At 72.8% G+C, this 57,310-nt stretch carries 49 protein-coding genes, 1 tRNA gene and 1 riboswitch (2 of these 51 cut by a window edge); of the genes, 34 read left to right on the plus strand and 16 right to left on the minus strand.

Features of this window, described 5'->3' with window-relative positions:
* On the minus strand, positions 1-1,536 hold the 5' portion of the coding sequence (locus ACLJTM_RS29900; protein WP_411106879.1) for a YfhO family protein. It extends 849 nt beyond the left edge of the window; 1,536 of the gene's 2,385 nt are visible here — the first part of the coding sequence; it begins with the start codon at positions 1,534-1,536; its stop codon lies beyond the left edge, outside the window.
* Between the two features lie 177 nt (positions 1,537-1,713).
* On the opposite strand from ACLJTM_RS29900, the gene ACLJTM_RS29905 reads away from it, so the two are divergent.
* Both ACLJTM_RS29905 and ACLJTM_RS29910 read left to right on the plus strand, forming a co-directional pair.
* Positions 1,714-2,340: a SurA N-terminal domain-containing protein gene (locus ACLJTM_RS29905; protein ID WP_411106880.1), complete on the plus strand. Its 627-nt coding sequence runs from the start codon at positions 1,714-1,716 to the stop codon at positions 2,338-2,340.
* A gap of 28 nt (positions 2,341-2,368) precedes the next feature.
* On the plus strand, positions 2,369-3,415 hold the full coding sequence (locus ACLJTM_RS29910) for a MazG family protein (protein WP_411106881.1): 1,047 nt from the start codon (positions 2,369-2,371) through the stop codon (positions 3,413-3,415).
* Between the two features lie 39 nt (positions 3,416-3,454).
* Here the strand turns inward: ACLJTM_RS29910 and ACLJTM_RS29915 are convergent, their stop codons facing one another.
* The gene (locus ACLJTM_RS29915; protein ID WP_411106882.1) at positions 3,455-4,672 is read right to left on the minus strand and encodes a globin domain-containing protein; all 1,218 of its coding nucleotides are present in this window, start codon (positions 4,670-4,672) and stop codon (positions 3,455-3,457) included.
* A gap of 83 nt (positions 4,673-4,755) precedes the next feature.
* On the opposite strand from ACLJTM_RS29915, the gene ACLJTM_RS29920 reads away from it, so the two are divergent.
* From ACLJTM_RS29920 to ACLJTM_RS29960, 9 genes are all read left to right on the plus strand, one after another.
* On the plus strand, positions 4,756-6,063 hold the full coding sequence (locus ACLJTM_RS29920; protein ID WP_411106883.1) for a cytochrome P450 family protein: 1,308 nt from the start codon (positions 4,756-4,758) through the stop codon (positions 6,061-6,063).
* A 103-nt stretch (positions 6,064-6,166) separates the two neighbouring features.
* Positions 6,167-7,234 (plus strand): transglycosylase family protein, encoded by a 1,068-nt coding sequence (locus tag ACLJTM_RS29925; RefSeq protein WP_411106884.1) that lies wholly within the window; start codon positions 6,167-6,169, stop codon positions 7,232-7,234.
* A 279-nt stretch (positions 7,235-7,513) separates the two neighbouring features.
* Positions 7,514-7,686: riboswitch (cyclic di-AMP (ydaO/yuaA leader) on the plus strand.
* Between the two features lie 3 nt (positions 7,687-7,689).
* Positions 7,690-8,427 carry a transglycosylase family protein gene (locus ACLJTM_RS29930; RefSeq protein ID WP_411106885.1) on the plus strand — a complete coding sequence of 246 codons (738 nt, stop codon included), beginning with the start codon at positions 7,690-7,692 and terminating at the stop codon, positions 8,425-8,427.
* A gap of 285 nt (positions 8,428-8,712) precedes the next feature.
* Positions 8,713-9,999 (plus strand): phosphopyruvate hydratase, encoded by a 1,287-nt coding sequence (eno, locus tag ACLJTM_RS29935; protein ID WP_037793436.1) that lies wholly within the window; start codon positions 8,713-8,715, stop codon positions 9,997-9,999.
* A 107-nt stretch (positions 10,000-10,106) separates the two neighbouring features.
* A complete protein-coding gene (locus ACLJTM_RS29940) occupies positions 10,107-10,595 on the plus strand; it encodes an FtsB family cell division protein (RefSeq protein ID WP_411106886.1) in 489 nt (162 codons plus the stop codon).
* 45 nt (positions 10,596-10,640) lie between these two features.
* Positions 10,641-11,174: a DUF501 domain-containing protein gene (locus tag ACLJTM_RS29945; protein ID WP_411106887.1), complete on the plus strand. Its 534-nt coding sequence runs from the start codon at positions 10,641-10,643 to the stop codon at positions 11,172-11,174.
* Positions 11,175-11,176: 2 nt separating this feature from the next.
* On the plus strand, positions 11,177-12,148 hold the full coding sequence (locus tag ACLJTM_RS29950; protein WP_411106888.1) for an exopolyphosphatase: 972 nt from the start codon (positions 11,177-11,179) through the stop codon (positions 12,146-12,148).
* A gap of 465 nt (positions 12,149-12,613) precedes the next feature.
* Positions 12,614-13,999 (plus strand): NAD(P)/FAD-dependent oxidoreductase, encoded by a 1,386-nt coding sequence (locus ACLJTM_RS29955; protein ID WP_411106889.1) that lies wholly within the window; start codon positions 12,614-12,616, stop codon positions 13,997-13,999.
* Between the two features lie 267 nt (positions 14,000-14,266).
* On the plus strand, positions 14,267-15,616 hold the full coding sequence (locus ACLJTM_RS29960; RefSeq protein ID WP_411106890.1) for a class I SAM-dependent methyltransferase: 1,350 nt from the start codon (positions 14,267-14,269) through the stop codon (positions 15,614-15,616).
* 69 nt (positions 15,617-15,685) lie between these two features.
* Here ACLJTM_RS29960 and ACLJTM_RS29965 read toward each other — a convergent pair whose 3' ends face one another.
* A complete protein-coding gene (locus ACLJTM_RS29965; RefSeq protein ID WP_411106891.1) occupies positions 15,686-18,235 on the minus strand; it encodes an ABC transporter permease in 2,550 nt (849 codons plus the stop codon).
* A 96-nt stretch (positions 18,236-18,331) separates the two neighbouring features.
* Positions 18,332-19,096, minus strand: a complete 765-nt coding sequence (locus tag ACLJTM_RS29970) for an ABC transporter ATP-binding protein (RefSeq protein ID WP_411106958.1) — start codon at positions 19,094-19,096, stop codon at positions 18,332-18,334.
* Positions 19,097-19,513: 417 nt separating this feature from the next.
* Here ACLJTM_RS29970 and ACLJTM_RS29975 point away from each other — a divergent pair.
* Both ACLJTM_RS29975 and ACLJTM_RS29980 read left to right on the plus strand, forming a co-directional pair.
* Positions 19,514-19,595: transfer RNA gene (locus tag ACLJTM_RS29975), tRNA-Leu, on the plus strand.
* A gap of 147 nt (positions 19,596-19,742) precedes the next feature.
* Entirely contained in the window at positions 19,743-20,597 is an 855-nt protein-coding gene (locus tag ACLJTM_RS29980) for a Bax inhibitor-1/YccA family protein (protein ID WP_411106892.1), read from the plus strand.
* 83 nt (positions 20,598-20,680) lie between these two features.
* Here ACLJTM_RS29980 and ACLJTM_RS29985 read toward each other — a convergent pair whose 3' ends face one another.
* Positions 20,681-20,911: a DUF4287 domain-containing protein gene (locus tag ACLJTM_RS29985; protein WP_411106893.1), complete on the minus strand. Its 231-nt coding sequence runs from the start codon at positions 20,909-20,911 to the stop codon at positions 20,681-20,683.
* Between the two features lie 101 nt (positions 20,912-21,012).
* Here ACLJTM_RS29985 and ACLJTM_RS29990 point away from each other — a divergent pair, with 101 nt between their 5' ends.
* A complete protein-coding gene (locus tag ACLJTM_RS29990; RefSeq protein ID WP_411106894.1) occupies positions 21,013-21,354 on the plus strand; it encodes a hypothetical protein in 342 nt (113 codons plus the stop codon).
* Here the strand turns inward: ACLJTM_RS29990 and ACLJTM_RS29995 are convergent.
* From ACLJTM_RS29995 to ACLJTM_RS30005, 3 genes are all read right to left on the minus strand, one after another.
* The gene (locus ACLJTM_RS29995; protein WP_411106960.1) at positions 21,338-22,153 is read right to left on the minus strand and encodes a hypothetical protein; all 816 of its coding nucleotides are present in this window, start codon (positions 22,151-22,153) and stop codon (positions 21,338-21,340) included. The genes ACLJTM_RS29990 and ACLJTM_RS29995 overlap by 17 nt on opposite strands.
* Positions 22,154-22,773: 620 nt before the next feature.
* On the minus strand, positions 22,774-23,994 hold the full coding sequence (locus ACLJTM_RS30000) for an acetyl-CoA C-acetyltransferase (RefSeq protein WP_411106895.1): 1,221 nt from the start codon (positions 23,992-23,994) through the stop codon (positions 22,774-22,776).
* 172 nt (positions 23,995-24,166) lie between these two features.
* Positions 24,167-25,207 (minus strand): SGNH/GDSL hydrolase family protein, encoded by a 1,041-nt coding sequence (locus ACLJTM_RS30005; protein WP_411106896.1) that lies wholly within the window; start codon positions 25,205-25,207, stop codon positions 24,167-24,169.
* Positions 25,208-25,338: 131 nt separating this feature from the next.
* Between ACLJTM_RS30005 and ACLJTM_RS30010 the strand changes: the two genes are divergently transcribed.
* Positions 25,339-26,721, plus strand: coding sequence for a cystathionine beta-synthase (locus tag ACLJTM_RS30010; protein ID WP_411106961.1), 1,383 nt, complete (start codon positions 25,339-25,341; stop codon positions 26,719-26,721).
* Between the two features lie 306 nt (positions 26,722-27,027).
* Here the strand turns inward: ACLJTM_RS30010 and ACLJTM_RS30015 are convergent, their stop codons facing one another.
* Positions 27,028-27,408: a hypothetical protein gene (locus ACLJTM_RS30015; protein WP_411106897.1), complete on the minus strand. Its 381-nt coding sequence runs from the start codon at positions 27,406-27,408 to the stop codon at positions 27,028-27,030.
* A gap of 181 nt (positions 27,409-27,589) precedes the next feature.
* Between ACLJTM_RS30015 and ACLJTM_RS30020 the strand changes: the two genes are divergently transcribed.
* The gene (locus ACLJTM_RS30020; protein WP_411106898.1) at positions 27,590-28,432 is read left to right on the plus strand and encodes a MurR/RpiR family transcriptional regulator; all 843 of its coding nucleotides are present in this window, start codon (positions 27,590-27,592) and stop codon (positions 28,430-28,432) included.
* A gap of 26 nt (positions 28,433-28,458) precedes the next feature.
* On the opposite strand, the gene ACLJTM_RS30025 is transcribed toward ACLJTM_RS30020, so the two are convergent.
* Complete coding sequence (locus tag ACLJTM_RS30025) at positions 28,459-29,823, minus strand: diaminopimelate decarboxylase (protein ID WP_411106899.1); 1,365 nt, start codon at positions 29,821-29,823, stop codon at positions 28,459-28,461.
* 104 nt (positions 29,824-29,927) lie between these two features.
* Here ACLJTM_RS30025 and hutU point away from each other — a divergent pair, with 104 nt between their 5' ends.
* From hutU to ACLJTM_RS30065, 8 genes are all read left to right on the plus strand, one after another.
* On the plus strand, positions 29,928-31,592 hold the full coding sequence (hutU, locus tag ACLJTM_RS30030; protein WP_411106900.1) for a urocanate hydratase: 1,665 nt from the start codon (positions 29,928-29,930) through the stop codon (positions 31,590-31,592).
* 11 nt (positions 31,593-31,603) lie between these two features.
* A complete protein-coding gene (locus ACLJTM_RS30035) occupies positions 31,604-32,794 on the plus strand; it encodes an allantoate amidohydrolase (RefSeq protein WP_411106962.1) in 1,191 nt (396 codons plus the stop codon).
* A complete protein-coding gene (locus ACLJTM_RS30040; RefSeq protein ID WP_411106901.1) occupies positions 32,791-34,134 on the plus strand; it encodes a formimidoylglutamate deiminase in 1,344 nt (447 codons plus the stop codon). The genes ACLJTM_RS30035 and ACLJTM_RS30040 overlap by 4 nt, the downstream gene beginning before the upstream one ends.
* A gap of 84 nt (positions 34,135-34,218) precedes the next feature.
* Positions 34,219-35,406 (plus strand): imidazolonepropionase, encoded by a 1,188-nt coding sequence (gene hutI / locus ACLJTM_RS30045; RefSeq protein WP_411106902.1) that lies wholly within the window; start codon positions 34,219-34,221, stop codon positions 35,404-35,406.
* Between the two features lie 134 nt (positions 35,407-35,540).
* On the plus strand, positions 35,541-36,215 hold the full coding sequence (locus ACLJTM_RS30050) for an LPXTG cell wall anchor domain-containing protein (protein WP_411106903.1): 675 nt from the start codon (positions 35,541-35,543) through the stop codon (positions 36,213-36,215).
* 17 nt (positions 36,216-36,232) lie between these two features.
* On the plus strand, positions 36,233-37,270 hold the full coding sequence (locus ACLJTM_RS30055) for a hypothetical protein (protein ID WP_411106904.1): 1,038 nt from the start codon (positions 36,233-36,235) through the stop codon (positions 37,268-37,270).
* Positions 37,267-38,406, plus strand: coding sequence for a hypothetical protein (locus tag ACLJTM_RS30060; protein ID WP_411106905.1), 1,140 nt, complete (start codon positions 37,267-37,269; stop codon positions 38,404-38,406). Before ACLJTM_RS30055 ends, ACLJTM_RS30060 begins: the two co-directional genes overlap by 4 nt.
* On the plus strand, positions 38,403-39,746 hold the full coding sequence (locus tag ACLJTM_RS30065; RefSeq protein WP_411106906.1) for a hypothetical protein: 1,344 nt from the start codon (positions 38,403-38,405) through the stop codon (positions 39,744-39,746). Before ACLJTM_RS30060 ends, ACLJTM_RS30065 begins: the two co-directional genes overlap by 4 nt.
* Before the next feature lie 62 nt (positions 39,747-39,808).
* Here the strand turns inward: ACLJTM_RS30065 and ACLJTM_RS30070 are convergent, their stop codons facing one another.
* Entirely contained in the window at positions 39,809-41,329 is a 1,521-nt protein-coding gene (locus tag ACLJTM_RS30070; RefSeq protein ID WP_411106907.1) for a peptide MFS transporter, read from the minus strand.
* A 470-nt stretch (positions 41,330-41,799) separates the two neighbouring features.
* Here ACLJTM_RS30070 and ACLJTM_RS30075 point away from each other — a divergent pair, with 470 nt between their 5' ends.
* Complete coding sequence (locus ACLJTM_RS30075; RefSeq protein WP_053681251.1) at positions 41,800-42,477, plus strand: response regulator transcription factor; 678 nt, start codon at positions 41,800-41,802, stop codon at positions 42,475-42,477.
* 28 nt (positions 42,478-42,505) lie between these two features.
* Positions 42,506-43,771: an ATP-binding protein gene (locus tag ACLJTM_RS30080; protein WP_411106908.1), complete on the plus strand. Its 1,266-nt coding sequence runs from the start codon at positions 42,506-42,508 to the stop codon at positions 43,769-43,771.
* 42 nt (positions 43,772-43,813) lie between these two features.
* Here the strand turns inward: ACLJTM_RS30080 and ACLJTM_RS30085 are convergent, their stop codons facing one another.
* The gene (locus ACLJTM_RS30085; RefSeq protein ID WP_411106909.1) at positions 43,814-44,332 is read right to left on the minus strand and encodes a GtrA family protein; all 519 of its coding nucleotides are present in this window, start codon (positions 44,330-44,332) and stop codon (positions 43,814-43,816) included.
* A gap of 187 nt (positions 44,333-44,519) precedes the next feature.
* Between ACLJTM_RS30085 and ACLJTM_RS30090 the strand changes: the two genes are divergently transcribed.
* From ACLJTM_RS30090 to ACLJTM_RS30105, 4 genes are all read left to right on the plus strand, one after another.
* Complete coding sequence (locus tag ACLJTM_RS30090; RefSeq protein ID WP_411106910.1) at positions 44,520-45,659, plus strand: 5-(carboxyamino)imidazole ribonucleotide synthase; 1,140 nt, start codon at positions 44,520-44,522, stop codon at positions 45,657-45,659.
* Positions 45,656-46,213 carry a 5-(carboxyamino)imidazole ribonucleotide mutase gene (gene purE, locus ACLJTM_RS30095; protein ID WP_411106911.1) on the plus strand — a complete coding sequence of 186 codons (558 nt, stop codon included), beginning with the start codon at positions 45,656-45,658 and terminating at the stop codon, positions 46,211-46,213. The genes ACLJTM_RS30090 and purE overlap by 4 nt, the downstream gene beginning before the upstream one ends.
* Positions 46,210-47,400, plus strand: a complete 1,191-nt coding sequence (locus tag ACLJTM_RS30100; protein ID WP_411106912.1) for a dipeptidase — start codon at positions 46,210-46,212, stop codon at positions 47,398-47,400. Before purE ends, ACLJTM_RS30100 begins: the two co-directional genes overlap by 4 nt.
* A gap of 136 nt (positions 47,401-47,536) precedes the next feature.
* Complete coding sequence (locus ACLJTM_RS30105) at positions 47,537-48,673, plus strand: membrane dipeptidase (RefSeq protein ID WP_411106913.1); 1,137 nt, start codon at positions 47,537-47,539, stop codon at positions 48,671-48,673.
* Between the two features lie 293 nt (positions 48,674-48,966).
* Here the strand turns inward: ACLJTM_RS30105 and ACLJTM_RS30110 are convergent, their stop codons facing one another.
* Both ACLJTM_RS30110 and ACLJTM_RS30115 read right to left on the minus strand, forming a co-directional pair.
* Entirely contained in the window at positions 48,967-49,437 is a 471-nt protein-coding gene (locus ACLJTM_RS30110) for a DIP1984 family protein (RefSeq protein ID WP_411106914.1), read from the minus strand.
* 56 nt (positions 49,438-49,493) lie between these two features.
* The gene (locus ACLJTM_RS30115) at positions 49,494-50,837 is read right to left on the minus strand and encodes a UDP-glucose dehydrogenase family protein (protein WP_411106915.1); all 1,344 of its coding nucleotides are present in this window, start codon (positions 50,835-50,837) and stop codon (positions 49,494-49,496) included.
* A 225-nt stretch (positions 50,838-51,062) separates the two neighbouring features.
* On the opposite strand from ACLJTM_RS30115, the gene ACLJTM_RS30120 reads away from it, so the two are divergent.
* Entirely contained in the window at positions 51,063-52,235 is a 1,173-nt protein-coding gene (locus tag ACLJTM_RS30120; RefSeq protein ID WP_411106916.1) for an acyl-CoA dehydrogenase family protein, read from the plus strand.
* A gap of 110 nt (positions 52,236-52,345) precedes the next feature.
* Positions 52,346-53,428 (plus strand): sugar phosphate nucleotidyltransferase, encoded by a 1,083-nt coding sequence (locus tag ACLJTM_RS30125; protein ID WP_411106917.1) that lies wholly within the window; start codon positions 52,346-52,348, stop codon positions 53,426-53,428.
* A gap of 96 nt (positions 53,429-53,524) precedes the next feature.
* Here the strand turns inward: ACLJTM_RS30125 and ACLJTM_RS30130 are convergent, their stop codons facing one another.
* Complete coding sequence (locus ACLJTM_RS30130) at positions 53,525-54,880, minus strand: LCP family protein (protein ID WP_411106918.1); 1,356 nt, start codon at positions 54,878-54,880, stop codon at positions 53,525-53,527.
* 106 nt (positions 54,881-54,986) lie between these two features.
* Between ACLJTM_RS30130 and ACLJTM_RS30135 the strand changes: the two genes are divergently transcribed.
* Positions 54,987-55,523 (plus strand): acyl-CoA thioesterase, encoded by a 537-nt coding sequence (locus tag ACLJTM_RS30135; RefSeq protein WP_411106919.1) that lies wholly within the window; start codon positions 54,987-54,989, stop codon positions 55,521-55,523.
* Positions 55,524-55,550: 27 nt separating this feature from the next.
* Here ACLJTM_RS30135 and ACLJTM_RS30140 read toward each other — a convergent pair whose 3' ends face one another.
* Positions 55,551-56,930, minus strand: coding sequence for an LCP family protein (locus tag ACLJTM_RS30140; protein WP_411106920.1), 1,380 nt, complete (start codon positions 56,928-56,930; stop codon positions 55,551-55,553).
* A gap of 300 nt (positions 56,931-57,230) precedes the next feature.
* On the opposite strand from ACLJTM_RS30140, the gene ACLJTM_RS30145 reads away from it, so the two are divergent.
* Positions 57,231-57,310, plus strand: the 5' portion of a protein-coding gene (locus tag ACLJTM_RS30145; RefSeq protein WP_411106921.1) for a glycosyltransferase family 2 protein. 949 nt of this gene lie beyond the right edge of the window; the window shows 80 of its 1,029 coding nt (coding positions 1-80); its start codon is at positions 57,231-57,233; its stop codon lies beyond the right edge, outside the window.

Below are 57,310 nucleotides of genomic sequence, written 5' to 3' on the forward strand. Positions count from 1 at the left end.
GCTGCTGTAGTACGCCCCGCCCTCCCCGCCCAGCAGCATCGGGTCGTTGCCCGACAGCGCGGGCCGACCCGCGTCGGTGCGGTACGCGGGCCAGCCCTGCGCCCCGGCCAGGGCCCCGGCGCGCGCCGTGTGGGCCGCGCCCCAGGACGGATAGTCATCGAGACCGCCGAGCTTGCCGCGGTGCCCGTACGCCCCGGTCGCGGCGGCCTGGACCAGCACCACCAGCGCCAGCAGGGCGGCCGCGGGCACCACCCGTGCCCGTCGGCGCAGCGCCCACCAGGCCGCCCCGGCCGCCGCGAGCCCGCCGCAGAACAGCAGGAGACCGGGGGACGTGGCGAGCGCACTGCGGTGCGCCCACCAGGCGGCCGCCGTCAGCAGCCCGGCCCCCGCGGCCAGGGCCCGCACCCCGGGCAGCCCCGCGGCCAGAGCGGTCCAGGCGGCGATCACGGCGATCCCGGCCAGCACGAAGGTCTGCCGGTACGGGCTGCCGTTGGGCGTGGCGAACAGGTGCCAGGCCAGATGGGTGGGCGCCCACTGGAGGGAGAGCGCGACCACCGCCGTCAGCCCCGCCCACCCCAGCCGGGTGCGCACCGGCACGGCCCGGTGGAAGGGCAGGGCGGCCAGCGGGAGCAGGGCGGCGGCGGAGAGGAACACGGCCGGGGAGGAGAAGGAGTACGTGCCCGGCAGGAGCCGGGCGAACAGGTCGGCCCAGGGCGCCGGTCGGAACTCCCCGGCCCACCCCGGGTAGGCCCGCCCCGAGCTGAGGAAGAGGGGGAGCAGCACGGGCGCCGCCAGGGCGACGCCGAGGACCGTGGCCCCGGCGGCCCGGCCGACGGCCCGCAGCCGGGCCGGCGCACCCGGGTGGGCCGCCGCCACCCGCAGCAGCAGGACCAGCGCGGCCCCCAGGGTCGCCATGTAGGCGGTGTAGAAGTTCGCCGTCCAGCACGCCGCGACCACCAGCGCGGCCGCCGCCGGCCGCCGCCCGCGCAGGGCCCATTCGCCGGTCAGGCACAGCAGCGGGAAGGCGATCAGCCCGTCCAGCCACATCGGGTTGTAGGACGCCTCGACCACCGACCAGCCGCACAGCGCGTACGAGGCGCCGAGCAGCCCGGCGGCCCACCACGGTCCGCGCCGCAGGGTGCGCAGCAGCCAGGCCATGGCGGCTGCGGCGGCAGCCGTCTTCAGCACCGTGACCACGTACACCGCGAGGTCGATGTCCGCCCGCGGGAAGAGAGCGACGAGCACCGCGAACGGGCTGGCCAGATAGGTGCCCAGGTCCGGCAGGAAGCTGGTGCCGTAGCCGGACTGCCAGTTGAACAGCAGGCCGCCGTGCGCACGTCCGTGCAGGAGGTCCCACAGGTGCGCGTGGAAGGGGACGAACTGGTTGCCGAGGTCGTTGACGCTGCGGTGGCGCGGTCCGTACGGGAACACGCGGGCGGCGGCGTCCCCGGCGCACACGGCCGCCGTCGTGGTCAGGGCGGCCAGCGCCGAGCCGGTCAGGCTCAGGCGGCGCGGCGAGCGGTGCGGTGTCGACATGGTGGGCCGACCCTGGCAGCGCCGGGAGGCCGAAGCATGGCCGCAGGGTGAACGCGCACCCCGACACCGCGGGAATCGTTGGTCGAACCGGTGGCTCGGACCACCCCGACCTCATACCATCGATCACCGCACGGCCCTTGTGCACCGACGCACAATCTCCCGGCCCTGGAGGCTCCTTTGCACCGTCGCACAGCGCTCTCCGTCTCCGCCGCCCTGCTTGTGGCGGCCCCTCTGCTGTCCGCCTGCTCGGGGCAGGCCCGCCCCGGCACCGCGGCCGTGGTCGGCGGTGAACGGATCACCACCTCCGCGCTCCAGGCCCAGGTCAACGACGTCCGCGCCGCACAGAACCGGTCGGGGCAGGCAGCCGCCGAACTCATCGCGCAGACCCCCAACCTGGAGCGGCAGAAGCTCGACTCGATCCTGCAGAGCCGGGTCATCGACAAGATGGCGCGCACCGCCGGGGTCACGGCCACCGAGAAGGAGGTCGAGGAGGAGCGCCGGTCGTACGTGACGGAGAACAAGGGGGACGAGCAGTTCGAGGCGCTGCTCCTGCAGAAGGGGGCCATCTCCCCCGGCCAGGCCGAGCGCTTCCTCACCAACCAGGTCCTCCTCGCGAAGCTGACCGCCAAGTACGGCAACGGGAAGCTGGAGGAGCCCGCCCGGGCCGCCGCGAAGGCCCTGGACATCGAGGTCAACCCGCGGTACGGGGCCTGGGACGTCCAGCAGGTGAAGCTGGGCGCGGGGGACACGCCGTGGATCCTCCAGCGGACCGCGCCCGAGCAGCCGGCACCCGCGGGAGCCTGACCCCGGCGGACGGAGGTAGGTTCGGAGGGTGACCGACCACGTACCCGCCGAGCCCACCGGCCGCATCGTCCTGCTGACCACCAGCCACCGGGTCGCCCCCGGCGTGCTGTCCTGGCCGGCGTGGCAGACCCTGCACGCCGCGGACCTGGTGCTGTGCGCCGACCCCGGCCACCCGCAGCTCCCGTACCTGCGCGAGGCGGGCATCGAGGTCGTCCAGGACGGCCCGGGTGACGCGTCCGCGCTGGTCGACGCCTGCGCCGGCGGCCGGACCGTGGTGGTGCTGCCGGGCGGCGAGGGCGACCGGCGGCTGACCGACGGGCTGGCGCGGCTGGCCGGCTCCGGCCGGGTCGCGATGCCCGACCTGGAACTGCTCCCGGGCTCCTACGACCTGCCCGGCGCACGTCTGCTCGACCTGGTCCAGGTGATGGACCGGGTCCGGCGCGAATGCCCCTGGACCTCGCAGCAGACCCACCGGGGACTGGCGAAGTACGCCATCGAGGAGGCGTACGAACTCGTCGAGGCCATCGAGGACGGCGACCGGGAGGAACTGCGCGAGGAACTCGGCGACGTGCTCCTCCAGGTGGTCTTCCACGCCCGGATCGCGCAGGAGGGCGAGGACGGGGGCGGGGAGCCCGGCGACGACGGTGACGACGACGGCGCGGGCGGCGGCGGAGAGGGCCCGGTCGGGGCGTTCTCGATCGACGACGTGGCCGCGACCCTCGTGGAGAAGCTGGTCCACCGCCACCCGCACGTCTTCGGCGACGCACGGGCCGAGACCCCCGAGGACGTCCACGCGCACTGGCAGCGCACCAAGGCCGTCGAGAAGCAGCGGGAGTCGGTCACCGACGGGGTCCCGCTCGGCCAGCCCGGCCTGGCGCTGGCGGCCAAGCTCGCCGGCCGGGCCCGCGCCGGCGGCGTACCCGTGGAGCTGCCGCGCGGCGAGGGCATCGGGTACGAGCTGCTGGCGCTGGCGGCGCGCGCCGAGGAGGCGGGCACCGACCCGGAGACGGCGCTGCGGGCGGCGGCCCGGGCCTACCGGGACGCGATCCGGGCGGCGGAGGGCCTCGACCGGTAAGGGCCGGCGCGAGCGCCTCCGGAAGGGTCCGCGGGCCCGTCAGTCCGGCCGCGGCGCCCGGCCCGAGGGGTTGTGCCAGTGCGGTGCGGGGCGGTTCAGGAACCACTCGCCGAAGCCCAGCGGGCGGCTCCCGGCGCCGTCGCCGCGGCCGGTGGCGGGCACCGAGTCGTGGAAGATCCGGTCCGGCCGGGCGCCCAGCTCCGTCAGGAGGCCGGCGATCTCCTCGATGAACTGCGGCGGCCCGCCGAGGTAGACGTCCTGGTCCGGCCACAGGCCCCGGTTGCCGAGGGCGGTGGCCAGCCGGTCGGTGGCCTGGTTGCGGTGCTGTCCGGGGGCGGGCGTGATGTAGGTGACGGCCAGCCGGCGGCAGGCGTCCGCGTAGGCGTCGATGAACGGGCGGTCGTAGAGGTGCGCGGCGTCCCGGGCGACCACGAAGAGCCGCACGTCCTGATCGGGAGGGTGTTCCGCGAGCTCCTCGACCATGGCCCGGATCGGCGCCCAGCCGGTGCCCGCGGCGATGAAGCTGACCGGGCGGTCCGCACGGCGCAGGGTGAGCCCGCCGCCGGGGGCGCCGAGCCGCAGCCGGTCGCCGGGGAGCACCTCCTGGACCAGGGCGGTGCTGAGCCGGCCCTGCTCGATGCGGCTGACGTGGAGGTCGACGGTGCCGTCGGGGCGGGGCGCATTGCCGATCGAGTAGGTGCGCCAGGTCCGGGGGACCCGGTCGCTGCTGACGCTGACGTACTGCCCGGCCCGGTGGCGCAGCGGCGCGTGGGGACGCAGGGTCAGCACCCCGATGTCCTGCCCGTACCGGAGGTGGCGCACGACCTCGGCGTCCCACCACGGGGGGTCCTCGCTCTCGGCGGCGCCGGCCGTCATCGTGTCGGCGATCACCCGGTACGCCTCGGCCCAGGCCTTCTCGACGTCCGCGTTCCAGGCGCCGCCGCTGGCCTCGGCGAGCGCGGCGAGCAGGCTGGCGCCGACGGCCGCGTAGTGCTCGGGGCCGGCGAGGAACTTGCGGTGGTCGCGCCCCAGTTCGCGGAGGTAGGGCAGGAGGGTCTCGTCCTCCAGGCGGGCGATCACGTGGGTGAGCGCGGCGAAGAGCCGGTCCCGCTGGCGTTCCATGTCCTCGGCGGAGTCCGGGAAGAGCTCGCGGATCCCGGGATGGTGCCAGAAGAGGTGGGAGTAGAAGTACTTGACCGCGTGCTCGGCCCTTCTCTCGACCACCGCGAAGCTGCTCTTCAAGATCTTCACATCCACAAAACCGAAAGTAGGAACGTCCGATCGCGCCAGGTCAAGGGAAGGAGCATCTGCGGACAGCCGCGGCGAACACCCCATAGGGGATGGCCGGCGCCGGGCCGGGATACGGTCGTCGGGTGCACGAGCAGACACCGGCAACCCCGGCGGACACCCCTGGAACCGAGGGCCCCACCCTCTTCGACTGGGAGTTCGCCACCGATCCCTATCCGGCGTACGCCTGGCTGCGCGAGCACTCCCCGGTGCACCGCACCAAGCTCCCCAGCGGAGTCGAGGCGTGGCTGGTCACCCGGTACGCGGACGCCCGCCAGGCCCTCGCCGACCAGCGGCTCAGCAAGAATCCGGCGCACCACGCGGAGCCCGCGCACGCCCGCGGCAAGACGGGCATCCCGGGGGAGCGCAAGGCGGAGCTGATGACCCACCTGCTGAACATCGACCCGCCGGACCACACCCGGCTGCGGAGGCTGGTCTCGAAGGCCTTCACGCCGCGCAGGGTCGCCGAGTTCACCCCGCGGGTCCAGGAGCTGACCGACCACCTCATCGACCGGTTCTGCGCCAGGGGAGAAGCCGACCTCATCCACGAGTTCGCCTTCCCGCTGCCCATCTACGCCATCTGCGAGATGCTCGGCGTACCGCGCGAGGACCAGGACGACTTCCGCGACTGGGCCGGGATGATGATCCGCCACGGGGGCGGTCCGCGGGGCGGGGTCGCCCGGTCGGTCAAGCAGATGCGCACGTACCTCGGGGAACTCATCCACCGCAAAAGGGACGACCTGGGACAGGATCTGATCTCCGACCTGATCCGGGCGAGCGACCACGGCGACCACCTGACGGAGGCCGAGGCCACCGCGATGGCGTTCATCCTCCTCTTCGCGGGCTTCGAGACGACCGTGAACCTCATCGGCAACGGGGTCCACTCCCTCTTCATGAACCCGGACCAGCGCGAGCGCCTCCAGCGCTCCCTCGCGGCCGGCGAGCGGGACCTGCTGGAGACCGGGGTCGAGGAGCTGCTGCGCTACGACGGCCCCGTGGAGCTGGCCACCTGGCGGTTCGCCACCGAGGAGCTGGCCCTGGGCGGCTGCCGGATCGCGGCGGGGGACCCGGTGCTGGTCGTCCTCGCGGCGGCCGACCGGGACCCCGAGCGGTTCGCCGAACCGGACACCCTGGACCTGTCCCGGAGCGACAACCAGCACCTCGGATACGGCCACGGGATCCACTACTGCCTGGGCGCTCCGCTCGCGCGACTCGAAGGACAGACCGCGCTTGCGCGTTTGCTGACGCGTCTGCCGGATCTGGAACTTGCCATTCCCCCCGAGGACCTGCGCTGGCGGGGCGGACTGATCATGCGTGGCCTGCGCACGCTTCCGGTCCGCTTCGCACCCCGGAACGCATGAAGGGGCGCTGACCGTACGTCAGGCAACTGCCGAACTTGTGACAACCGTTCGAAGGGGGCTAGGTTCTGCCGTTACCCCGCCGTTATGCGAAAGGTGCACCCTCATGCGTTCCGGGAACGGCCGCCACAGACGCCCCCGCCAGGTCCCCGCGCTGGTAGTCACCGCCGGAGTCACTGGCTCCGCGCTGGCCCTGCCGCTGCTCGCCGCCACCGGCGCCACGGCCGCCGACACCTCCACGTGGGACGCGGTCGCCGAGTGCGAGAGCGGCGGCACGTGGAGTGCGAACCACGGCAGCGGCGCCTACGGCGGGCTGCAGTTCACGCAGGAGCAGTGGAAGAACGCCGGCGGGCTCGACTTCGCCGAGCGGGCCGACCTGGCCAGCCGTTCCCAGCAGATAGCCGTGGCCGAGCGGGTGCTGGCCTCGCAGGGACCGCAGGCGTGGCCGCTGTGCGCGAGCTCGGCCGGCCTCACCCAGCAGGGCCCCGCCGCCCAGGTGGACACCGGCCTGCCCGGCGGCTCCGGCCCCATCGCCCCCTCCCCGTCCCGCCCGGACGCGACCGTGCCGGTCGGCGGCCAGGGAGCCCCGGCGAAGGACTTCGGCGCCCCCACTCCCGAGCCGAGCCCGTCCGGCAGCCCCTCGTTCGTCATCCCCGACGGCCCCCTCGCGCCCTCCAGCGGACTGCCCGTCATGCCGGCGCCGGACCTGCCCGCAGAGGCGGACCCCTCGGCCCCGCAGACCCCGGACGGCGCCACCACGGCCCCGGCGGACCCCACGGCCCCCGCCCCCACCCCGGACCCCTCCGCGCCCGCCGATCCGTCCGCGCCCGCCGACCCGAGCGCGCCCGCCGACCCGAGCGCGCCCGCGGCCGGCTCCGCGGTCCCGGCGACCGCCCCGGCCGATCCGACCGCCCCGGCTCCCTCACCGGACCCCTCGGTCCCGGCCGGGGGCGGCGGGAAGCATCGCGGCACGCCCGCCGTCGAGGCGCCCGCCACACCTGACGCGACACCAGAACCGACCTATACGGTCAAATCGGGCGACAGCTTGACGGCCATCGCGGACGCCAAGGGCCTCCAGGGGGGCTGGAACGCGCTCTACGAGGCCAACGAGCAGGTCATCGGCGGGGACGCCGACCTCATCAAGCCCGGCCAAAACCTGGATCTAACCAAGTAAGACCGGCACTTCGGACACCCGTAAAAACCTGATTGTCCGTTTTCTGTAAGTGAGACATGTGTCTCTTCAGGTCAACTGGCGTGTCCCGCCGTACGGGTGCGGAAAAGCCCGTCCCCACCTGGGCAAACACCCCCTCGAAGGGGGCAAGTAGGGGTGGTTTTCCCCCGATGTTGCTCGTTGAACATCGGGGGGAGACCTGTCTACCTTCTGAATCGCTCGCCACCGCGGGCTCCTTCGACCGCATCGCCGAATCCTGCCGGCGGACGGAGGGAACAGTCGTCGCGTCAAGCGCCGAAGGCAGGAGCGGGGGAACCAAGGTAAGCGCCGGGAGCGGCCGTTGAGAGACGGTCACGCCACCGGCTAGGGGTCAAGACGTGCGCTAGGTCGCACGGCCGGGCAACTCACTCGCCCGAACCCGACAGCTCACCTCGCAGGCGTCGGTGAGGAGAAACTCCATGCTGCTTTCCGGCAAGGGCAAGCACCGCCGCGCCTCCAAGGCCGCTCGCATCGTCACGCTCGCCGGTGTCACCGGTGTGGCAGTCGCCGCCCCGCTGATGGCCGCGGGCTCCGCCAGCGCCGCCACGGTCTCCGAGTGGGACCGTGTCGCCGCGTGCGAGTCCGGTGGCAACTGGGCCATCAACACGGGCAACGGCTACTACGGCGGCCTGCAGTTCACGTCCTCCACCTGGGCCGCGTACGGCGGCAAGGCGTACGCCGCGCAGGCCAACCAGGCGTCGAAGTCGCAGCAGATAGCCGTCGCCGAGAAGGTCCTCAAGGGCCAGGGCAAGGGTGCCTGGCCGTCCTGCGGTGTCGGCCTGTCGAACTCCTCGTACAACGGCGGCGCGGCCCAGGCCCCCGCCAAGCCGAAGGCCGAGCCGAAGAAGCAGGAGAAGAAGGCCGAGCCGAAGAAGGAGACCAAGCGCTCCGAGGCCCCGGTCACCCGCTCCGAGCGCTCCGCGGCCCCCGCCCCGGTCAAGCCGAAGGCGCCGGCCGCCCCGAAGACCGAGGCGCCCAAGACCGGCGCCCCGAAGACCGGCACCGGCTCGTACGAGGTCAAGGCCGGCGACACCCTGGGTGTCATCGCCGAGGCCAACGGCGTCCAGGGCGGCTGGGAGCACCTCCACGAGCTCAACAAGGACATCGTGACGGACGCCGACCTGATCTTCCCGGGCCAGAAGCTCAAGCTCAACTGAACACCGCGGTCCTGACCGCGAAACGGCTCCCGGCCCCGGCCGGAGCCGTGCACGCCACCACCGCCCGGCGCGTCCCTTCCACGCGCCGGGCGGTGCTGCGTGTACCGGCCGTACCGCCCGGGTCGAGAGTCCTATGTCCTGGAACAGGGGTATTCGGGCCCTTTTTCGTCCCAGGACCCGGGCGGTCGGCAGGCCCAGTGCCCGGAGCCGGTTAGGCTCTAGGCGGCAAGGCCGGTCCCACGGCCCACCTGCCACCGCACACCCAGCGTCACATCCCAGAAGGAGATGCTCGTGCCGTCCATCGACGTCGTCGTAGCCCGGGAAATCCTGGACTCCCGAGGCAACCCCACGGTCGAGGTCGAGGTGGGCCTCGACGATGGCAGCACCGGCCGTGCTGCAGTCCCGTCCGGCGCCTCCACCGGTGCATTCGAGGCCATCGAGCTCCGTGACGGTGACCCCAACCGTTACTTCGGCAAGGGTGTCGAGAAGGCCGTCCTCGCCGTCATCGAGCAGATCGGCCCGGAGCTCGTCGGCTACGACGCCACCGAGCAGCGCCTGATCGACCAGGCCATGTTCGACCTGGACGCCACCGACAACAAGGGCTCCCTCGGCGCCAACGCCATCCTCGGCGTCTCCCTGGCCGTCGCGCACGCCGCGTCCGAGGCCTCGGACCTGCCGCTCTTCCGCTACCTCGGTGGCCCGAACGCGCACCTGCTGCCCGTCCCGATGATGAACATCCTCAACGGCGGGTCCCACGCGGACTCCAACGTCGACATCCAGGAGTTCATGATCGCCCCGATCGGCGCGGAGTCCTTCTCCGAGGCGCTGCGCTGGGGTGCCGAGGTGTACCACACCCTCAAGAAGGTCCTGCACACCAAGGGCCTCTCCACCGGTCTCGGCGACGAGGGCGGCTTCGCCCCGAACCTGGAGTCCAACCGCGCCGCGCTCGACCTCATCGTCGAGGCCATCAAGCAGGCCGGCTACGTCCCGGGCAAGGACATCGCGCTCGCGCTCGACGTCGCCGCGTCCGAGTTCTACAAGGACGGCAAGTACGAGTTCGAGGGCCAGTCCCGCTCGGCCGCCGAGATGACCGAGTACTACGAGGAGCTCGTCTCCGCGTACCCGATGGTCTCCATCGAGGACCCGCTGTACGAGGACGACTGGGCCGGCTGGAAGACCCTCACCGACAAGCTGGGCACCAAGGTCCAGATCGTCGGCGACGACCTCTTCGTCACCAACCCCGAGCGCCTGGCCCGCGGCATCGAGGAGGGCTCCGCGAACGCCCTGCTCGTCAAGGTGAACCAGATCGGTTCGCTGACCGAGACCCTGGACGCCGTCGAGATGGCCCAGCGCAACGGCTTCAAGTGCATGATGTCGCACCGCTCCGGCGAGACCGAGGACGTCACCATCGCCGACCTCGCCGTCGCCGTGAACTGCGGCCAGATCAAGACCGGCGCCCCGGCCCGCTCGGACCGCGTCGCCAAGTACAACCAGCTGCTGCGCATCGAGGAGATCCTCGACGACGCCGCGGTGTACGCGGGCCGCTCCGCCTTCCCGCGCTTCAAGGGCTGACAGCTCTGACCGAAGGCTGCGCCTGGCCTCCGTACGTCCCCGCACTCGGTCCCGTACCGTGTGCGGGGACGTATTGCGTAGTGCGCAGACAAGGGGAGGCGGGATCAATGGCCGGGAACCGGGATCGGTTCTCCACCTTCTCCACCGCGACCAGGCTCAAGCAGCTCGGCGAGCGGACCGCCGCCCACGTCTACCGCTCCCAGTCGCGCCGCCAGGTCCGCCGCAGCCGGCTCACCGGCCGGGCCGCCCTGCTCGTGCTGGTCCTCTGTACGCTGGTCGTCGCCCTCGCGTATCCCATGCGCCAGTACGTCTCCCAGCGCTCGGAGATCGCGGAGCAGCAGCGGGCCGCCACCGCCGCGCGGGAACGCCTTGAGCGGCTGCGTGACGAGAAGGCCCGCTGGCAGGACGACGCCTACGCGGAGCAGCAGGCGCGCAAGCACCTGCACTACCTCCGCCCGGGAGAGACCGGCTACATCATGAACGACCCCGGCGCGGGCGGCCCCGAACCGCGCCGCACCGGCCAGTCCGGGTCCGACCGGCCCTGGTACTCCAACGTCTGGGACGGCGTCGACAAGGCCGACCGCCCCGGCGACTGACGAGTACCGCACCCATCCACGAGAACGAAGAGACTTCCTCCAGGCATGCAGACGCCCCCGCCCCAGACCGACCGGACCGAGCCGACCGACGCGGACATCGAGGCGTTCGAGCAGCAGCTCGGCCGCCCGCCGCGCGGGCTGCGCGCCATCGTGCACCGCTGCCCCTGCGGCCAGCCGGACGTGGTCGAGACCGCCCCGCGACTCCCCGACGGCACGCCCTTCCCGACCCTGTACTACCTGACCTGCCCGCGGGCGGCCGGTGCCATCGGCACCCTGGAGGCCAACGGCGTCATGAAGGAGATGCAGGCCCGGCTCGCCGAGGACCCGGAACTGGCCGCCGCCTACCGGGCCGCGCACGAGGACTACATCCGCCGCCGTGACGCCGTCGAGGTACTGCAGGGCTTCCCGAGCGCCGGCGGCATGCCGGACCGGGTCAAGTGCCTGCACGTACTGGTCGGCCACTCCCTGGCGGCCGGCCCGGGCGTGAACCCGTTCGGCGACGAGGCCCTGGCGATGCTGCCCGAGTGGTGGGCCAAGGGCGCCTGCGTCACCCCGTGCGCCGAGAAGAAGGAGGCGTAGGGGTGCCCAGGGTCGCGGGCATCGACTGCGGGACGAACTCCATCCGCCTGCTGGTCGCGGACTGCGACCCGGCCACCGGCGAACTGGTCGAGCTGGACCGGCGGATGACCGTCGTCCGGCTCGGCCAGGACGTGGACCGCACCGGCCGCCTCGCCCCCGAGGCGCTGGAGCGGACCTTCGCCGCCTGCCGCGCGTACGCGGAGGTCATCAAGGAACTCGGCGCGGAGCGGATCCGCTTCGTGGCGACCTCCGCCTCCCGGGACGCCGAGAACCGGGACGAGTTCGTCCGGGGCGTCCTGGACATCCTGGGCGTCGAGCCCGAGGTGATCTCCGGCGACCAGGAGGCCGCGTTCTCCTTCACCGGGGCCACCCGGGAGCTCACCGGGGCCGACCACCTCGACAAGCCCTTCCTGGTGGTGGACATCGGCGGCGGTTCCACGGAGTTCGTCGTCGGCGCGGACACGGTCCGGGCGGCCCGCTCGGTGGACGTGGGCTGCGTACGGATGACGGAGCGCCACCTGGTCGTGGACGGGGTCGTCACCGACCCGCCGACCGAGGCGCAGATCGACGCCGTACGCGCCGACATCGACGCGGCGCTGGACCTGGCCGCCGCGTCCGTGCCGCTGGCCGAGGCGCGCACCCTGGTGGGCCTGGCCGGCTCGGTGACCACGGTCGCCGCGATCGCGCTGGGACTGACCGCGTACGACTCGCAGGCCATCCACCACTCCCGGATCTCCTACGAGCAGGTCCGCGAGGTCACCGGGCGGATGCTGGCCTCCACCCACGCGGAGCGCGCGGCCATCCCGGTCATGCACCCGGGCCGGGTGGACGTGATCGGTGCGGGCGCGCTGGTGCTGCTCGCCGTCATGGAGCGGATCGGAGCCCGGGAGGTGGTGGTCTCCGAGCACGACATCCTCGACGGGATCGCCATCAGCGCGGCGGAAGAGGCCGAGGGCGTCCGACGGTCCTCCTGACCTCCGGCACGGCCCCGCTCCGCGGCCCCGGCGCCTGCCGTCGGGGCCGCGGAGCGGGGCCCGGCAGCCCGTCCGGCGGGCAGGGCGGAGGGCCGGCGGGGGACTTTGGTCCCCTTCTCCGCACGAGGTTCGTGAAGTTCTTCACAAGGAAAAGGGGCCAGTTGGGCCTAGGAAGGGGACCTGGGGGCCCTTTCGGAGGCCCGGAGGCCCCTTTCACCGCATGTTCGTACGAATAACGGGACCACGGGTTCCGTATCGGAGGTACCGACGAACCGCGGTGGTCCAGTCCGCCCGAATGCCTGGAGGCCAGTTCAGGACGGGTGAACAACGATCTCCGGGCCCCCGCGGTTCCCGTTGCGGAACATGAGCTGGGTCACGTGGGCCGCGCAGTGTAGCAGAGGCACTCCGACTCCTTGTGAAGGGGCTCACGAGCGTCACCCTCCCGGGTGCTGGATACTCGTTTCCATGAGCACCACGGAGCGTCCCAGGATCCTCGTTGTAGGAGGTGGGTACGTAGGCCTGTACGCAGCCAAGCGCATCATGAAGAAGATGCGCTTCGGCGAGGCGACCGTCACGGTCGTCGACCCGCGCTCGTACATGACCTACCAGCCCTTCCTCCCCGAAGTGGCCGCAGGCAGCATCTCGCCTCGGCACGTCGTCGTCCCGCTGCGACGCGTGCTGCCCAAGGCAGAGGTCCTCACCGGCCGGGTCACCACCATCGACCAGGACCGCAAGGTCGCCGTCGTCACGCCGCTGGTCGGCGAGGCGTACGAGCTGCCCTTCGACTACCTGGTGATCGCGCTCGGCGCCGTCTCGCGCACCTTCCCGATCCCCGGCCTCGCCGAACAGGGCATCGGCATGAAGGGCGTCGAAGAGGGCATCGGCCTGCGCAACCACGTCCTCGAGCAGCTCGACAAGGCCGAGTCCACGACGGACGAGGACGTCCGCCGCAAGGCCCTCACCTTCGTCTTCGTCGGCGGCGGTTTCGCCGGTGCGGAGACCATCGGCGAGGTCGAGGACATGGCCCGCGACGCGGCGAAGTACTACACCACGATCAAGCGCGAGGACATGCGCTTCGTCCTGGTCGACGCCGCGGACAAGATCCTTCCCGAGGTCGGGCCGAAGCTCGGCACCTGGGGCAAGGAGCACCTCGAGTCGCGCGGCATCGAGATCTACCTGAACACCTCCATGGACTCCTGCGTGGACGGCCACGTGGTGCTGAAGAACGGCCTCGAGGTCGACTCCAACACCATCGTGTGGACCGCCGGCGTGAAGCCGAACCCGGCGCTGGCCCGCTACGGCCTGCCGCTCGGCCCGCGCGGCCACGTGGACGCCGCCGCGACCCTCCAGGTCACCGGCACCGACTACATCTGGGCCGCCGGCGACAACGCCCAGGTCCCGGATGTGGCGGCCCGCAAGGCCGGCGTCGAGAACGCCTGGTGCCCGCCCAACGCGCAGCACGCGCTGCGGCAGTCGAAGGTCCTGGCCGACAACGTGATCTCCGGCATGCGGGGCTTCCCGCAGAAGGAGTACGCGCACTCCAACAAGGGTGCAGTGGCGGGTCTCGGCGTCCACAAGGGCGTCGCGATGATCGTCATGGGCGGGATGAAGATCAAGCTGAAGGGCCGGCTGGCCTGGTACATGCACCGTGGCTACCACGGCATGGCCATGCCCACCTGGAACCGCAAGATCCGCGTCTTCGCCGACTGGACCCTCGGCATGTTCCTCAAGCGCGAGGTCGTCTCCCTCGGCGCCCTGGAGACCCCCCGCGAGGAGTTCTACGAGGCCGCCAAGCCGGCCCCGGCCCCGGCCGTCGCCGCGAACACCCCGCAGAAGGCCAAGGCCTCCTGACCCGGCGTACGCGCTGAAAGCCTGAGCACGACCCCGAAGGGGCCGCCCGCCATCCGTGGTGCGGGCGGCCCCTTCGGCGTGCCCGGGCCCCCGCGCCCGGCCCCGAGCCGCCCTCGAGCCCCCGGGGCCGCCCCCGACGCCCGTCCCCGGGCCGGCCGGGGCCCGGCCGGGGCCGCAGGGAGCCGTACAGGGCGCTGCGGGGCCGCCGCGGCTTACCCGGGGCGGCGGATGGGTAGAGGGTTTTGTCGGACCTTGTGGAGGTGCGCCATGACCGACGCCGCGCCGCGGTTGGCCGCTGTTGCCGAGACCCTGCTGGGCACCCCGTTGCCGGTCCGCATCCGGGCCTGGGACGGCAGCGAGGCGGGCCCGCCGGGCGCCCCGCTGCTGGCCGTCCACGACCGCCGCGCGCTGCGCCGCCTGCTGTGGAAACCGGGCGAACTCGGCCTGGCCCGCGCCTGGGTGGCGGGCGAGCTGTCGGCGGAGGGCGACCTGTACGCCGTGCTGGAGCGCGTGGCGGGCCTGCTGTGGGAGCGGGGCCCGCTGCCCGGCGCCCCGGACCCGGCGGACGGCGCCGGCGCGGCGGCCGACCCGGGACGTGAGCCCGCCGCGGCGGGCGCCCTGCTGCGCGACCCCGAACGCCGGGCGGCCGTACGGGAGCTGATAGCCCTCGCCGGGCCGCTGCCGCCGCCCAGGCCGCCCGCCGAGGAGGTGCCCCGGCGCTCCGGGGCCCGGCACACCCGGGTCCGCGACCGGCAGGCCGTCAGTCACCACTACGACGTCGGCAACGACTTCTACGAGCGGGTGCTCGGCCCCTCGATGGTGTACTCCTGCGCCTACTGGAGCACCGGCGCCACCCTGGAGGAGGCCCAGCGGGACAAGCTCGCCCTGGTCTGCGGCAAACTCGCCCTGCGGCCCGGCCTGCGGCTCCTCGACGTGGGCTGCGGCTGGGGCTCCATGGCCGTGCACGCGGCCCGCGAGCACGGCGTCCGGGTCACCGGGGTCACGCTCTCCCGCGAACAGGCCGCCTACGCCCGCAAGCGCGTCGCCGACGAGGGCCTCACGGACCTCGTGGAGATCCGGGTCCAGGACTACCGGGACGTCAGGGACGGGCCGTACGACGCCGTTTCCTCCATCGGGATGGCCGAACACGTCGGGGCGGAGCGCTACCGGGACTACGCCCGCACCCTCTACGCCCTGCTGCGCCCCGGCGGCCTGCTGCTGAACCACCAGATCGCCCGCCGCCCGGCGCCCGACGAGGAGGCGTACCGGATCGACCGGTTCATCGACGCGTACGTCTTCCCCGACGGCGAACTCTCCCCGCTCGGCAGCACGGTGGGCGAACTGGAGCGGGCCGGCTTCGAGGTCCGCGACGTGGAGGCCCTGCGCGAGCACTACGGCCTGACCCTGCGGGCCTGGGTGGCGCGGCTGCAGGAGCACTGGGACGAGGCCGTGCGGCTGACCTCGCCCGGCCGCGCTCGGGTCTGGCTGCTGTACATGGCGGCCTCCGCGCTCGGTTTCGAACGGGGCCGGCTCGGGGTCAACCAGGTGCTGGCGGTGAAGCCGGCGGCGGGCGGCGCCGCGGGCCTGCCGCTGCGGCTGCGCACCTGGAACGGGTAGCAGGACAAGGGCCCCGGGGCGTGCTGCCCCGGGGCCCTGCGGTGTGCCGTGCGCCGTCCTGCGCGGGGGCTACTCGGTCTTGATGGCCGTCAGCATGTTCAGGCGGGCGGCGCTGCGGGCCGGCCACAGCGCGGCCAGGACGCCGACCACCGCGGCCAGCAGGAGGAAGATGCCGATGCGGTCGTAGGGCAGGATGAGCTCGTAGTCCGGGACCGTCTTGGCGAGGGTGGTGCCGACCGCCCAGGCGAGGAAGACGCCGATCACCACACCGAGGACCGCGCCGAAGAGCGAGATCACCACGGCCTCCAGGCGGATCATGTTCTTGACCCGGCCCCGGTCGAGGCCGATCGCCCGCAGCATGCCGATCTCCTGGGTCCGTTCGAAGACGGACATCGCCAGGGTGTTGACCACGCCCAGTACCGAGATGATCAGTGCCATGCCGAGCAGGCCGTACATGATGTTCAGCGCCGTGTTGACGATGCCGCCCATCTCATTGCGCATGTCCTGCCGGGTGGCGACGGTCATCGCCGGGTTCTTGCCGAGGGCGTCGACCACGGCCTGCTGGTTCGCCTTGGACTCTCCGCCGACCGTGCTGACGTACACCTCGCGGATGTACTGGTCCTCGGTGTGCTCGGCCAGGATCCTGTTGTCGAGGACGTACGGGGACAGCAGCCCCTCCAGGTCCTCGTAGACCGCGCCGATCTTCAGCGCGCCCTTCCTGCCGTCGTCGTACGTGACGTCCAGGGCGGAACCGACGCTCAGGCCCTGCTTCTTCGCGGTGCTCTCGGCGACCGCGACCTCGCCCTTGCCGAGGCTGTCCAGCGAACCGCTGAGGACCTCGATGTTCAGGAGCCGGCCGATGGTGGCCGGGTTGACGCCGGAGGCCGACCGGAAGCTGTCGCCGATCTTGAAGTAGCCCTCGGCCTGCGGGGAGACCGCCTTGATGCCGGGGGACGCGGCCAGGGTCTCGGCCACCGACTTGTCCAGGCCGCCGATGCCGCCGGACATGCTGACCTTGTAGTCCGCCGTGAGCTTGTCCGTGCTCATCCGGTCGACGGCCTTGCCCAGGGTGACGCCGAGCACCGACATGGTGGTGACCAGGGTCAGCCCGATGGCCAGCGAGGCCGCCGTGACGGCGGTGCGGCGCGGGTTTCGCACGGCGTTCTGCGCGGCCAGCTTGCCGGGGACGCCGAACGCCTTCTGCAGCAGCGGGCGTACGCCCGAGATGACCGGCTTGGACAGCAGGGGCAGCAGCACGATCATGCCGAGGAGCAGCAGGGCCGCGCCGGCGCCGATGACCATGCGGCCGTCACTGGCCATGGAGACGCCGAGGAAGACCGTGCCGAGACCACCGAGGGTGATGAGGGAGCCGAGGACGTTGCGCAGCAGCAGGGACTTCGCGCTGGCCGGCAGGTGGGCGCTGCCCATGGCGGCGACCGGGGAGATCCGGCCGGTGCGCCAGGCGGGCACCAGGGCGGCGAGCGTGGTGACGAGGACGCCGATGACCAGGGCGGCCACCACGGTGCCCGGGGCGATCACGAGGTCGCCGGCCGGGAGCTTCGCGCCGAAGGAGCCGATCACCGAGCGCATGGCGACCGCCAGGCCGATGCCGCCGGCCAGGCCGACGGCGGCCGAGAGGGCGCCGACCACCAGGGCCTCCGCGAGCACCGAGCGCATCACCTGGCCGCGGTTGGCGCCGACGGCGCGCAGCAGGGCCAGTTCCTTGGTGCGCTGGGTGACCAGCATGGTGAAGGTGTTGTAGATCAGGAAGACGCCGACGAAGAGGGAGATGCCGGCGAAGGCGAGCAGCATGGTGCTCATGCCGCTCATCTCCCGCTCGATGTTCTTGGCCTGCTCGGCGGCGAGCTCCGTGCCGGTCTGGGCCCGGGTGGACTCGGCGTCGAGCAGCGGCTTGATCTCGGCGAGCAGCTGGTCGGCGGACGCGCCGGACGCGGCGCCGACCGAGAGCTCGTCGTAGAAGCCGGGCTGGAGGTAGAGCTGCTGGGCGACGGAGGTGTCGAACAGGACCAGGCTGCCGCCCGCGTTGACCGAGCCGTCCTCGGTGGTGAACACACCGGCGAGGGTGTACTCCTTCACCGGGCCGTTGGTGGCGACGCGGACCCTGTCGCCGACCTCGTAACCGCCGGTGGTCGCGGTCGCCCTGTCCAGGGCGATCTCGTCCGCCCCGGCCGGGCCGGCGCCCTCGGTGAAGGCGTAGCGCGGGTCCTTGCCGTCCTTGGCGGGGGCGTAGTTGGAGCCCTTGTTGGCCCAGCCGGAGCCGATCAGCCTGCCGTCCTCGTCGCCGACGCCGGCGAAGCCGGAGACGCGGCCGGAGACGGCGCCTACGCCCTTGAGGTTCTTGACCTGGTCGAGGGTGGCCTGGCTGATGCCGGGGTCGCCCTCCTTCTGGCCCTCCTCGTTGCGCAGGGCGCCGTACGAGGTCACCGAGACGGCGACACCGTCGTAGCTCTTGGCGGACTGGCTGGAGAGCGACGTGCTGAGGGTGTCGGTGAAGACGAGGGTGCCGGAGACGAAGGCGACGCCGAGGGTGACGGCGAGCACCGTCATCAGCAGTCTGGCCTTGTGCGCGAGGACGTTGCGCAGGGCGGTACGGAACATGGGGGTATCAGTCCTGGGGCTGGATGAGTCCGGAGGAAGCCGGAGCGGCTTCGGAGGGCGTGCTGCGGGCGCCGCGGTGCGGTCCCCGGCGGCCGGTCAGCTGGTGCGGCCCTTGGCGTCGAACGCCTTCATGCGGTCGAGCACGCCGTCGGCGGTGGGGCTGAGCACCTCGTCGACGATCCGGCCGTCGGCGAGGAAGATGACGCGGTCCGCGTAGGAGGCGGCGACCGGGTCGTGGGTGACCATCACGACGGTCTGGCCGAGCTCGCGGACGGAGTTGCGCAGGAAGCCGAGGACCTCGGCGCCGGAACGGGAGTCCAGGTTCCCGGTCGGCTCGTCACCGAAGATGATCTCGGGCCGGGAGGCCAGGGCGCGGGCGACGGCCACGCGCTGCTGCTGGCCGCCGGAGAGCTGGGTCGGGCGGTGGCTTAGGCGGTCGGAGAGGCCCACCATGGCGATCACCGTGTCGAGCCACTGCCGGTCGGGCTTGCGGCCGGCGATGTCCATGGGGAGCGTGATGTTCTCCAGGGCCGTCAGGGTCGGCAGCAGGTTGAAGGCCTGGAAGATGAAGCCGATCTTGTCCCGGCGCAGTCGGGTGAGCTGCTTGTCCTTGAGGGAGCCCAGCTCGGTGTCGCCGATGCGCACGGAGCCGGCGGAGAAGGTGTCCAGACCGGCGACGCAGTGCATCAGGGTGGACTTGCCGGAGCCGGAGGGGCCCATGATGGCGGTGAACTGGCCCTGGGCGAAGTCCACGGAGACGGCGTCCAGCGCGACCACCCGGGTCTCGCCCTGGCCGTACACCTTGGAGAGGCCGGTGGCGCGGGCGGCCACGGCCTGAGCGGTGTACGGGGCGTGGTTGATGGTGGTCACGGGAGGGGCTCCTCGGGCTGCGGCGGGGGGATCGGCGGGACGTTCCCATCGTCGCGGCGTCCCACCCCCCTCCGGATCAGCCGTGGTGACCGTTCACCGGCCCACTCGAGGCTGATCACCGGCGTGCCCGCATCCTCCTCTGGTATGACAGGAGTCCCGGGGGAGGGGCCGCAGCACCGGGGTGGCGGGCGGTGGCGCGGGGGGTGGCGCAGGCCATCGAAATCCCGTCATTCCCACGTCGGGGGCGAGCGGGGCCGGAGCGGGCCGACCGCGGGCTCTGGGGTCTGACGACCCCTCAAGCGCCAATAAAATCAGACAACATCGGATAGAGCGCCCTCGGGGGCCGAGGTTCTTCCGGATAGGCTCGTCGCTGTGCTCACGGCTTTTCCACGGGGGTCACCACGCCCTGCCCGGATGGTGGAATGCAGACACGGCGAGCTTAAACCTCGCTGGCCCTCGGGCCGTGCCGGTTCAAGTCCGGCTCCGGGCACTCCGCACATGTCGCAGGGCGCGCTCCTCTTATCCCCTGCACTTCGCCCTGCCTTCTTCTAAGATCCTCCTCCAGCAGTAGGGTGCTTTCTTTGCGAGCGCATTACTCTTGTTGCAAGGCTGCGCACGGTGGCCATGGAGGAGTGAGATGAGGAGCAGTAACCCGGTCTTCTCGCGACGGGGGTTCAGCCGCGACAACGGGGGCTACGCGCAGTTCGACGCGCAGCACCAGCAGGCCGGGGCCGCGACCAACCCCTACGCGACCAACCCCTACGCGACCGACCCGGCAACGGGTGCGCCGCAGGCGGCGCCGCGTACCAACGCGATGACCATGGACGACGTCGTGAGCCGTACGGCCATGACGCTCGGCACCGTGGTCCTGACAGCCGTCCTCGCCTGGGTCCTGCTGCCGGTCGACCCGGAGAACCTCGGCACGTCGTACGGCATCGGCATCGGCGCGGCGCTCGTCGCGTTCGTGCTGGCGATGGTCCAGTCCTTCAAGCGCAAGGCGGTCCCGGCGCTCATCCTGGGCTACGCGGCCTTCGAGGGCGTGTTCCTGGGCGTCATCAGCGCCGCCACCAGCACCTACCTGGGCCCCGGCGTGGTCATCCAGGCCGTGATGGGCACGATGTGCGTCTTCGCCTCGGTGCTCTTCGCCTACAAGATGGGCTGGATCCGCGTCACCCGCCGTTTCTACGGCTTCGTGATGGCGGCGGCCCTGGGCTTCATCCTGCTGATGGCGGCGAACCTGCTGTTCTCCGTCTTCGGCGGCGGTGACGGCCTCGGCTTCCGCAGCGGCGGCCTCGGCCTGCTGTTCGGTGCCCTCGGCGTCATCCTCGGCGCGTGCTTCCTCGCCCTCGACTTCAAGCAGGTCGAGGACGGCGTGGCGTACGGCGCCCCGCGCGAGGAGGCCTGGCTGGCGGCCTTCGGCCTCACCATGACCCTGGTCTGGATCTACATGGAGATGCTCCGCATCTTCCAGATCCTCTCCGGCGACGACTAGCAGGACCGCAAAGGCCCCGCGAGCAGCTGCTCGCGGGGCCTTTGCGCGTTCCTGGGGGGCGGACAGGGCCCGGGGATCAGGGCTCAGCCGAAGCGGCGCTGCGCTCTGCGCAGGTCGTACTCGTGGATGATCGCCTTGGCCTGGCCGTACGACAGCTCGTGCGCCCCGAGGAGCCAGCCGACCTTCTCCTCGAACCGGACGAGCGAGGGCCCCTCGTCGACGGCGCGGAGCCAGTCGGAGAGTTCACGACCGGTGGTCCGGGGGATTCTGTCGATCATGTTGCGGTGGGTCTGTTCGGAGAACTCTACGGACATGGGCGCCTCCGGAGGTATCGCCGTGCTGTTCTCTTCACGACACCGTGCCGGAGAGTTCGCCCGTTGGCAATGGTGCCCGGGCGGCGCGTAAGGTCGGCCGGGTGCTCGATACCTCGCCCCTGACCGCCGTCGTGGAACGCTTCGCCGACTGGCTCCGGTCCGCGCCGCAGAGCCGCCTGCAGCAGGGCGCCGCCGCCGAGGCGCTGGAGGTGGCCCGCGAGCTCTCCGTACGCGCGCAGCGCCTCGAAGCCCCGGGGCGGGAGGCGCTGGAGATGCCGGAGGCGGGTCTGTTCGTCGTCGGGGACCAGCTGGCCGTGGCCGGGCAGGACCTCGCCGAGGCGCTGCGGACCGCACCCGTCGGGGACGGCGCGACGGCCCCGTCCGAACTGCTGGACGAGGCCGTGCGACGGGTGGAGCAGGCGGAGGTCAGAGCGAGGCGATGACGCGGTCCGCGAGGATGTAGACATTGCTGTCGGGGTCCTCGGCGTCCCCGCAGGAGAAGGTCAGCGCGTACGCCCCGGAGATGCCCGAGCCGCCCAGCAGGACCGGGGCGGTGCCCGAGCGCAGGGCCTCGGCGAGCCGCTCGGCGGTCTCCCGGTGGCCCGGGGTCATGCACAGCGTGGTGCCGTCGGTGAAGACGTACACGTCCAGGGTGCCCAGGGGGCCGGGGCGGACGTCCGCGAGGGCCGTACGGGCCTGCGCGAGCTCTTCCAGACGGCTCACCGTGCGCTCGTGGTCCGCGCCGGGGTGCGCCGCCTGCGCCGGGACGAAGTCCGGGTGCGAGGGGTGGCGCCGGCGGGCGGCGGCCAGCTCGGCCGAGTCCTCGGGGTAGGCCGGGAACTCGTCGAGGGCCTCCTCGCCGAGGACCTGGTCCAGACCCACCAGGTCGGCCTGCCGGGGCAGGAACACCGGGGGGTCCTCGCCGAGCCCGGGCAGCCCGCCCAGCAGGGAGGGTGCGTCGGCGGCGTCCCGGGCCTCCTGCGCGGCCCAGAAGGCCCGCGCCTCGGCCAGCTCCCGCTCGCGCTCCTCGGCCAGGGCCTCGGCCACGGCGGCCCGTATCTCCGCGGCGGGGGAGTCCACGGCGTGGCGGGCGTGCGGGACGGTTGCGCCGCGGGCGTGGGCCGGCGCGACCAGGTCACCGCGCAGGGCGGTGACCTGCTTGCGCAGTCCGTGGACGGCGTGCAGCGCAGCAGCGCCCACGGCCGTGGCAGCGGCCGTGGTCAGCAGCAGGGCAAGAGACATGGCGCTCACTGACTAACTCCCGTTGTGGTTCGATCCCCCGACTTCCTACATCAGAGTGTCCCGACCTGGGAATGGCGTGCAGTGCATTACGTCACGAATTGGACAGGGCTTTGGTCACACCCGTCCCTTGCGTAACGACACTGACCTGCGGGAATGCCGCTCCCCCAGGACAAAGGTCACATCCTGGGGGAGATTCGGTCACAGATGGGCTGCGACAGGGTTGGATCCGGAGCCCGCCCGCAGGTCAGACGCCGGGTGCCGGTGAAGCCCCTACGCACAGCGACCGCCCGACTCCGGACCGGGCGCCGGCCCGCACCCCGATTCCACCCGTTCAGCTCAGCCGCTCGTGCCCTGCCACCGCTGCGGGCAGGTGCCGGCCCTCGTACCTCGGGCCGACCCCTACCCTCCGCTCCGGCTCAGCTCAGCCGCTCGCGCCCTGGGTCGCGCTGAGCTTCGCCACCGCTGCGGGCAGGTGCCGGCCCTCGTACCTCGGGCCGACCCCTACCCTCCGCTCCGGCTCAGCTCAGCCGCTCGTGCCCTGGGTCGCGCTGAGCTTCGCCACCGCTGCGGGCAGGTGCCGGCCCTCGTACCTCGGGCCGACCCCTACCCTCCGCTCCGGCTCAGCTCAGCCGCTCGATCACCATGGCCATGCCCTGGCCGCCGCCGACGCACATGGTCTCCAGGCCGAACTGCTTGTCGTGGAACTGGAGGCCGTTGATCAGGGTGCCGGTGATGCGGGCACCGGTCATCCCGAAGGGGTGACCGACGGCGATGGCCCCGCCGTTGACGTTCAGCTTGTCCAGGGGGATCTCCAGGTCCCGGTAGGACGGGATGACCTGCGCCGCGAAGGCCTCGTTGATTTCGAAGAGGTCGATGTCGCCGACCGTCAGGCCGGCCCGCTTCAGGGCCTGCTTCGACGCCTCGACCGGGCCCAGGCCCATGATCTCGGGGGAGAGGCCGGTGACGCCGGTGGAGACGATCCGCGCCAGCGGGGTCAGGCCCAGCTCGCGGGCCTTGGTGTCGCTCATGATGACCAGCGCGGCGGCGCCGTCGTTCAGCGGGCAGCAGTTGGCGGCGGTGACCAGGCCGTCGGGGCGGAAGACGGGCTTGAGGCCCTGGACGCCCTCCAGGGTCACGCCGGCGCGCGGGCCGTCGTCCACGGAGACCACCGTGCCGTCCGGGGTGGTCACCGGGGTGATCTCGCGCTCCCAGAAGCCGTTCTTGATGGCGGCCTCGGCGAGGTTCTGCGAGCGGACCCCGAACTCGTCCATGTCCTGACGGGTCACGCCCTTGATGCGGGCCAGGTTCTCGGCGGTCTGGCCCATCGCGATGTACGCGTCCGGGACCAGGCCGTCCTCACGCGGGTCGTGCCAGGAGGAGCCCTCACTGCCGGCGACGGCCGCGGTCCGGGCCTCCGCCTCGGCGAAGAACGGGTTGTGGGTGTCCGGCAGGCCGTCCGAGGAGCCCTTGGCGAACCGGGAGACCGTCTCGACGCCCGCGGAGATGAAGACGTCGCCCTCGCCGGCCTTGATGGCGTGCAGGGCCATCCGCGAGGTCTGCAGGGACGAGGAGCAGTAGCGGGTGACCGTCAGGCCCGGCAGGTGGTCCATGCCCATCTGCACGGCCACGATGCGGCCCAGGTTGTGGCCCTGCTCGCCGCCGGGGAGGCCGCAGCCGAGCATCAGGTCGTCGATCTCGCGCGGGTCCAGCTCGGGGACCTTCGCGAGGGCGGCCTGGATGATCGTCGCGGTCAGGTCGTCCGGCCGGACGTCCTTGAGCGATCCCTTGCCGGCCCGGCCGATCGGCGAACGGGCAGTGGAAACGATGACGGCTTCGGGCATCGGGACTCCAAGGGGTGTGTTGCGGCTCTAACCGGACCGCAAGCGAAGTTACCGCCCCGTACGGTCGGGGTCACCGGCCCGGGCGTGTGATGCCGGTCGCTCCGGGCCCCGCCCCGCACCCGCCCCGCCCCGGCTCGGGGCGGGTGCGGCCCGACCGGGGCCGCACCCGCCGTCACTGGCCGGCCGTGCGGGTGTCGGCGAGCCCCGCGCCCTTCTCGCCGCGCCGGTGCTCGGGCAGCTCCTCGCCGGCCACCCGCCGCCGCCGGCGGTGCTTGAGCAGGACCCAGGGGCCGCGGACCGCCGTGACCTCGGTGCCGGCCTCCCCGGCCGCCGCGGAGGCCGCCTTGGCCACCGGGAGCATGTCCTCGTCCCGGGACACGTCGAGGCGGTCCGACTCCGGCCACACCCCGAGTGCCGCGCACAGGGTGGGCAGCACGGCCATGGCCGCGGTCGCGTACCCCTCGGCCGACGGGTGGTAGGAGTCCGGGCCGAACATCTCACGGGGGTTCGCGGCGAACTCGGGGCCCAGCAGGTCCCCCATGGAGACCGTACGGGCGCCCAGCGCGACCACCCCTATGGTCTGGGCGGCCGCCAGCTGGCGCGAGACCCGCCGGGCCACCCAGCGCAGCGGCTGGTAGACCGGCTCGATCGTGCCCAGGTCCGGGCAGGTGCCCACGACGACCTCGGCCCCCGCCAGCCGCAGCCGGCGGACCGCGGCCGTCAGCAGCCGCACCGACTGGGTGGGCGGCATCCGGCGGGTCACGTCGTTCGCACCGATCATGATCACGCACACGTCGGGGGCGGGTGCGTCCGTGTCCAGCAGGACGGCCACCTGCCGGTCCAGGTCGTCCGACATGGCGCCGGACAGGGCCACGTTGCGCAGTTCCACCGGCCGCTCCGCCACCGCCGCCAGCCCGGAGGCCAGCAGCGCCGCCGGAGTCTGCCGGGCCCGCCGCACGCCGAGCCCCGCCGCCGTGGAGTCGCCCAGCATCCCCAGGCGCAGCGGGCCCGGGCTCTGCCCGGGTCCGGCGAACTCGCTCCCGTACAGCCCGTCCGCCCGCGGGGGGTCCGGCAGCCCGGTGCCCACGGTCCGCTTGGCGAACTGCACCTCCGCCAGCACCAGGCCCACCGTCGCGACCCCGACCAGCCCGAGCCCGCCTCCGCCGTACGCCGCCCCCGCCGCGATGCGGCGGGCAGTTCTCGCCCTGGACACTGGGGCCACCTCGCTTTCCTGTCGGGCCTCGTTGACCTTCCTGCCCCGTACGGACGGTCGGCCAATCCCTTTCCGCATACTCTGGCCGGACCTCCCGGAGAACCCGTGGAGTCCCCTCCTTGGAGAACATGGTGCAATTCCACGACTCGATGATCAGCCTCGTCGGCAACACCCCGCTGGTGAAGCTCAACCGTGTGACAGAAGGCCTCCAGGCCACCGTGCTGGCCAAAGTCGAGTACTTCAATCCCGGTGGATCCGTGAAGGACCGGATCGCCGTACGGATGATCGAGGCGGCCGAGCAGAGCGGAGCCCTCAGGCCCGGTGGCACCATCGTGGAGCCGACCAGCGGCAACACGGGTGTAGGACTCGCCATCGTGGCCCAGCAGAAGGGCTACAAGTGCATCTTCGTCTGCCCTGACAAGGTGTCCACGGACAAGATCAACGTCATGCGCGCGTACGGCGCCGAGGTCGTGGTCTGCCCGACCGCCGTCGACCCCGAGCACCCGGACTCGTACTACAACGTGTCCGACCGCCTCGCGCGCGAGCCCGGCGCCTGGAAGCCCGACCAGTACAGCAACCCGAACAACCCCCGTTCGCACTACGAGACGACCGGTCCCGAACTGTGGGAGCAGACCGAGGGGAAAATCACTCACTTCGTCACGGGCGTCGGCACCGGCGGCACGATCTCCGGCACCGGCAACTACCTGAAGGAGGTGTCCGGCGGCCGGGTCAAGGTCATCGGCGCCGACCCCGAGGGCTCGGTCTACTCCGGCGGCTCCGGCCGCCCGTACCTGGTCGAGGGCGTCGGTGAGGACTTCTGGCCGACCGCCTACGACCCGAACGTCACGGACGAGATCATCGCGGTGTCCGACAAGGACTCCTTCCAGATGACCCGCCGGCTGGCGAAGGAGGAGGGCCTCCTCGTCGGCGGCTCCTGCGGCATGGCCGTGGTCGCCGCGCTGCGCGCCGCCGAGGGCCTGGGCCCGGACGACGTGGTCGTCGTCCTGCTGCCCGACAGCGGCCGCGGCTACCTCAGCAAGATCTTCAGTGACGAGTGGATGGCCGGGCACGGCTTCCTGGAGGAGGCCGGTCCCGCCGCGCGCATCGGCGACGTGCTGGCCGACAAGGAGGGCGGCATCCCCTCCCTGGTCCACATGCACCCCGAGGAGACGGTCGGCGAGGCCATCGAGGTGCTGCGCGAGTACGGCGTCTCGCAGATGCCGATCGTCAAGCCGGGCGCCGGCCACCCGGACGTGATGGCCGCCGAGGTCATCGGCTCCGTGGTCGAGAAGGAGCTCCTCGCGGCGCTGTTCGCGCAGCGGGCCTCCCTCGGCGACCCGCTGGAGAAGCACATGAGCGCGCCGCTGCCGCAGGTCGGCTCCGGTGAGCCGGTGGCCGAGCTGATGGCGGTGCTCGGCGAGGCCGACGCCGCGATCGTGCTGGTCGAGGGCAAGCCGACCGGCGTGGTCAGCCGCCAGGACCTGCTCGCCTTCCTCGCCAAGGACGCGAAGTAGCGGACCAGGTGCACGGGGCCGTGCGCAGGGGCGTCGCGCAATCGGTACGGGCCCGTCACGTTGCGGCAGCACCGGCTTAACACGGCCCGGGCACAGTGGTGGTCGTCGGCAGGGGAACGGGAGACCGGGTCCCGGCCGGCGCCACCGAACGGCGTTGCGTACCCCGGAGCGGCTCCCGGACCGCGCGGTGCCACGGACGCGGACGGCCCTGACCCGGCCGTGTCCACCGCGGGGACCGCCGTCGTCCCGCCCCCGGGCGACCGGGGTGCGGCGGTCCCCGCTTCTTTCCGTCGGTGCACGCCCGGGTCAGGCGGAGGTGTCCCGGCCTCCGCCTGACCGGGCCCGTCTGCCCGCGTGGATGAAGTTCACGCCCACGATGCCCGCCCAGGCGACCAGCAGTCCGCTGAAGCGGGCCTCGGCCGCGGCGATGGCCGACAGCGGGACCGCCAGGACCAGCGTGATGATGGCGAAGCCGAAGCGCTCGCCGAAGTTCCCGTCCGCCGGGCCGGAGCGGTGTCCGCCGCGCGCCGCCGCCAGGCGCTCCTCGGCGAGGCGGCGCCGTACCTGTGTGTCGACCTTCTCGACGAACGAGTCCACCAGGGCGCTCTCGTACTCCGGGCCCAGCTCGCGCCGGGCGTCCAGTGCGGCGTCGAGTTCCTTCTTCAGCTCTCGGGCGTGGATGTCCATGGCCCCACCGTAGGAACCGCCGCCCCCCGGTGCACTGGGGCCAGCCCCCGTATCCGCGCGGCTCCCGGCCGCGGCCGGGGCCGCGTCGCGGCGTCTCGCGGAGCGGACCGGCTTGCCGAGCTGCATAACCGCATGCAGAGTGCTCCGTGACTGAATGGATCACCGGGACGGAGGGGACGGGATGAGCGACAGCCCGGCCGCGCGGCTGCAGAAGCTGTTCGAGGGGCACCGCCTGACGCCGACCCAGCGGCGGATCGCGCACTGCATGGTGCGCGGCGCGGCGGAGGTGCCCTTCCTGTCGAGCGTGGAGCTCGCGGAGCTGGCCGGGGTGAGCCAGCCCTCGGTGACCCGGTTCGCGGTGGCCCTCGGCTTCGACGGGTACCCCGCGCTGCGCCGGCACCTGCGGGAGGTGGCTCCGGCGGAGCGGGCGGACGCCGAGCAGGGGGAGGCGTACAACGAGTACCAGCAGGCCGTCCTGGGCGAGATCGAGAACCTGCGGCAGCTCGCGGCCCTGCTCGCCGACCCCGCGCCGGTGCAGGAGGCGGGCCGGGTGCTCGCCGCCTCGACCCCGCTGCCGGTGCTGGGCCTGCGCGCGGCGTCCTCGCAGGCGCGCGGCTTCGCGTACTTCGCGGCCAAGGTGCACCCGGACGTACGGCTCCTCGACGAGGGCGGCTCGATGATGGAGGACCGCATCGACGCGGCCCGCTACGAGGGGGCCACGGCGCTCCTGTGCTTCGCGCTGCCCCGCCATCCCCGCGAGGTCGTGGACGCCCTGGAACGCGCCCGCCGGGCGGGGCTGACCGTGGTGACGGTGGCCGACTCGGCCTTCGCGCCCGTGGCCGCCCACTGCGACCTGCTGATCCCGGCACCGGTCGGCACCGGGCTGGCCTTCGACACGGCCTGCGCGCCCATGCTGCTGGGCCGGGTGCTGCTGGAGGCGATGGCGGACGCACTGCCGGACGCGCAGGCCCGCCTGGAGGCCTTCGATGCGCGGGCCGCCGCACGCGGGCTCTTCGTGGAGTAGCGCGGCGGGCCGGGCCGCGGCCCGGCCTACAGCAGGGCGTCCGGCCGGGCGCCGCCCGCCTCCGCCACGATCTGCGCGAGGGACTGCGCCGGGCGGGCCTCGGCGAAGCGGATCCCGCCCTGCGCGGTGGCGGTGAACCCGTGCACCGCCGGGCGCGGCAGGCTGTTGTAGCCGTAGTGGGCGGTGAAGAAGTACGCGCCGGTGTCCGGCACCGCGATCAGGTCCCCCGGCGCCAGCGCGGGCAGCTCGCGGCCCGTGGCCAGCAGGTCGCCGGCGAAGCAGGCCGGACCGGCCACGTCCTGGACCACCGGGCCGCCGGTCTTCGGGGCGCCCGCGCAGTCGTACGGCAGGATGCGCAGCGGCCAGGCCTGCGGGGCGTAGACCGTGCGGGTGGCCAGCTGCACCCCGGCGTGGGTGAGCGCGATGGCGCGGCCCCCGGTGGTCTTGGTGTACTCCACGCGGGCCAGGACCAGCCCGTGCTTGGCCAGCAGGGACCGGCCGAACTCCGTCACCAGCCCGTAGGAGCCGTCGAAGAGGGCGGGCACCGCTGCGCGCAGGGCCGCGACGTATCCGCCGAAGGCCGGGGTGTGCGCGTCCGAGGTGAAGTTCACCGGCAGGCCGCCGCCGATGTCCAGGGTGTCGACCTGGCGCCGTCCGGCCGCGGTGTTGACCTCCTCGGCCAGCGCGTGCAGCTCCCGTACGCCCTGTGCGATCAGGGGCAGCGGGACGCCCTGGGAGCCGGAGTGGATGTGCAGGCGGGTCAGCCACGGCCGGTCCAGGAAGGCCCGGACCAACCAGGCGCGCGCGCCGGGGTCGCGCAGGGCGATCCCGAACTTCGAGGTGGCCGTGGCGGTGGACAGGGCGCCGATGGCGCCCGCCCCCGTCTGCGGGTTGACCCGTACGCCGATCGGCGAGCGGGTGGGCGCGGCGGCGGTCAGCGCGTCCAGGCGGGCGAGCTCCTGGCGGTTGTCGGCGTTCACCGCGATCCCCAGGGCGAGGGCCTCGCGCAGCTCGGCCGTCGTCTTGGCGGGGGAGTCCAGGACGGTGCGGTGCGGCTCCACGCCGGCGGCCCGGGCCAGGGCCAGCTCACCCGGGCCGGCCACCTCGCAGCCGAGTCCGGCGTCGGCGAGCAGCCGCAGCACCGGGACCAGGGGGGCGGCCTTGACTGCGAAGGCGTGCAGGACGGGGGTGCCCGGCGGCAGCGCGGCGGCGAAGGCGCCGGTCAGGGCGGCGGCGGAGGCGCGGATACCGGCGAGGTCGAGCAGGCAGGTCAGGGGCGGCGCCGGATCGGCCCCGCCCACCAGTCCTTGCTCGACCGCGGCCCGTACGGCCCGGTCCCGGCGCGCCGCCGCGCCGTCCGGGTCCGCCGGCTTGTGCGTCTGGGCAGCCATGTCCGCCATCCCACCACCGGACGGCGCGGCCCGCAGCTGTTGACTGAATCTATTCAGGACGGGAGGATGTGAATGGATTGACCAACACCGGAGGAGGCACCGCCATGTCAGGACCCCGCCCCGTACGGGCCGCGCGAGGCACCGAGCTCAGCACCCTGGGATGGCAGCAGGAGGCCGCGCTGCGGATGCTCCAGAACAACCTCGACCCCGAGGTCGCCGAGCACCCCGACAAGCTGGTCGTCTACGGCGGCACCGGCAAGGCGGCCCGCGACTGGCGCTCGTACGACGCGATGGTCCGCACGCTGCAGACCCTCAAGCAGGACGAGACGATGCTGGTCCAGTCCGGCCGCCCGGTCGGCGTGATGCAGACCCACGAGTGGGCCCCGCGCGTCCTGCTCGCCAACTCCAACCTGGTCGGCGACTGGGCCAACTGGGAGGAGTTCCGCCGCCTGGAGCAGCTGGGTCTGACCATGTACGGGCAGATGACGGCCGGTTCCTGGATCTACATCGGCACCCAGGGCATCCTCCAGGGCACCTACGAGACCTTCGCCGCCGTCGCCGCCAAGAAGTTCAACGGAACCCTGGCCGGCACCATCACCCTCACCGCCGGCCTCGGCGGCATGGGCGGGGCCCAGCCGCTGGCCGTGACGATGAACGACGGCGTCGCGATCTGCATCGACGTGGACCCGCGCGCCATCGAGCGCCGCATCGAGCACCGCTACCTGGACGTCAAGGCGGACAACCTCCGCCACGCCCTCCAGCTCGCCGTCGAGGCCCGCGACGCCCGCAAGCCGCTCTCCATCGGCCTGCTCGGCAACGCCGCCGACCTCCTCCCGCAGATGCTCGCCGAAGGCGCGCCGATCGACATCGTCACCGACCAGACGAGCGCCCACGACCCCCTCGCCTACCTGCCGACCGGCGTCGACTTCGACGACATGGCCGCCTACGCCGCCAAGGACCCGGCGGGCTTCACCACCCGCGCCCGCGAGTCGATGGCGACGCACGTGGAGGCCATGGTCGGCTTCATGGACGCGGGCGCCGAGGTCTTCGACTACGGCAACTCCATCCGCGGCGAGGCCCAGCTGGCCGGCTACGACCGCGCCTTCGCCTTCCCCGGCTTCGTCCCCGCCTACATCCGCCCGCTGTTCTGCGAGGGCAAGGGCCCCTTCCGCTGGGCGGCGCTGTCCGGCGAGGCCTCGGACATCCACAAGACCGACAAGGCGATGCTGGAGCTCTTCCCGGAGAACGAGTCCCTGCACCGCTGGATCAAGATGGCCGGCGAGCGGGTCCACTTCCAGGGCCTGCCCGCGCGCATCTGCTGGCTCGGCTACGGGGAGCGCGACAAGGCCGGCGAGCGCTTCAACGAGATGGTGGCCGACGGCACCCTCGCCGCCCCGCTGGTCATCGGCCGCGACCACCTCGACTGCGGCTCGGTGGCCTCCCCGTACCGGGAGACCGAGGCCATGCTCGACGGCTCGGACGCCATCGCCGACTGGCCGCTGCTCAACGCCATGGTCAACGTCGCCTCCGGCGCCTCCTGGGTCTCCCTGCACCACGGCGGCGGCGTCGGCATGGGCCGCTCCCTCCACGCGGGCCAGGTCACGGTCGCCGACGGCACCCCGCTCGCGGGCGAGAAGATCCGCCGGGTCCTCACCAACGACCCCGGCATGGGCGTCATCCGCCACGTCGACGCGGGCTACGACATCGCCGAGTCGGTGGCGGACGAGCGCGGGGTCCGCGTCCCGATGCGCGAGGGCGACTCCGCGTGAACTTCCACGAGATGTGGGCCGAGCTGGCGCCGGTGGGCCGGGACGCGGGCTCCGGCGGCTACCGCCGCCATGCCTGGACCGGGGCCGACGCCGACTGCCGGACCTGGTTCCAGGAGCAGGCGCGCGCCCGCGGGCTGGCGTACGAGACCGACCGCAACGGCAACCAGTGGGCCTGGCTCGGCGACCCCCTCGCGGGGGACGCGGTGGTCACCGGCTCGCACCTGGACTCCGTCCCCGACGGCGGGGCCTTCGACGGCCCCCTCGGGGTGGTGTCCTCCTTCGCGGCCCTGGACGAACTCCGCCGCAGGGGAGCGCAGTTCTCCAGGCCGCTCGCCATCACCAACTTCGGTGACGAGGAAGGGGCCCGCTTCGGGCTGGCCTGCGTCGGCTCGCGGCTCACCGCCGGACAGCTGACCAAGGAGAAGGCGTACGGGCTCCGCGACGCGGACGGCATCACGCTGCCCCGGGCCATGGAGGCCGCCGGGTACGATCCCGAGGCCATCGGCGCCGACCCCGAACGGCTCGCGCGGATCGGGGCCTTCGTCGAGCTGCACGTGGAACAGGGCCGGGCCCTGGACCTGTCCGGGGACCGCGTGGGCATCGCCTCCGCGATCTGGCCGCACGGCCGCTGGCGGTTCGACTTCCGCGGCGAGGCCAACCACGCGGGCACCACCCGCCTCGTGGACCGCCGCGACCCGATGCTCACGTACGCGGCGACCGTGCTGGCCGCCCGGACCGAGGCGGCCCTCGCCGGCGCCGTCGCCACCTTCGGGAAGATCTCGGTCGAACCCAACGGGGTCAACGCGATCCCGTCCCTGGTGCGCGGCTGGCTCGACTCGCGCGCCGCCGACCAGGCCACCCTCGACACGGTCGTCACCGCCGTGGAGAAGGCCGCCCGCGAGCGCGCCGAGCAGGACGGCACCGACCTCGCGGTGGTCCAGGAGTCCTTCACCCCGGTCGTCGAGTTCGAGCACGCCCTGCGCGACGAGCTCAACCGCATCCTGGGCGGCTCCCTGCCCGTCCTCGGCACGGGCGCGGGACACGACGCGGGAATCCTCTCCGCGGCGGTCCCGACCGCGATGCTGTTCGTACGGAACCCCACCGGCGTCTCCCACTCCCCGAAGGAGTTCGCCGCCGAGGACGACTGCGTGGCGGGCGTCCTCGCCCTCGCCGACGTACTGGAAGGACTCGCGTGCAGGTGACGGCGCACAAGACGTACTGGCTGGAGCACGCCTGGCTCGGCACCCACGTCGAGCCGGGCGTCGCCCTGGAGGTGGCCGCGGACGGACGCATCGGCGCGCTGCGCACCGGCGCGGACGCCCCGCCGCCGGGGGCGGAGGTCCTGCGCGGCCTGACCCTCCCGGGCCTGGCCAATGCGCACAGCCACGCCTTCCACCGGGCCCTGCGCTCCACGGTGCAGGTCGGCTCGGGCACCTTCTGGACCTGGCGCGACTTCATGTACAAGGCCGCCCAGAGCCTCACCCCCGACACCTACTTCGCGCTCGCCCGTGCCGCGTACGCCGAGATGGCACTGGCCGGCATCACCGACGTCGGCGAGTTCCACTACGTCCACCACGCCCCCGGCGGCGCGTCCTACGCCGACCCGAACGCGATGGGCGAGGCCCTGATCGAGGCCGCTGCCGCGGCCGGCATCCGCATCACCCTCCTGGACACGGCCTACCTCTCGGCGGGCTTCGGCCGGGCCCCGGAAGCGCACCAGCTGCGCTTCTCGGACGGCACCGCCGAGGCATGGGCGGAACGGGTGAGCGCCCTGCGGCCCCGGGAGCACGCGCTGATCGGCGCCGCCGTCCACTCGGTCCGCGCCGTGCCCGCGGACCAGCTCGCCACCGTGGCCCGCTGGGCCGCCGAACGGCAGGCGCCGCTGCACGTCCACCTCTCCGAGCAGACCGCGGAGAACGACGCTTGCCAGGCCGCCCACGGCTGCACCCCCACCCGGCTCCTCGCCGACCACGGGGTGCTGGGCCCGCGCACCACCGGCGTCCACAGCACGCACCTCACCGACCAGGACATCGCCCTCCTCGGCGACACCACCACCGGCACCTGCATGTGCCCCACCACCGAACGCGACCTCGCCGACGGCATCGGACCGGCGGTCCGCCTCCAGCAGGCCGGCAGCCCGCTGTCGCTGGGCAGCGACAGCCACGCCGTGATCGACCTGTTCGAGGAGGCCCGCGCGATGGAGCTGAACGAGCGCCTGCGCAGCCGCACCCGGGGCCACTGGACGGCGAACGCGCTGCTCACCGCGGCCACCGAGGACGGCCACGCGGCCCTCGGCCGGCCCGACGCGGGCCGCCTGGAGGCGGGCGCGCTCGCGGACTTCACCACGATCGCGCTGGACTCCGTCCGCACGGCGGGCGCGCTGCCGCGCCTGGGCGCCGAGACGGCGGTGTTCGCGGCGAGCGCCGCCGATGTCCGCCACACGGTCGTCGGCGGCCGCCACATCGTCCGCGACGGCGCCCACACCCTGGTCGGGGACGTCCCGTCCGCCCTTGCCGAGTCCATCGCGGCCCTCCGCGGCTGACAGATCAGGGCGCTCCCCGCCCGCGCCTCACCCGCCGGCGAGGCGCGGGGTCCGGGGCGGAGTTGCAGGAAACCGAGAGGAACCATGACCACCACCGCCATCACCCGCATCGGCAGCCTCGTCACCAACGATCCGGCCCTCGGCGACGGCAGCCCCCTCGGGCTGATCCGGGACGCCGCCCTCGTCATCGACGGCGAGACGATCGCCTGGGTCGGCCCCGCCGACGAGGTCCCGGCCGCGGACACCGCCTTCGACGCAGCGGGCCGGGCCGTGATCCCCGGCTTCGTGGACTCCCATTCGCACCTCGTCTTCGCGGGCGACCGCACCGCCGAGTTCCACGCCCGGATGTCCGGCCGCAGCTACTCCGCCGGAGGCATCCGCACCACCGTCGCCGCCACCCGCGCCGCCACCGACGCGGAGCTGGAGGCCAACCTGGTGCGCCACCTCGACGAGGCGCGCCGCCAGGGCACCACCACCTTCGAGACCAAGTCCGGGTACGGGCTGACCGTCGCCGACGAGGCCCGCGCCCTGCGCATCGCCGCCGCGCACACCGAGGAGGTCACCTACCTCGGGGCGCACATCGTCTCCCCGGACCACGCCGACGACCCGGCCGGCTACGTCGACCTCGTCACCGGCGCGATGCTGGCGGCCTGCGCCCCGTACGCCCGCTGGGTGGACGTGTTCTGCGAGAAGGGCGCCTTCGACGGTGACCAGGCCCGCGCGATCCTCACCGCGGGCGCCGCTGCCGGGCTGATCCCGCGCATCCACGCCAACCAGCTCTCCCACGGCCCCGGCGTGCAGTTGGCCGTGGAGCTGGAGGCCGCCTCCGCCGACCACTGCACCCACCTCACCGACGCCGACGTGGACGCGCTCGCGCAGGCCGCCGGGACGACGGTGGCCACGCTGCTGCCCGGCGCCGAGTTCTCCACCCGCGCCCGGTGGCCCGACGCCCGCCGCCTGATCGACGCGGGCGCCACCGTCGCGCTGTCCACGGACTGCAACCCCGGTTCCTCCTACACCAGTTCCATGCCCTTCTGCATCGCCCTCGCCGTCCGCGACATGCGGATGACCCCCGACGAGGCCCTCTGGTCGGCGACCGCCGGCGGCGCCCGCGCGCTGCGCCGCACGGACATCGGGACGCTCGCCCCCGGCGCCCGCGCCGACCTGGCGCTGCTCGACGCCCCCAGCCACGTCCACCTCGCCTACCGGCCCGGGGTCCCGCTCGTCCAGGCCGTCTGGCAGCGCGGCGCACGCGTGACCGGGACGCGCTGAGCGGCCGAAAACCGTACGGCCGACGGGCCGTTGATCCGGGCTGTCCTTTGTCTTCCCTCCGCAGGGTCCCGGGCGTACCTTGAGCCACCATCTGATGTGCCGTCAGTAACTTGTGGTCCGAGGGGAAGACGAAGGTGTCCGACCGGAAACGCTCCACCGCACTCGCGCTGGCCTCCGCGCTGGCCGGATCGGCGGTCCTGCTGGCCGCTCCCGCGGCGCAGGCCGCCGTCGTCGACGTGGCCTACGACTGCAAGACCCCGATCGGTGACAAGTCGGCCGTGTCGCCCATCGAGATCAAGGCCGTCAAGGAGGGCGGCGGGTACAAGCTGACGATGTCCTTCCAGAAGGGCGTCTCCTCCAGCCCCATCGAACTCGGCAAGGGCGCCATGAGCCCCAGCGCCGTCATCCAGGTGGGCGGCGCCGAGAAGGCGTCCGTACCGGTGTCCGGCCCCTCCAACCCCGAGGCCGTGCCCGCCGACACCCCCATCAAGATCACCGACCTCTCGGGCACCTACACGCCCGGGAAGAGCGGCAAGGCCACCTTCACCGCCGGGGTGCTCACCATCAAGGCCATGGGCACCACCACCACCTGCACCCCCGGCAACAGCCCCGGGCCGTCCCTGGAACTGGAGGTCACCGCCCCCGGGGGCAGTGCGCCGCAGCCCGGCGCCACCGCCCCCGCCACCCTCCCGCAGACCGGCCCCGCCGACTCCGCCCTCGCCCTCGGGACCCTCGGCGCCACCGTGCTGCTCTCCGGCGCCGCCGGCGTGCTGTGGCTGACCCGGCGCGGCGGGCGGGCCCGGTCCTGAACGGGGCGCCCCCGGCCATGCCCGCCCCCTCCGCCCGCCCGCGGTACGCCCGCCTGCTCGTACCGCTGCTCGCCGCGGCCGCCCTGCACGCGGGCCCCGCGCACCCCGCGGCCGCCTTGCACGCGGACCCCGCGCACCCCGCAGCCGCCGACGAGCCCGGCTGGACCGCCGAACCCGTCGCCGGGGCGGCCGCGACCCGGCCCGGCGGCGCCCGTCCGTCCTTCTACCTCGCGGGCGCCGCCGGCACCGTGCTGGAGGACCGGCTCGCCGTGGACAACACCACCGACCGGGCGCACACCCTCACCCTGCGCGGGGCCGACGCCCACAACACCGCCGAAGGGGCCCTCGCGGTGCGCCCCGCGGGAGACGGGGCCGGGGCCGGATCCTGGATCAGCTTCGGGTCCGGCGCCACCGTGACCGTCCCGCCGCGGACCCGCGCGGTGGTCCCCTTCACGCTGACCGTGCCGCCTGCGGCGCCGCCCGGCGACCACCCCGCCGCGGTGGTCGCCACCGGGGGCGGCCGGGAGGCGGCCGTACGGGTCCACCTGCGCGTCAGCGGCCCCGCCCTGGCGGCCCTCACGGTGGAGGACGTCTCCGTGCACGGCCGGGGCTCCGCCGCGGAGGTCGCGTACACCCTGGTCAACCGGGGCAACGTGGCCCTCGCGCCCGAGCTGGCGATCCGCGCGCAGGGCCGGCTCGGGGAGGTGCCCGGCCGGGGGGCCCGCGCCCTGCCCCTCGAACTCCTGCCCGGCCAGCGGGTCGAACTCACCGAACCCTGGCCCGGCGCACCGGTCCTGGACCGGGTCGACCTCACCCTCACCGTCACGGCCCCCGGCGGCGCCCGGGCCACCGCCACCGCCTCGGCCTGGTTCGTGCCGTGGCGGATCGCGGGCTGGACGGGCGCCGGACTGCTCCTGCTGGGCGCGACCACCGGGGTCGCGCTGCTCCTCGTCCGCAGGAGGGCCCGTACGGACCCGTCCGCGGACGCGCCCCCGGAGCCCGGGCCCGCCCCGGTCCCTGCACCGCAGAACGAGCTGACGGGAGTACCCAGGTGACCGCACGACACCCCTGGCAGGCCCTCCTCGCGGCGGGGCCGGCGGTGTGCGCCCTGCTCCTGGGTCTCGCCCTGGTCCTCGCCCCGGCGGCCCCGGCCGCCGCCGACGAGGGCAGACCCGCCGTGGCGCTCTCATTGCAGGAGGCCGCCAAGGGGACGGAACTCACCGTCACCGGCACCGGCTGGCGCCCCAAGACCCTCGTGATGCTGCTGGTCTGCGGGCAGAACATGATCGGCGGGACCAACAGCTGCGCCAACGCCGACGGAGTGGCCGTCCCGGTCGCCGACGACGGGCGCTTCACCGCACGACTGCCGGTGGTGGAACCCCCCAAACCCTGCCCGTGCGTCGTCGACGTCGCCTCGGTCAACGGGGACCAGTCCACCGTCGCCGTCCCGCTGAAGATCACCGGCCATCCGGTGGCGGAACTGCCCGCGGAGTCCGGCACCCCGCGCCTCGCCGCGCTCACCGGGGTCCGGCTGGAGGGCGGCGACGGGGTGCTGACCTGGTTCGGGGCGCCGCCCGGCCGGAGGTTCACGGTCACCGTCGGCAACCTCGGCTCAGCCCCGGTCAAGGACCCGGTCTTCCAGCTGGGCACCGCCCACGGGGTCTTCGCCCCGCTGTGGGAGGAGGTCCACTGGAAGGGCACCATCGCGCCGGGCGGCACGGCGGAGGTCGCCCTGGACGCGACCCTCACCGCGGGCGCCCACGGCGACTACACCCTCTCCCTCAAGTACGGCGAGACCGTCATGGCCGCCCAGCCCTGGCGCGTGGACCGCCCGTACGGGGTCCTGCTCTTCTGGGGCCTGCTCCTGGTGGTCGTCCCGGCCGGGGTCTTCCGCATCGGCATGGCGGTCGTGGACCGGGTCCGCCCGCGCCGCCCGGCGGCCCCCGGCGGACGCCACCGCGGAGCCGGGCTCCCGGACCCGGCGGCGCCCACCGCGCGGCTGCCGCGCCTGCGGGCGGCCGGCTCCGCCGTACGGAGGTCCGCGCAGGCCCGCACCGCACCGCCGCCGGCGGAGCCCCCCGAGACCCCCACGGCGGTCCTGCCGTGGTTCACCCCGGACAACGCGCCGGACACAGCACCGCAGACGTCCGCACCGTCTGAGAACCGTTCGACGACGAAGGGACTTTCGTGAAAACCCAACGGAGGGTGGGCGCGGCCGCGGTCGCGCTGCTCCTCGGCGGCGCGGGTATCGCCACAGTGGCTTCTCCCGCCCAGGCCGCCGAGGCCACGTTCAAGGTCAAGTGCGTCCCCCCGGCCGGCGGTGGCAGCCCGGTGGAGGGCGAGACCACCGCCAGGATCACCGCCCCGGCCACGGCCAAGGTGGGTGACGAGGTCGACGTGGTCTGGGAGACCGTCAAGCCCGCCTCGAACAACACGGACCTGATGGACATCCCGCAGGACGCGGTCCAGCCCACCGGCTGGATCACGGTCGGCGGCGGGGCGGGCGAGCTGAAGGTGGTCGGCGAGAAGAAGAACCCGCCGATCCCCAAGAAGGCCCCCATGGTCATGTCGGCCATGAAGGCCAAGCTGAAGCTCACCAAGGCCGGGAAGGTCACGCTGACCCCGGGCAAGTACGACGTGGCCGTCAGCTTCCCCTTCGGCACGTTCGTCACCAAGTGCGCGCCGACGGGCTCCGTCGGCGTCGGCGCGACCATCGACGTGTCGGCCGGCTCGACCGGCGGGGCGACGACCGGCGGCACCACGACCGGCGGCGCGACCACGGGCGGCGCCACGACCGGTGGCGCGACCACCGGCGGCGCGACCACCGGTGGCGCCACGACGGGCGGCGCCACCACCGGCGGTACGAGCGGCGGTGGCGGCGGCCAGACCGACTTCCCGGGCAAGGCCGTCGACGTGAAGTTCGACTGCGGGGCAACCGTCCCGGGCGGCATCACCACCCCGGTCACGGTCAACGCCAAGAAGAACGGCGGCGGCTACGACCTGACGGTCAAGACGGCCAAGGACGCCATGAAGGCCCCGCTTCCCCTGCCCAAGGGCGCCCTGAAGCCCTCGATGCAGATCAAGCTGGGCGGCGCCGACAGCGGCGTGGTCAAGGTCACCGGCCCGGCCAACGCCGCCCCGATCGGCGCGGGCGAGGGCGTCAGCCTCAGCGACATGACGGGCACCTACAAGCCCGGCAAGACGGGCAAGGTCACGCTCAGCCCGTCCGACATGTCGATCGACGTCACCATGTCCGAGGGCTCCGCCCCGCTGAACGTCCCCTGCAAGGCGAGCACCACCGGCGTCTCGCTGGAACTGGACACCACGGCCCAGCAGGGCGGTTCCGGCTCGCCCGCCACCACGGGCAGCACGACCGCGGGCTCCACCGCCTCCTCGGGCGGCCTCGCCGAAACCGGCGCCGAGGACGAGGGCGGCCTCAAGGCCCTGGCCCTGGTCGCCGGCACGGTCATGCTGCTCGGCGGCGCCGTGTTCGCCTTCACCCCGTGGCGCCGCCTGCGCGGCACCCGGTAGGGAAACGGCAGGGGCCCGGCACACCGTGCGGTGTGCCGGGCCCCTGCCGTTGTCCGGCTGCGTCAGTGGACGCCGCCCATGAGGGACTGGACCTTCTTGCGGTACGCGTACACCGCGAGGCCGGCCGCCACGGCGGCGGCCGCCTGGAAGCCGATCACCCAGGTGCCGTTCAGGTCGACCCCCGCGATGGAGAGCAGACCGGTCGTGCAGTCGCCGGCGGTGACCGCCAGGAACCAGACGCCCATCATCTGGGAGGCGTACTTCTGCGGGGCCATCTTCGTGGTGACCGAGAGGCCGACCGGGGAGAGGCACAGCTCGCCGATGGTCTGGATCATGTAGATCGAGACGAGCCACATCGGGGAGACCATGGTGCCGTCGCCGGCCATGTTCATCGGGACGATGAAGACGAAGAACGAGGCACCGACCAGGACCAGGCCCATCGCGAACTTCACGATGGTGTTCGGCTCCTGGTTCTTGCGCGCCAGCCACAGCCACAGCCAGGCGAAGACCGGGGCCAGCGCCATCACGAACAGCGGGTTCAGGGACTGGTACCAGGTGGCCGAGAAACCGAGGCCGAAGACGGTGTCGGCGGTCTTGGAGTCGGCGAACAGGGAGAGCGTGGAGCCGCCCTGGTCGTAGATCATCCAGAACACGGCGGCGGCGACGAAGAAGAAGATGTACGCGGTCATCTTCGACTGCTCGGAGCCCGAGAGGTCCTTGTCGCGCTTGATGCGGGTCAGGACGGCGATCGGGATGAGCAGGCCGGCCAGCGTGAGCGGGACCAGGGCCCAGTTCAGGGTGTACATGCCGAGGGCGATCACGGCGCCGTAGAAGACGGCCGCACCGAGGACCACGAAGGCGACCTTGGTGAGGACGGCCTTGCGCTCCTGCGCCGACAGCGGGTTCGGGACCAGGCTGCTCTTCGGGCTCAGGTGCTTGGTGCCGAGCAGGAACTGCGCGAGGCCCAGACCCATGCCGACGGCCGCGAGGCCGAAGCCCAGGTGCCAGTTGTACTCCTTGCCGACGGTGCCGACGACGAAGGGCGCGATGAAGGCACCGAGGTTGATCCCGATGTAGAAGAGGGTGAAGCCACCGTCACGGCGCGGGTCCTCGGGACCGTCGTAGAGGTGGCCGACCATCGTCGAGATGTTGGCCTTCAGCAGGCCGGAACCGACCGCGACCAGGATCAGGCCGACGAAGAACATCGCCTGGCCCGGCAGGGCCAGCGAGAGGTGGCCACCCATGATCACGAAACCGGCGATGGCGACCGTCTTGCGGGCGCCCCAGACACGGTCGCCGAACCAGCCGCCGGGCATGGCCATCAGGTAGACCATGGAGACGTAGACGGAGTAGATGGCCGTGGTCGTCGCCGCGGTCATCGCCAGGCCGCCGCCCTGGCTGCCCGTGGCGGCGTCGGCGCCGCCCGAGACCAGGTAGTAGACCAGGAGGGCGCGCATGCCGTAGTAGGAGAAGCGCTCCCACATCTCGGTCATGAACAGAGTGGCCAGGCCACGGGGGTGGCCGAAGAAGGTCTTCTCGTCGGCCGGGGGCCTGGAGGAGTCCGTCGTCAGGCTGGAAGCCATGGTCGATCCTTGCTTGCTCGGGACGCTGGGCTTCGTGAGCCTGGTAGCGCCCGGTGAGGGGTGGCCGGCACCGGCGGCCGGGGGTCCCACCCCACGCCTCGGGGGCCCGCCCCCGGGGATGGGGGGCGGAGGGACATCCGGCACCGGGATCCACGCCCGCCGCGCATCGTCACGCGGCGGGCCCGGCCCACAGGTCATTCACTGTCATCTGGGTCGGGCAAACCGACCAGAGCAGAATTTGAGGTCTTTGGCTCGCTTTTCGGCACAAAGATCCCCTGAGTAGTGCATCAGGCGTCTCGCCACCATACGACACGACACTGCGGCATATGGAAGGACTTGAGATATGGATCACAGGATTCCGGGGAACCGATTACCCATATTCGAAGGGCGTAAGCCCCTGGTGCGCCCACATAGAGAGGGGTGTCCCAGCAGGCCTTTCCAGCAGGTCCGTGCGGACTACCATCACCCACATGACGCGTGTACTGCTCGCCGAGGACGACGCCTCCATCTCCGAGCCCCTGGCCCGCGCACTGCGGCGCGAAGGGTACGAAGTAGAGGTCCGGGAGGACGGCCCCACCGCCCTGGACGCGGGACTGCAGGGCGGCGTCGACCTCGTCGTCCTCGACCTGGGCCTGCCGGGCATGGACGGGCTGGAGGTCGCCCGCCGGCTGCGCGCGGAAGGGCACGGGTTCCCGATCCTGGTGCTCACCGCCCGCGCGGACGAGGTCGACACCGTCGTCGGCCTGGACGCGGGCGCCGACGACTACGTCACGAAGCCCTTCCGGCTCGCCGAACTGCTGGCCCGGGTCCGGGCCCTGCTGCGGCGCGGCGCCACCGAGGCCTCCCAGCCCCCCGCCACCCACGGCGTGCGGATCGACGTCGAGTCCCACCGGGCGTGGATGGGCGAGGAAGAGCTCCAGCTCACGGCCAAGGAATTCGACCTGCTGCGGGTCCTGGTCCGCGACGCGGGCCGCGTCGTGACCCGCGACCAGCTGATGCGCGAGGTCTGGGACACCACCTGGTGGTCCTCCACCAAGACCCTCGACATGCACATCTCCTGGCTGCGCAAGAAGCTCGGCGACGACGCCGCCAACCCGCGGTACATCGCCACCGTCCGCGGGGTCGGCTTCCGCTTCGAGAAGAGCTGAGGCCCTCCCCTGGGGCATGCTCTAGGGCATGCGCCGCCGCCTGATCAACTCCACGCTCGCCGTGGTGCTCGTCGTGATCGCCGTCTTCGGGGTCTCCCTGGTGATCGTGGAGACCCGCACGATCACCAGCAGCGCCCAGGACCGCATCGAGTCCGAGGCGCTGCGGCTCGTCGGCATCGTCGAGACGGACGTGCTGGAGAAGAAGCCGATCGTGCCGGGGGCGCTCGCCGAGCAGCTCGACCTCGGCCACTACGCCCGCATCACCGTGCCCGGCCAGCCGCCCGTGGAGGTCGGCGACCGCATCGACGGCAGCGTCATCCGCGGCAGCGCCCGCGGCGAACAGGGCGAGACGGTGATCGTTGAGGAGTCCCGCTCCACGGTGACCCGCGAGGTCGGCCGGACCCTCGCGGTCGTCGGGGCGGTGGCCCTGCTGGCCGTCGTGGCGGCCGTCCTGCTCGCCGTACGGCAGGCGAACCGGCTGGCCTCCCCGCTGACGGACCTCGCCGAGACCGCGGAGCGCCTGGGCTCCGGCGACCCGCGGCCCCGGCACCGGCGGTACGGGGTGCCCGAGCTGGACCGGGTCGCGGACGTGCTGGACTCCAGCGCCGAGCGGATCGGCCGGATGCTGACCGCCGAGCGGAGACTGGCCGCGGACGCCTCGCACCAGCTGCGGACCCCGCTCACGGCCCTGTCGATGCGGCTGGAGGAGATCACGGTCACCGACGACCTGGAGACCGTGCGGGAGGAGGCGACGATCGCCCTCACCCAGGTGGAGCGGCTCACCGACGTGGTGCAGCGGCTGCTGACCAACTCGCGGGACCCGCGCACCGGCTCGGCGGTCCCCTTCGACCTCGACGAGGTCGTCAAGCAGCAGGTCGAGGAGTGGCGTCCGGCGTACCGCAGCGAGGGCCGGGCCATCGTGCGCTCCGGCAAACAGGGCGTACGGGCCGTCGGCACCCCCGGCGCGGTCGCGCAGGTGCTGGCGACCCTGGTGGAGAACGCCCTCATGCACGGCGGCGGCACCGTCGCGCTGCGCACCCGGGTGATCGGGAACCAGGCGGTGCTGGAAGTCACCGACGAGGGGCCGGGCGTCCCGCCGGACCTCGGCAACCGGATCTTCGAGCGGGCCATCAGCGGCCGCAACTCCACGGGGATCGGCCTGGCCGTGGCCCGCGACCTGGCGGAGGCGGACGGCGGCCGCCTCGAACTGCTCCAGGCCGAGCCGCCGGTGTTCGCGCTGTTCCTCAGCCGGACCCCGCCCGAGCGGGCCGAAGCCGAGGAGACCGTCCGCTAGTGCCGTGACCGCACCGGGGCGGCCCGTCGGCCGGGCCGGGTGCTACTTGGCCGCGGGCTGCGGCTCGGGCAGCGGGCGCGGCACGGGGGCCGGGTCGCCCGCGGCGACGGGCGCCGCCGGCGCCGGCAGGGCCTTGAAGACCCAGCTCCGGTAGGACCAGAAGCGGAAGACGGTGGCGGTGCCGATGCCGAGGAACTTGAAGACGTTCGTCGCGACCGGGCCGTCCCAGCCGAAGCCGTAGGTGGCGGCGTACAGGACACCGTTCTCGATGACCAGGCCGACGGCACTGAACGCGGCGAAGAGGGTCAGCTCGCGGGTGCGGCCGCTCTGGGCCCGGTCCCGGTAGGCGAAGTACCGGAAGCCGAGGTAGTTCGTGGCGATCGCCACGACGGTGGCTATCACGCTGGCCCGGACCACCTGGAGGTCGGTGGTGTGCCGGATCAGGTTGAAGACGCCCAGGTTGACCAGCACCCCGAGGCCACCGACCGCCCCGAACTTGACGACCTCGCGCAGGAGGCCCCGTACGCGTTCGAGGGCGGAGCCGTTCCCCGGATTGCTCATCTGCTGGTTCAGTCCCTGTCGGTCACCGCCCCTGCACGGGGCGTCCGGTTCTCGTCAACCCCACCATCGTAAGTGTCCCCCCTGGGGTCCGTCTGTGCGTTCGCGCCCCCTGCGACGCACGGCACACGCGCGGGCACCCGCCAGGGTCCCGTCCGGATGGCGGAATACCGCCGGATATCCTGGAGGGGTGACGTTCCCGGTAGTCGGCATGGTCGGCGGCGGACAGCTCGCCCGCATGACCCACGAGGCGGGTATCCCCCTCGGAATCAAATTCAAGATCCTCAGTGACACCCCGGAGGATTCGGCGGCCCAGGTCGTGAGCGACGTCGTCATCGGCGACTACCGCGACCTGGACACCCTGCGCGCCTTCGCGCAGGGCTGTGACGTGATCACCTTCGATCACGAGCACGTGCCCACCGAACACCTGCGGGCCCTGGAAGCGGACGGCATCCCCGTCCGCCCGGGGCCCGATGCGCTGGTGCACGCCCAGGACAAGGGGGTGATGCGCGCCAGACTCGACGAGATCGGCGTGCCCAGCCCCCGCCACCGGATCGTGCGCGATCCGGCGGACGCGGCGGCCTTCGCACAGGAGGTGGGCGGCTTCCCCGTCATCCTCAAGACGGTGCGCGGCGGATACGACGGCAAGGGCGTGTGGTTCGTGCGCACACCCGAGGACGCGCAGGCCCCGTTCAAGGCGGGCGTCCCGGTCCTGGCGGAGGAGAAGGTCGACTTCGTCCGCGAACTGGCGGCCAACATCGTCCGCTCGCCGCACGGGCAGGCGGTCGCCTACCCCGTGGTGGAGTCCGTCCAGGTGAACGGGGTCTGCGACACGGTGATCGCCCCGGCCCCGGACCTCTCGGAGGAGCTGGCCGGCGAGGCCCAGGCCCTGGCCCTGCGCATCGCCAAGGAGCTCGACGTGACCGGCCACCTGGCCGTGGAGCTCTTCGAGACCGCGGACGGACGCATCCTCGTCAACGAACTGGCCATGCGTCCGCACAACAGCGGCCACTGGACCCAGGACGGCGCGATCACCTCCCAGTTCGCCAACCACGTGCGGGCGGTCCTCGACCTGCCGCTGGGCGACCCGCGCCCGCGCGCCCGCTGGACGGTGATGGCGAACGTGCTCGGCGGTGACTACCCCGACATGTACGCGGCATACCTGCACTGCATGGCCCACGATCCGCAGCTGAAGATCCACATGTACGGCAAGGACGTGAAACACGGCCGCAAGGTCGGACACGTCAATACCTACGGCGACGACCTGGACGACGTGCTGGAGCGCGCACGTCACGCTGCCGGCTACCTCAGAGGAACGATCACCGAATGAGCACCCCCTCTTCCGCAGGAACCGCGGGCGCCACCGGTCCCGTCATCGGCATCGTCATGGGCTCGGACTCCGACTGGCCCGTGATGGAGGCCGCCGCCCAGGCCCTGGACGAGTTCGAGGTCCCCTACGAGGTCGACGTGGTCTCCGCGCACCGGATGCCGCGCGAGATGATCGCGTACGGCGAACAGGCCGCCGACCGCGGCCTGAAGGCCGTCATCGCGGGCGCGGGCGGCGCCGCCCACCTGCCCGGCATGCTCGCCTCCGTCACCCCGCTGCCCGTCATCGGCGTACCGGTACCGCTGAAGTACCTCGACGGCATGGACTCCCTGCTGTCGATCGTCCAGATGCCCGCGGGCGTCCCCGTCGCCACCGTCTCCGTCGCCGGGGCCCGCAACGCCGGGCTGCTGGCCGTACGCATGCTCGCGGCCCACGACCCGGAGCTGCTGGCCCGGATGCGGGACTTCCAGCAGGAGCTCAACGACCAGGCCACCGAGAAGGGCAAGCGGCTGCGCACGAAGGTCGCGGGCACGGACTCCTTCGGATTCGGCGCGTGAGCGCGGCGCAGCGCCTGGCCGAGGCGCGCGAGCTGCTGGCCGAGCACCCCGTGGCCGACGGCCACAACGACCTGCCCTGGGCGCTGCGCCAACAGGTCCGCTACGACCTCGGCCTGCGGGACATCGCCGCCGACCAGAGCGGACACCTGCACACCGACATCCCCCGGCTGCGGGCCGGCGGCGTCGGTGCGCAGTTCTGGTCGGTCTACGTCCGCTCCGACTACGCGGGCGACGAAGCCGTCAGCGCAACCCTGGAGCAGATCGACGCCGTCGCCCAGCTCATCGACCGCTACCCCGGCGACCTGGTGCGGGCGCTGACCGCCGACGACATGGAGGCCGCCCGCGCCGACGGCCGGATCGCCTCGCTGATGGGCGCCGAGGGCGGCCACTCCATCAACAACTCCCTGGCCACCCTGCGCGCCCTGCACCGGCTGGGCGTGCGGTACATGACGCTCACGCACAACGACACGATCGACTGGGCGGACTCGGCGACCGACGAGCCCCGGCACGGCGGACTGACGGACTTCGGCCGCGAAGTCGTCCGGGAGATGAACCGCACCGGCATGCTGGTGGACCTCTCCCACGTCGCCGCGACCACCATGCGGGACGCCCTCGCCGTCTCCGAGGCGCCGGTGATCTTCTCGCACTCCTCCGCCCGGGCGGTCTGCGACCACCCCCGCAACATCCCGGACGACGTGCTGGCCCTCCTCCCGGCCAACGGCGGAGTGGCCATGGCCACCTTCGTGCCCAAGTTCATCCTGCCCGAGGCCGTCGAGTGGACCCTGGCCGCAGACGAGAACCTGCGGGCGCACGGATTCCACCACCTGGACACCACCCCCGAGGCCATGGCCCTGCACCGGGCCTTCGAGGCGGGCCGTCCGCGGCCGGTGGCCACGGCCGCCACCGTCGCCGACCACCTCGACCACATGCGGGAGGTCGCCGGCGTCGACCACATCGGCATCGGCGGCGACTACGACGGCACGGCCTTCACCCCGGCCGGGCTCGACGACGTGGCGGGCTACCCGAACCTGGTGGCAGAGCTGCTGGCCCGCGGCTGGTCCCACCCCGACCTGGCCAAACTGACCTGGTCGAACGCAGTACGGGCGCTGCGCGACGCAGAAGCGGTCGCGCGGGAGGCGACGGCCTCACGGGGCCCGTCGAACGCGGTCATGCCGACCGTCGACTGACCCGCGCCCGGCGATGCGGTGACCGGCTGTGACCGGCTGACTACACTCGAACGCCACATCCGCCGGGCGACCCGGGCGCCCCGCATGTCACGGTGGCAGCACTCTCCCTGCTGCCGCCGAGACCGGAGCGAACGCCATGGCCGACCTGCAGGACGAACGACCCGACGTGGGCCACGCCCCCACCGGCCCCGGCTCCCTCGGGGCCGGGAGCGTCCCCGCCACGCCGGCGGCCACGGCTCTCGACCGGGCCGCCGCCCTGCTGTCCGTCCATCCCGTCGCGGACGGCTGCAACACCCTGGTCGGGACCCTGCGCCAAAGCCCCCACCACGACATCGAGACCACGGACGTCGGACTCGACACCGACATCCCCCGTCTGCGGGCCGGCGGCGTGGGCGCCCAGTTCTGGTCCCTCATGCCACCGCAGGCCCACGCCCACGCCCAGGCGCAGGCCCAGGCGCAGGCCGCACCGGCCGCCGCCGGCCCGGCGGCCCCCGACCGGCTGGTGTCCGACACCCTGGAGCAGATCGACGTCGCGCTCGCCCTGGTGCGCCGCCACCCCGACAGCCTGCGCCTGGCACTCAGCGCCGACGACATGGCGGACGCCCGCAACAAGGGCCGGATCGCCTCCTTCCTCGGCCCGGTGCCCGGCCGCACCCTCATCGACTCCCTCGGCACCCTGCGCGCCTTCCACACCCTGGGGGTACGGATCCTGGCGCCCGCCGGCGCACCATGGGCCGAAGGAGGCCTTACACCCTTCGGGCACGAGGTGGTCCGCGAGGCGAACCGGCTCGCGGTCCTGCTGGACCTCGCAGGCTGCCCACCGCCCGTCGCCCGTCAGCTGGCCGGGGCCTCCAAAGCACCCGTGGTCGTCTCGCACACCGCGGCCGCGGCCCTGAACCCGTACCCGGCCAACACCGACGACGAGGTACTGGCCGCAGTGCGCGCAGCGAACGGCCTGGTCATGGTCGCCTTCGACACCGCGCGCACCGGGGACTCCCTGCACGCGGTCGCGGACCACGTCGAGCACGTACGCGCCGTCGCCGGCCCGCACTGCGTCGGCCTCGGCGCAGCCTTCGGCGCCGAGCCGGGCCGCTCCCGGCCGACCGGCCTCGCCGACCCCTCGGGCTACCCCAAACTCATCGCGGAACTGCTCGACCGGGGCTGGCCGGAAGCCGAACTGGCCCTGCTCACCTGGGGCAACACCCAACGGGTGCTGCGCGACGCGGAGTTCACCGCCCGCGCCGCCCAACACCGGCGCACGGCCGCATCATGACCCCCGGCCGGCCGCAGCCCGGCCACGAAGAACGGGCCGCCCCCGAAAGGACGGCCCGTTCCGATGCGGATGCCCCGTACCCGCCCTCGTCGCTTCGGATCTGCACGTGGTGATGTGATGTGCACGGTGCGCGGTCACCTGTACGCAGTGCTGAGCTGCACTGTTCCCGGGGAGTCGAACCCCTCGCTGCTCTTCACGCGCCGAGAAAGGAGCCGGATGACCGCCGGCCCTCGGTGTGTGCACGCCTCCGCAGCGACTACCTGCTCCGCATCGCCTTCTCCTGCCCGGACGCCTCAGTCCAGCAGGTCGACCTCCCAGTTGGTCCGCTGGATCCGCACGTCGATCTCGCGCAACTCCCGGGCGACCAGATCCGCTTGGCTGCGCAGTTCCGCGACGGGCAGGGCCGCGAGCATCATCAGCTCGGACCGCAGCTGCCGGGCGTACCCCCGGTCACCGGTCCCCGCGGCCGCGTCCGCCGCCGCGGTGACCACGGAGTGGCGCAGCCGCAGGACGTCGCGCCGGGCGAGGGCATCGGTGAGCGTGCCGTCCGGCCCCATGTCCGCAGCGGCATTGGTCCGGTTGATCCGCCGGATCAGCGCCTCCAGGGTGTCCAGCACCGCGTCCGCCTCGGCCAGCAGCTCCGCCGCGTTCTCGGCCGGGGTCTCGCCCTCCTGGTGGCGCGCGTTACCGACGACGCGCGCCCGCAGCTGCTCCACCCGCCGCGTCGCCTCTGCGCGTTCCGCCAGCGCCTCGGCAAGCTTCACTGCCCCCCACCACCCGTCCGTCGTGTTTGGGGACTGATCGTACAAGGACCACCCGGTCAGGCCCGCGGGCGGCCCATCGCACGGTAGGTCCAGCCCGCCGCCCGCCACCGCACCGGGTCGAGGGCGTTGCGGCCGTCCAGGACGAGCGGGTCCGTGACGACGGCGGCCAGCGCGGCCGGGTCGAGCTCACGGAACTCGCGCCACTCCGTCAGGTGCAGCACGACCTCCGCCCCGCGGGCCGCCTCCAGCGCCGAATCCGCGTACCCCAGCGTGGGGAAGACCCGGCGGGCGTTGTCCATGCCCTTGGGGTCGTAGACGGTCACCTGCCCGCCCTGGAGGTGGATCTGGCCCGCCACGTTCAACGCGGGGGAGTCCCGCACGTCGTCCGAATCCGGCTTGAAGGTGGCACCCAGCACGGCGACCCGCTTGCCGAGGAACGACCCGCCGACCGCCTCCCGGGCCAGCTCCACCATGTGCCCGCGGCGCCGCATGTTGATGGAGTCGACCTCGCGCAGGAAAGTCAGCGCCTGGTCGGCCCCCAGCTCCCCGGCCCGGGCCATGAAGGCCCGGATGTCCTTGGGCAGGCAACCCCCGCCGAAGCCGATCCCGGCCCGCAGGAACTTCGCGCCGATCCGCTCGTCGTAGCCGATGGCCTCGGCCAGCTTGACCACGTCGCCGCCGGCGGCCTCACACACCTCCGCCATCGCGTTGATGAAGGAGATCTTGGTGGCGAGGAAGGAATTGGCAGCGGTCTTCACCAGCTCCGCGGTCGGGAAATCGGTGACCACCAGCGGGGTGCCCTCGGACATCGGCGTCTCGTACACCTCCCGCAGCACCTTCTCGCCGCGCTCCCCCCGGACGCCGACCACGATCCGGTCCGGGTGCAGGGTGTCCTGCACGGCGAAGCCCTCCCGCAGGAACTCGGGGTTCCAGGCCAGCTCCACGTCCGCTCCCGCGGGGGCCAGCTCCGCGAGCTTCGCGGCGAGCCGCTCCGCGGAGCCCACCGGCACGGTCGACTTGCCGACCACCAGGACCGGCCGGGTCAGGTGCGGGGCCAGCGAGGCCACCGCCGCGTCGACGTAGGACATGTCGCAGGCGTACTCGCCGTGCTTCTGCGGGGTGTTCACGCACACGAAGTGCACATCGCCGAAGTCCCCGACCTCCTCCCAGGAGGTGGTGAACCGCAGCCGGCCCGTGGAACCGGGCAGTCCGGCCACGTGCGCGGACAGCAGCTCCTCCAGGCCGGGCTCGTACATGGGCACCCGGCCCGAGGCCAGCATCTCGATCTTCTCGGGCACCACGTCCAGCCCCAGCACCTCGAACCCCAGCTCCGCCATCGCCGCGGCGTGCGTGGCGCCGAGGTATCCGGTGCCGATCACAGTGATCCTGAGGGGGGCCATGGGTGCTCCGTACGGTGCGGGGGCGGCGCGGGCCGTTTGCGGCCACTGAGCATAGTCGGACCCGTCCGGGGGGACGCTCCCCCCGGACGGCGGCCGGTGAGCGGCTGTCACGCAGCTCACGTGCGCCGCACATATCGCTGCCCGGGCGCCGAGCACTAAGATTTGGGTTACTTAACGGTAGTTAGCATCACGCACATCACGTGTGACCTTGGGGAGTGAGAGATCTTGGCGGGTTCTGCCGACTTCGACCTGTACCGCCCGGCCGAGGAGCACGACATGCTCCGCGAGTCGGTCCGCTCGCTCGCCGAGGCGAAGATCCTGCCGTTCGCCGCCGCGGTCGACGAGGAGTCCCGCTTCCCGCAGGAGGCCCTGGACGCCCTGGTCGCCAACGACCTGCACGCCGTCCACGTCCCCGAGACCTACGGCGGCGCGGGCGCCGACGCCCTCGCCACCGTGATCGTGATCGAGGAGGTGGCCCGCGTCTGCGCGTCCTCCTCCCTGATCCCGGCCGTGAACAAGCTCGGCTCCCTCCCGGTGGTCCTCTCCGGCTCCGAGGAGCTCAAGGCCAAGTACCTCGGTCCGCTGGCCAAGGGCGACGCGATGTTCTCGTACGCGCTCTCCGAGCCGGACGCGGGCTCCGACGCCGCCGGCATGAAGACCCGCGCCGTGCGCGACGGGGACTTCTGGGTGCTCAACGGCGTCAAGCGCTGGATCACCAACGCGGGCGTCTCCGAGTTCTACACGGTCATGGCCGTCACCGACCCCGAGAAGCGCTCCAAGGGCATCTCCGCCTTCGTCGTGGAGAAGTCCGACGAGGGCGTCTCCTTCGGCGCCCCGGAGAAGAAGCTCGGCATCAAGGGCTCCCCGACGCGCGAGGTCTACCTCGACAACGTCCGCATCCCCGCCGACCGCATGATCGGCGCCGAGGGCACCGGCTTCGCCACCGCGATGAAGACCCTGGACCACACCCGCATCACCATCGCGGCCCAGGCGCTCGGCATCGCCCAGGGCGCCCTGGACTACGCCAAGGGCTACGTCCAGGAGCGCAAGCAGTTCGGCAAGCCGATCGGCGACTTCCAGGGCGTGCAGTTCATGCTCGCGGACATGGCCATGAAGATCGAGGCCGCCCGCCAGCTGACCTACTCGGCCGCCGCCCGCTCGGAGCGCGTCTCCGGCGGCGGCCCCCACGAGGACCTGACCTTCTTCGGCGCCGCGGCCAAGTGCTTCGCCTCCGACGTGGCCATGGAAGTGACCACCGACGCGGTCCAACTCCTGGGCGGCTACGGCTACACGCGTGACTACCCGGTGGAGCGCATGATGCGCGACGCGAAGATCACGCAGATCTATGAAGGAACGAACCAGGTCCAGCGCATCGTCATGGCGCGGAACCTGCCGTAACGCACCATCGGGCCGGAGGCGGGCGCCAGCAGCCGCCTCCGGCCTTGGCACGTCCCCCGCATGGGCTAAATTTGAACCTTCGTACGCCAGAACCGGTTGGGGAGAACGTAATGACGGAAGCGATCCTGCTGGTCGGCGGACAGGGGACGCGCCTGCGGCCGGTCACGGTGAACACCCCCAAGCCGATGGTCCCCACGGCCGGTGTCCCCTTCCTGGCCCACCAGATAGCCAGGGCCGCCGCCGCGGGCGTCACCCACATCGTGATGGCCACCTGCTACCTCGCCGAGGTCTTCGAGCCCTACTTCGGCGACGGGTCCGCCTTCGGCCTCACCCTGGAGTACGTGGTCGAGGACGAGCCCCTGGGCACCGGCGGCGCCATCCGCAACGCCGCGCAGCGGCTGACCGGCGGCCCCGACTCCGCCGTCCTCGTCTTCAACGGCGACATCCTCACCGGCCTGGACATCGCCGCACTGGTCGAGTCCCACCAGGCGGCCGACGCCGACGTCTCCCTGCACCTGGTGCGGGTCGAGGACCCGCGCGCCTTCGGCCTGGTCCCCACCGACTCCGAGGGGCGGGTGCTGGCCTTCACGGAGAAGCCGCAGACCCCCGAGGAGATCATCACCGACCAGATCAACGCCGGCTGCTACGTCTTCCGCCGCAGCGTGATCGACTCCATCCCGGCGGGCCGCCCCGTCTCCGTCGAACGCGAGACCTTCCCCGAGCTGCTCGCCTCCGGCGCCCTGCTGCACGGGGTCACCGAGAACACGTACTGGATGGACCTCGGCAAGCCCGAGTCCATCATCCAGGCCTCCGCCGACCTGGTCCGCGGTGTCGTCTCCTCCCCGGCCGTCCCCGGCCGGTGCGGCGAGTCGCTGGTCCTGCCCGGCGCGCGGGTCGCCGACGGGGCCAAGCTGTCGGGGGGCACCGTCGTGGGGGCCGGCGCGCGCATCGAGGCGGGCGCCGTCGTCCAGGGCTCCATCGTGCTGGCCGACGCCGTCATCGGCGCGGACGCACAAGTCAACGCCAGCCTGATCGGCGCCCGCGCCGAGGTGGGCGCCCGGACCGTGCTGGACGGCGCGGTCGTCGGCGACGGCGCCGTCGTGGGGGCCGACAACGAGCTGCGCACCGGGGCCCGCGTGTGGTGCGAGGCGCGGCTGCCCGCCGCCGCGATCCGCTTCTCGCCCGACGCCTGAGCACGGGCGCCCGACGCCCGGGCACCGGCGCGCGGCGGCCCGAGGGCCCCGCGCGCCGCGCCGCGGGCCCCGGCCCGGCCCCGCTCGACCCGGAGGTCACTGTCCGCGGACGGTGACCTTCTCGTCGTTCTGGATCTCCTTCACCAGCTGCTGCACCTTCGCCTTGTCCCAGACCAGGTTGCCGCCGCGCTGCCCGGAGATCGGCATGTTCATCGACACGCCGTCACCGCCCTGGACGCCCTTCATCGCGAAGAACATCTGGCCCATGTCCCACAGGCCCATGTCCTTGTCCACGATCAGGGTGTCCAGGCCGGCGCCCAGCATCGGGTAGAGGGCGAACGGGTTGAGGACCGTGGACGGGGTGGCCGCCTGGCCGGCGAGCGCCGACAGGAACTTCTGCTGGTTCTTGGTCCGCTGGAGGTCCGACTCGGCGAAGGCGTACCGGGTGCGGACGAAGGCCAGCGACTGCTCGCCGTTCAGTGTCTGCTTGCCGGCCTTGAAGTCGGCGCCCGACTTCTCGTCCTTGAAGCCCTGCTCGATGTCCAGCTCCACACCGCCGAGTGCGTCGACGATGTTCGCGAACCCGGCGAAGCCGATCTCCGCATAGTGGTCGATGCGCAGGCCGGTGTTGTGCTCGACCGTCCGCACCAGCAGCTCGGGGCCGTCCTCGGCGTACGCCGCGTTGAGCTTGACGCGGCGCCCCTGCGCGGGGAACTTCTTGCCGGTCTGGGAGCCGACGAAGGAGGGGATCTCCACGTCCGAGTCGCGCGGCAGCGAGATCATCGTGTTCCCGCTGGAGCACTTGGCGAGGATCATCATGGAGTCGGTCCGCTTGCCCTCGGCCGAGCCCGTGTGGAGCTTCTTCTTCTCCTCGTCGGACATGCCCTCGCGGCTGTCGGAGCCCACGATCAGGTACGTCGTGCAGTCGCCCTCCTTCGGGCGCTCCACGACCTTCGACAGGTCCACCTCGCGGCGGACCTCGGAGTCGGCCCAGAAGTACGTGGCGACCGTGGTCACCACCAGCGCGGAGACCAGCACGATCGAGCCGACCTTGATGCGTCTGCGCCAGTCCGGGGCGGGGCCGGGGGCCCGGGCGGGCCGGCCGGGCCCCTCGGGGGGCCGGGGGCCGCCGGGGCCGCCGGGAGCGCCCCCGGAGGGCGAGCCGTAGACCTGGCCGGTGTTGTAGCCGCTGTCGTAGCCCCCGTACGTGTCATGCGAGGGCGACTGCTGCGGAGGCACCCCGTGTGCGGGCGGGCCCGCCGGGCGGCCGGGCGGTGCAGCCGCCGGCTGCCCGGGCCGCTGCCGCTGCGGCTGCTGCGGCTGCTGCCGCCGGACGTGCTGCATCCGCTGCGCGCCCTCGGGCTGCGCCTGCGCGCTGCCGCGCCCGTATCCGTCGTCGCGGCGGCCGCGCTCGTCGCGGTCGCCGGTCCAACCCTCTGGCCAGTCATTCATGCGGACAAGAATGCCCGGTCGGGCGTGTCGTCCGACAGCCCGGTGCGGGTTCCGTACCGGGGCTGTTGCAGAGCTGATGCCTCCGGTACGGCTCTAAGGTGTCCGTATGACACAGATAGCGGGCGAGCCGGCCGGGAAGCCGACCTCCGCCTCCCGGACCACCCTCAGCCACATCATGACCGCCAACGACACCAACCTCCTGGGCACGGTGCACGGCGGTGTGATCATGAAGCTGGTGGACGACGCGGCGGGTGCCGTGGCGGGCCGCCACTCCGGTGGCCCGGCGGTCACCGCCTCGATGGACGAGATGGCCTTCCTCGCCCCCGTGCGGGTGGGGGACCTCGTCCACGTCAAGGCCCAGTGCAACTGGACCGGCCGCTCCTCCATGGAGATCGGCGTACGGGTCCTCGCGGAGCGGTGGAACGAGTCCACCCCCGCCACCCAGGTCGGCAGCGCCTACCTCGTCTTCGCGGCGGTGGACGCCGAGGGCAAGCCCCGGACGGTCCCGCCCGTGCTGCCCGAGACGGAGCGGGACGAGCGGCGCTACCAGGAGGCCCAGATCCGCCGCACCCACCGCCTCGCCCGCCGCCAGGCGATCATGGCGCTGCGCGAGGAGCGGGCGGCGCAGGGCTTCGACGACTGACACCGCCGCCCGGTCCGGCCGGGCGGCTCAGCTTCCGCAGACCACCTGGTCGCCGGTGACGACCGCGAACCGGCCCTGGTACGGGTCCTCGGCCCGCACCGGCACCACCTTGCGGTAGTCGGCGCCCGCGGTCACCAGCACGGTCCGGCCCTGGCCCGCCACCGCCCGCAGTTCGCTGCCGGGCAGCGCGGTCGACACCGACTTGGCCGAGCGGTCCCAGCGCGGGTCGTAGGTGATCAGCGTGCGCTTGACCTCCCGGCTGGCGCCGTTGCCCGGGGCCCGGGTGGTGTCGAAGCCGGTGGCGCGCAGGGCCGCGTCGACCCGCCCGCCCAGGCCGTCGATCCGGGTCCCGTTCTCCACCTGGACCCGGACCTGCTGCGGGGGCACGTCCACCGGCACCGCGGCGGGGCGCCCGGCGGGCCGCCCGGGCCGGGCCGGGGCCAGCGGCCGGTCGTTGCGCACGGCCTCGAACAGCTGGGCGGCCTTGGTCGCGTCCCACTTCACGGTGGAGCCGATCCCCTTGACCGGAAAGGAGGGGTCGCCGATCGGCACCGAGGCGAACTCCGAGGAGGTCGGGGTGAAGTCCCGCATCGCCTGGCCGAGCGCGAGCATCTGCTCCGATCCGAAGCCCTCGTCGGCCCGTACGGAGCCGAGCAGGGTGGAGCTGACCTGCTTGAACTTCACGGGGTTCAGCAGCACCCCGCCGCTCGTGGCCTGTTTGATGAGGGCGGCGACGAAGCGCTGCTGGCGCTGCATCCGCCCGAGGTCGGAGGCGCCGTCGACATGGCGGGACCGCACGTACTGCAGGGCCTGGCCGCCGCTGAGCCGGTGGGTGCCCGGCAGCAGGTCGAGGCCCGTGTTGGGGTCGCGCATGGTCTTGGCGGTGCAGATCTCCACGCCGCCCACCGCGTCGACGGTCTTCATGAAGCTGGTGAAGTCGACCTCCAGGTAGTGGTCGATCTTGACCCGGGTCATGTGCTCGACGGTCCGTACCGTCAGACCGGGCCCGCCCTCGGCGTAGGCGGCGTTCAGCTTCATGGGGTGGGTCTTGTGGTCCTTCCCGGTGACCAGGTCCCGGTGCGCGGGCACCTGGGCGTAGCTGTCGCGGGGCAGGCTGATCACGCTGGCGCGCTCCCGGTCGGCCGACAGGTGCACGAGCATCACGGTGTCGGTGCAGTGGCAGGGAGCCCCGCCGAGGCGGTACTCGCGCTTCTCATCCGGGGTGATCTTCTCGCGGCCGTCGGTGCCGACGAGCAGGAAGTTCAGGCCGTGCCCGGCCTCGGGCCGGTTCTTCATGTCGCGGAAGGGGTCGACGCGCTGGATCCCGGTGTCCAGGCCGGTCATCACCGCGTGCCCGACCGCACCGGAGCCCAGCACCACCAGGGACAGCCCGGCCGCGATCCGCACCCCCCACCGGGGCCGCCCGCCGCCCCGCCGCGCCGGGACGCCGCCCTTTCGGCCACCGCCGCGCCGTGCACGCTGCGGCTGGGGTGGCCTGGCGGGACGGGTGGGACGGTGCGGCTGGGGCACGGGGGACACCTCCGCGGGGATCAGCTGGGAGACCGGTCGACTGCTGGGCCAGATGCGTCTGATGCGGCAGAACAGTAAGCCCATACGATCAGCCTCTGTCCGTACTGCTCACTCGGCGCGCACCCGGTTCCCCCGTACGCGGTAACGTGACACCGATACCCGACCGTGAAGGACCACATGCCCGCCCAGCAGCCCGCAGTCTCGGTGATCATGCCGGTGCTCAATGAAGAGCACTACCTCCGCGATTCCGTCCGCCA

Source organism: Streptomyces sp. cmx-4-9 (assembly GCF_046548835.1).
Taxonomy (GTDB): domain Bacteria; phylum Actinomycetota; class Actinomycetes; order Streptomycetales; family Streptomycetaceae; genus Streptomyces.

Excerpts from the sequence above, each read along its gene's own strand:
- ACLJTM_RS29920 (WP_411106883.1), top strand. The coding sequence starts at position 4,756 with ATGGCCGGCGCCGGGCCGGGATACGGTCGTCGGGTGCACGAGCAGACA.
- ACLJTM_RS29925 (WP_411106884.1), top strand. The coding sequence starts at position 6,167 with ATGCGTTCCGGGAACGGCCGCCACAGACGCCCCCGCCAGGTCCCCGCG.
- ACLJTM_RS29930 (WP_411106885.1), top strand. The coding sequence starts at position 7,690 with ATGCTGCTTTCCGGCAAGGGCAAGCACCGCCGCGCCTCCAAGGCCGCT.
- eno (WP_037793436.1), top strand. The coding sequence starts at position 8,713 with ATGCTCGTGCCGTCCATCGACGTCGTCGTAGCCCGGGAAATCCTGGAC.
- ACLJTM_RS29940 (WP_411106886.1), top strand. The coding sequence starts at position 10,107 with ATGGCCGGGAACCGGGATCGGTTCTCCACCTTCTCCACCGCGACCAGG.
- ACLJTM_RS29945 (WP_411106887.1), top strand. The coding sequence starts at position 10,641 with ATGCAGACGCCCCCGCCCCAGACCGACCGGACCGAGCCGACCGACGCG.
- ACLJTM_RS29955 (WP_411106889.1), top strand. The coding sequence starts at position 12,614 with ATGAGCACCACGGAGCGTCCCAGGATCCTCGTTGTAGGAGGTGGGTAC.
- ACLJTM_RS29960 (WP_411106890.1), top strand. The coding sequence starts at position 14,267 with ATGACCGACGCCGCGCCGCGGTTGGCCGCTGTTGCCGAGACCCTGCTG.
- ACLJTM_RS29965 (WP_411106891.1), bottom strand. The coding sequence starts at position 18,235 with ATGTTCCGTACCGCCCTGCGCAACGTCCTCGCGCACAAGGCCAGACTG.
- ACLJTM_RS29980 (WP_411106892.1), top strand. The coding sequence starts at position 19,743 with ATGAGGAGCAGTAACCCGGTCTTCTCGCGACGGGGGTTCAGCCGCGAC.
- ACLJTM_RS29985 (WP_411106893.1), bottom strand. The coding sequence starts at position 20,911 with ATGTCCGTAGAGTTCTCCGAACAGACCCACCGCAACATGATCGACAGA.
- ACLJTM_RS29995 (WP_411106960.1), bottom strand. The coding sequence starts at position 22,153 with ATGTCTCTTGCCCTGCTGCTGACCACGGCCGCTGCCACGGCCGTGGGC.
- ACLJTM_RS30000 (WP_411106895.1), bottom strand. The coding sequence starts at position 23,994 with ATGCCCGAAGCCGTCATCGTTTCCACTGCCCGTTCGCCGATCGGCCGG.
- ACLJTM_RS30015 (WP_411106897.1), bottom strand. The coding sequence starts at position 27,408 with ATGGACATCCACGCCCGAGAGCTGAAGAAGGAACTCGACGCCGCACTG.
- ACLJTM_RS30020 (WP_411106898.1), top strand. The coding sequence starts at position 27,590 with ATGAGCGACAGCCCGGCCGCGCGGCTGCAGAAGCTGTTCGAGGGGCAC.
- ACLJTM_RS30025 (WP_411106899.1), bottom strand. The coding sequence starts at position 29,823 with ATGGCTGCCCAGACGCACAAGCCGGCGGACCCGGACGGCGCGGCGGCG.
- hutU (WP_411106900.1), top strand. The coding sequence starts at position 29,928 with ATGTCAGGACCCCGCCCCGTACGGGCCGCGCGAGGCACCGAGCTCAGC.
- ACLJTM_RS30035 (WP_411106962.1), top strand. The coding sequence starts at position 31,604 with ATGTGGGCCGAGCTGGCGCCGGTGGGCCGGGACGCGGGCTCCGGCGGC.
- hutI (WP_411106902.1), top strand. The coding sequence starts at position 34,219 with ATGACCACCACCGCCATCACCCGCATCGGCAGCCTCGTCACCAACGAT.
- ACLJTM_RS30055 (WP_411106904.1), top strand. The coding sequence starts at position 36,233 with ATGCCCGCCCCCTCCGCCCGCCCGCGGTACGCCCGCCTGCTCGTACCG.
- ACLJTM_RS30070 (WP_411106907.1), bottom strand. The coding sequence starts at position 41,329 with ATGGCTTCCAGCCTGACGACGGACTCCTCCAGGCCCCCGGCCGACGAG.
- ACLJTM_RS30075 (WP_053681251.1), top strand. The coding sequence starts at position 41,800 with ATGACGCGTGTACTGCTCGCCGAGGACGACGCCTCCATCTCCGAGCCC.
- ACLJTM_RS30080 (WP_411106908.1), top strand. The coding sequence starts at position 42,506 with ATGCGCCGCCGCCTGATCAACTCCACGCTCGCCGTGGTGCTCGTCGTG.
- ACLJTM_RS30085 (WP_411106909.1), bottom strand. The coding sequence starts at position 44,332 with ATGAGCAATCCGGGGAACGGCTCCGCCCTCGAACGCGTACGGGGCCTC.
- purE (WP_411106911.1), top strand. The coding sequence starts at position 45,656 with ATGAGCACCCCCTCTTCCGCAGGAACCGCGGGCGCCACCGGTCCCGTC.
- ACLJTM_RS30105 (WP_411106913.1), top strand. The coding sequence starts at position 47,537 with ATGGCCGACCTGCAGGACGAACGACCCGACGTGGGCCACGCCCCCACC.
- ACLJTM_RS30115 (WP_411106915.1), bottom strand. The coding sequence starts at position 50,837 with ATGGCCCCCCTCAGGATCACTGTGATCGGCACCGGATACCTCGGCGCC.
- ACLJTM_RS30125 (WP_411106917.1), top strand. The coding sequence starts at position 52,346 with ATGACGGAAGCGATCCTGCTGGTCGGCGGACAGGGGACGCGCCTGCGG.
- ACLJTM_RS30130 (WP_411106918.1), bottom strand. The coding sequence starts at position 54,880 with ATGAATGACTGGCCAGAGGGTTGGACCGGCGACCGCGACGAGCGCGGC.
- ACLJTM_RS30135 (WP_411106919.1), top strand. The coding sequence starts at position 54,987 with ATGACACAGATAGCGGGCGAGCCGGCCGGGAAGCCGACCTCCGCCTCC.